The organism is Streptomyces enissocaesilis, from assembly GCF_039533765.1.
Taxonomy (GTDB): domain Bacteria; phylum Actinomycetota; class Actinomycetes; order Streptomycetales; family Streptomycetaceae; genus Streptomyces; species Streptomyces enissocaesilis.
Window position 1 is genome coordinate 1 of record NZ_BAAAUD010000023.1, and the last position, 56783, is coordinate 56783.

The following is a 56783-nucleotide window of genomic DNA, read 5'->3' on the forward strand; positions in this document are numbered from 1 at the left end:
TCCTTCGCCGTGCCCTACATCGTCGGAGAGATCAAGCGGTTCTTCCGCGACACCACCTGGGCCGTCCACGTGCCCCGGCGCTTGCAGGAACTGCGCGTGGAGATCGCCAAGGCCAAGGAGCAGCTCGCCACCGGCCTGGACCGCGAGCCGACCGTCAAGGAACTCGCCGCCCACCTGGAACTGAACGAGGAAGAGGTCGTCGAGGGCCTGGTGGCCGCCAACGGCTACACCGCCGGCTCCCTCGACATGCCCACGGACACCGAGGCCGGCCAGTCCCAGGTCCGTGCGCTGGCCGACGTGCTGGGGGAGCCGGACGCCGCCATGGAGACGGTCGAAGACCTCCACACCCTGGCCCCGCTCCTGGCGCGCCTCGACGAGCGGGAACGCCGCATCCTCACCATGCNGGCTCCGCACCGGCATGCTGGCCTGACCCGTCGCACGACTCGTTGGCCACGCCTGTCATGTGCATCTGCGAACCATGGGCATGAGTGCCGAAGGAATGGGCAACCCGTAAGGCTCCAGATTCCGACGGGACGAAGGAGTGAGACGTGGCTGCTGACCGAGATCAGTCGGACGCCGGACTGCTGACCACCATGAGCATCGAACAAAGCTGGCACTTCGACGGCACTTTGAGTGATGTGAGCGAAGCCCGCGGCTGGGCTTCCGACTTCCTCCACGGCCTCAGCCGCATGCATCCGCCCGCGACTCCGGACGCGCACGACGACGTACTGCTCGTCGTCACCGAACTGGCCTCCAACGCGTTCGCTTTTGCTCCCGGCCCCTTCACCCTCACTTTGCGGACCACCATGACCGGGACGGTGCACGTCGCCCTGACCGACACCAACCCGGCAGCGCCCCGGCCGCGGCCCGTTGACCTCACCGGCCGCGGTGGGCTGGGCTGGCATCTCATCAGCGCACTGGCCGAGCAGACCATCATCGTTCCAGAGACCGACGGCAAGACGGTGCACGCTTTCCTGCCGTGGTGAGGAGGGGCGGCTTGCCGCTTTGCCGGAGTTCCGGCTGTCCGGTGCCCAGGCCGACACCGTGAAGACTTCTGACATCGTGATCGAGTGCCGACGCACAGTCCCGAGCTGATCGTTGTGTACGGGTGGCAGCTACCGCCCACCGGTGCGGTCAACCGATGATGAGCAGACTGAGGCGTCCGGCCGTTCTTCGTCGCCGAGTTCATGGAGGGTGCGGCAGCGATCACCGCTGCCCGGTACCGGTCGATGCCCGCGGCGAAGGTGTGGAGGCTGGGCAGGAGGCCCTGCCGGGCGGCGTCGAGCCAGTCCAGGAGGCTTGTCCGGCTTCTGGCTGGGCTGGCGGCCGTACGGCATCCGAAGCTGTCACGCCCTGGGTATCTCGTAGGAGAGCGTCTCGCCCGGCAGGCCTCCCGCCAGGTGCGTGCGGTCGTCGTCCTGGAGGCCGGGGAGAGGGCTTGTCGGGCGTGTGGCGGACGACTTCGGTCGGAGGCCCGCCCCGATGCGGCGTTCCGCTCGGCGGTGTGCCCCGCCGGGCAGTGACGCACGGACCGACGGTTGCGCCCATGGCTGACGGCCGTGCGGAGCGGTGCTGGGGAGGCGGACCGATGGGAAACGGCTGGTTTCGGCCATGCTGGAAGGGCCCGCCACTGCGGTTGGTTCCGGCGGGACGCCCGGTTCCACGTCCAGCCGGGTTGTAGAGACGGGGATTCGTGCCTCGGAAGGTGAGGTTGGTCTTCAGCTTTTCGTCATGGCCGTTCTGTGCTCATTGAGTGCGGACCACGAAAGGTGCCAGTGGTGTCTGGCAGAGTTCGGTCTATGTTGCAGGTATGCCTGAACGGAGTGCGGAGTCGGAGCGAGAGCCGTTGGGTTCCCGTGACGCCCGGGGAGCTGGCAGTCGAGGCCGCACGTGCGGTGAGGGCCGGCGCGGAGGACATTCACCTTCACCCCAGGGGAGCTGACGGTCTCGATTCACTGGAGCCCCGAGTGGTGGGTGAGGCGGTGAGCGCGGTGCGTGCCGTCGTGCCGGAAGGGGTGCGGGTCGGAGTCACCACCGGAGCGTGGGCGGTACCGGACCCGGAACAACGGGCCGAGCTGGTCCGGTCTTGGACGGTGCTGCCTGACCATGCCTCGGTGAACTGGCACGAGGAAGGCGCTGAAGCAGTGGCTGTTGTGCTGCTGGAGCGTGGGGTCGGTATCGAGGCCGGTGTCTGGTCGGGGACCGACGGGGCCCGTCGGTTCCGTGCCTGGCCACTGGCCCATCGGGTGCTGCGCGTGCTCGCCGAGGTCGCCGATACCGATCCGGGCACGGCCGCGGCCACCGCCACGGCCCTGGTGGAGGAGCTCGGGGAAGACCTCACGGTGGCTCTGCTGCTGCACGGCGAAGACGGTGGGGCCTGGCCCGTGCTGCGAGCGGCAGCCGGCCTGGGACTGGACACCAGGATCGGTTTGGAGGACGTGCTGATCCTGCCGGACGGCTCGGCCCCGGAGGGCAACGCGAAACTTGTGCAGGCCGCGCGGAGGATCCTCGACGAGCACCGCATCCGGCGGTTCTGACCTCACGCAGGGATTACGGAACACCGGCGGGGCAGGCGGATCTTCGACCGGTGTTCCGTGACCGGGACAGCTTTACATGATGAGCCCGCCGGTCGAACGCCCACGGACCGGGGAGTTCCGCCGCTCCCTGGCTCCGTCCTGCTTCTCGGTCCTGAATGCCGTGCAGCAACTCCGCAACCGGCGGCTGCTCGGGGAAGTCGTCGACGCCGTCCCCTCCGGAAGAGAGTGCGGCATGGCCCGTGCCCTGACTGTCCAGCAACCTTCGTCGGGCCGCATTGCTTGCAAGAGCGGTATGCGCATCCAAAACGCATCCGGCGATGCGGTCTTGGCCGACCGTTCTGCCTGAGGTGAAGGCTTCCGTGTCTGCCCTGTCGGCGATGACGAGCACCGAACGGGGGAGGGGAGTGAGGCAGCTGTTGCGTGGGGGATCCGGCAGGAACAGGGGGGATCCGCGTGACCATGGGGCGTCCGTCCGCCAGCTGGTAGGAGCACCGGATGAAGTGGACGAGGACCCCGCGCCGTGCGATGCGCTCGCGGCACACCGCCTCCGTCTCGACCCCGCGCCGGTTCAGCCGATTGTCACGGAGCTGCGTCGGCAGGGAGAGCAGGTTGCGCGAGAGGCGAACGAGGCCACCTTTCGGGTCGGACGGCCGACGGCTACGGTTTGGGTGCGGCGATACACCCACGAGGAGCTAAGACATGGTCGGTCGTCCGAGCGCGCGTTGACGTTGTAGGCCGTGATCGGCCTGTCATCGCGTGCTGCCCTTGATGGTGCGGCACAGCGAGCCTTCCCCTGCCTGAATCGCAGGCGCACCTGGTGTGCGCCGGGTGATGGGCCTCTTCGTCGGCAATCCAAGGGGTCTTCGTGCCGCCCGCTTCCTCCGCTGCATCCGATTCCAGTCGATATGTTCCGCCAGGTCTGTGGCAGAACCGGCCTGGGACGGGCGCTTCCGGCCCTGACAGGACGCGCCGCCGATGGTCGCCCGTTCTCAAACCCACTCAGGTCCACTCGGACGAGGCCCATCGGAGTGTCTGGAGAACCGGGGCTCCGCGCCGGACAGAAGGGGACTTTCAATCGAACCGACCGGTTACTACTGGTTGACCGGCCTGCCCGCCACCACACCGGTCCACGACCTGGTCCGGTGGGTGAAGACGCACCGGCACATCGAACACGACTGCCGCGAGCTGAAATACGGCCTGGGCCTGGATCGCTTCGAAGGGCGCACTGGGCCGGGGCCGGTGCCCCCACGTCCCCCCTCGCCACCGTCGCTCAGGCCCTCCCCACCCTCAGGCGGCCCGCCCCCACAGCCCCAGGTGCCGGCCTGACCCTTTGCCGGGTCCTCGACGCCTTCCAGGACCTGCTGGAGTGCTGGACCGGCAACTGCACCACCTGCGGCCGTCCCCCTCGCCGGGACCAGACCCAGAACCCGACGAAGCACTACTGGGCCATGCCCTTCCCCTCTTCCCGGGCTCGCGCCGCCCGGCACCGCACCGCACTTCGCTGCATTGTCGTCGGCCGTCAATGCTCCGTACAGGAGCAGCGTTGGACACCGCGGAGGGTTCTACGCGCGTCGGAATCAGTGTCGGCATATCGGAAGACACCAGTCGCAACCGACGCAGTTGGAGCAAGGGCCACAACCGTTGAGCAGGGGGCGCAATACGCCCTGAGTCAGGAGAGAATTCCGGCCGTACTATCCAAAAGAAGATCAAGAGGAAACATTCGTGCGATCAAGACTCTTCGGTGCGACCGCCTCCGTGGCCGTATTCGGACTATTGGGCTCCCTCGCCACCGCCTGCGGCCTGTCCGGGAGCGACGGCAAGACGACACTGCGCCTGGTGGCTGCCGAGTACGGCAACAGCCCGGCGACCAGCTCCAAGGCGTACTGGGACAAGCTGACCGCCGCCTTCACCGCCGCCCACCCCGGCAAGAAGGTCGAGGTGACGCTCTACCCGTGGGCCGACGTCGACCGCGAGGTCACCCGCATGGTCAAGGAGGACAACGCCCCGGACGTGGCCCTGATGGGCGCGTACTCCGACTTCGCCGCGCAGGGCCGCCTCTACGCCGCCAGTGAGCTGCTGTCGATCAGGGCGGAGGCGAACTTCCTGTCGCCGCTCGTGGAGGCGGGTTCGGTCGGCAACACTCTCTACGGCTTGCCCTTCGTGGCCAGCAGCCGACTGCTTTTCTACAACGAGGGGCTGTTCGACGAGGCCGGAGCGAAGCCGCCGAAGACCTGGTCGGACCTGAAGGAGGCGGCCGAGGAACTGAAGAAGGTGGGCGTGCTCTACCCGTACGCCCTGCCGCTCGGTCCCGAGGAGGCGCACGCCGAAGCCCTGATCTGGGAACTGAGCAACGGCGGGGGGTACGCCGACAGCAGCGGCGGCTACAGCATCGCGTCCGAGCAGAACACGGAGACGTTCCGCTGGATCAAGGACAACCTGGTCGCGCCCGGCCTGACCGGCCCGGTCCCGCCGGCCGAGCTCAACCGGCAGGACGCCTTCGCCGCCTTCCTGCGCGGTGAGGTCGGCATGGTCAACGGCTACCCCTCGCTCCTCCACGAGGCGAGGGCGAAGGGCATGAGGGTCGGCACCCTGAGCATGCCGGTGTCGGACACGCTGGGCGACGGGAGGATCCCGCCGTCGGCGGGCGTCGCCGACTGGATGATGGCCTTCAAGCACGACGACAATCGCGAACTGGTGGGCTCTTTCCTGGAGTTCGTCTACGAGGACAAGAACCTCAGCGAGTTCGCCGGGCGCTACCACCTGTTGCCCTCGACGGTGTCCGCGGCCGAGGCGTCCAAGGACGCGGCGGCGGATCCCAGCGGTGAGCAGTTCCTGACCGCACTGCGCGGTGCCGAGCTCTACCCGGTCAACGAACCGTCCTGGCTGCAGGTCAGCAACACCATCAAGCGGAACATCGGCAAGGCCGTCGCGCCGTCCGCCGACCCGAAGGTCGTGCTGGAGGACATCGCCCAGCAGGCCCGGGACATAACGGAGCAGCGGTAGGGGGTCTTCGGGATCTGCGGGGGTCGGCCTGTCGACCTCCTGCCCCGTCGCCGGTTCTCCCCTTTTCCTGGTTCTTCCGTCCTCCTTTTCCTTCCGCTTTCCGCCGGCGTCCCACCCGGACGCGGCAACGGGGCCGTACGGCGTCGACCGGACGCCCGGCCCCTCGCCCGCGAAGGGCCCACAAGGTGCGCGGGGCGACGGCCGTTCCCATCCCGCGCCCTTGCTTGAGGCGGTGGAAGCAGCGTTCGACGTTGCGGCGTCGGCAGGTGGCCTGGTCGCACCCGCAGGGTCGTTCACAGCGTCGTTTCCGGCTTGCGAACTGGTCGACACGCTCGGGGAGAGCGGCCCCGATGCCGGGCCGGCGGGGGTAGGCACGGAAGGCGCGGGTGGAGCAGCCCTTGTCCACGGCGACGTGGTCGGGCCGGGTGCGAGGTCTTCCCGGCCTCGGCTGGACCACGCGGATGCGTTCGATGACGGCTCGGGCCTGGGTGCGGTCGTCGCGGGTTCCGGCGCTGACCAGGAAGACCGGCGGGCGACCTCGTCCGTCGCAGGCGAGGTGGACCTTGCCGGCCTTGTGTCCCGAACATGAAGGGAAGTCGGTTGCAGGACAGCTGCCGGAAGTGATGCTGTGCGAAAGATGAAGGTTTGGCCGTGGCCCTGGCCGCTGGACCGGAACCGCCGGATCACCCCTTCGGCATGCGCCTGCGACGCTCCCCACGTCCTTGCCTGCGCTGACCCGGCAGACCGGACCGCCCCGTGACCGCGCCCAGCTGCGGCGATGCCGCCCGCCGACTGGATCGCCCGTCGGCCGGTCGAAGAGGGGGTGATCACGCGAAGGTCCGGCGGCCTTGCTTCCCGCCAGTGAGTCCTGACGGCGACCAGAAATCCCAGGACACCTCCCGACCTCCTCGGCCGACCGAACGCACTGGTCCCAGCCGCTCGGAGGCATCGGCCGACGTGTGTCATGGCCGTGTTCCCGCGATCTGGGCATACGTCAGGCGGCGGGTGGGGCACGCACCCGCCATCCCGCCCGCTCGTTGCGCCGGGCGGGGCGAAGGCGAGACCGGTGTCAGGCGCGTGTGTTGACGCTCACCGGTCTTGATCCGGTGGGCGGTGTCCAGCCCTGAAGCGTGGCCGGGACACCGACGCGGGTGTTGCAGTTGATGACCTGGAAGTGCAGGTGCGCGCCGGTCGCCGCTCCGGTGGCTCCCGACCAGCCGATGACCCGGCCCTGCGGGACCCAGTCGCCCGTGTTGTAGATCGCCCGGTTGAGGTGCGCGTAGTGGGTGCACTGGCCGTTCGAGTGGCGGATGATGACCTCGATGCCGTTCTGCCAGTACGGCGACCAGTCCGAGACGAGAACCGTGCCGCCCTGCGCGGCGGAGACCTCGTAGTTCGCCGGCAGTCCGAAGTCCCAGGCGTACTCGTTGTACGGGCCGGTGTGCGAGTACGTGCCCTCGGGCCCTTGGGTGACGAGGTAGGACTCACCCGACGGGTAGGGAAGTTCGTAGTAGTAGTCAACGGCCGCGGCCGGAGGGGCGGCTATGAGGCCGATCCCTGCGACGGCGAGTGCTGAGCTCGCCAGGGCGCCGAATCTGAGGAGAAGTCGTCTCGCGTCGCGCACTGCGCCTCCCGTCGGGGGTCTGATCCAGACCGGACAACACTGACACCAACTACCCCATTCAACAAGGCTGTTGAAAAAAGTTGCAGCACGTCATGCCGCAGGCGGGGACGGGCGGAGGGAGGTGGTCGAACGGCCTGCGCCCCTGACCTTCCGGTGCGCTGGAATGTCTACGGTCGTCCCATGGGCGTTACGGGGAACCCGTGCTGACCGTGCGGGACTGCCCCCACGTCCCGGTCGTGCGCGACACGTCCCGGTCGGACACGACCGGATCACCGCCGTGCTGGACGGGTGTGAGGTCGAGGTGAAGCCCCACCTGCGGCACACGCGGCGGACCGCCCGCCCCCTCGGCGCCCGGCCGGCGCTTTACCAGTTCCCGTCCGGCCCGCGTACACCGTGCCCCGGGCCCGACCCGTCACGGCACCCGAAGGGCCCGGCGACGCCATCGCGGAATGGCATGACCGGGTGGCCGAACTGACCGTGGCCGCCCAGCGGACGGCCGCGCGTCGCTACGGCCGCAAGCCTGCGAGAACCTATATGGCGGGCGCGTCGGCGGGCGGCTATCCGGTGCGACGGCAGCTGGAGAACCCACCCGCGGCTGCACACGGGCGGCGTCGAACTGCACGGTCTGCTGTTCACTCCCGACCAGCCCGATATCCTGGCCACGGCGCCCGCCGCACTGCGCGCCTACCCGCGCTACCGCGCCGGAGAGCCGGGCGCCCGGGACGCCATGTACGCCGCCGGGTATCCGGCTGGGTCCGAGCCGCTGTGGGACTTCCACTACCGCAACCAAGGGGACTCGCTCCAGCACATCGTGCGCGAGGAGGTCGACCCACGGTACGAGAGCGACAAGGAGGCCGGAACTCCGTTCTGCCCGCAAGGCACCCAGAAAGGGTGCGCCACCGATTACGTCTACGCCGACCGTCCGGCCGACGTACACAAGGTGGTCAAGAACCTGTCACTGACGGGGAGGATCAAGCGACCGCTCATCAGCCTCCAGGGCACGCTGGATGTGCTCCTGCCGATCTCCAGGAGTGGTGACGTCTGCGCAAAAATGGTGGCTGACACCCGCCACGGTGATATGCACCGCTACTATCGGGTCACCGGCGGAACGCACTCCGACGGCCTGTACGCGGCCCGTCCCGAGCCGGTCCGGCCGATGTCCCCGTGCCTCAGAACGGCATTCGACGCCCTCACGGCCTGGACCGGGCAAGGCACCACCCCGCCCCCGAGCCGCACCCTGCCCGCGCCCCCCGGCCGGAAGCGACACCGTCGGTACCTGCTCGCCGCGGTCCACCGTCAGCCGACCGCTCGCCCCTGAGCCGCTGGTCTCCTTCCGACGCCGGCTGTACGTGCGACCCGACGACCAAGGAAAGCGGCTCCTGCTCCCCGCTCGATTTCCGCATCTCTTCATCGCGGTCCCCAAGTGTCCCGACACCGCTATGAAGGGATGCGAGCGGGAACCGAAGGGCGGCGCTGCCCCCTACACATCTGGGGCACCACACACACCTGGGGCACCACGCGGTCCGTGGTGCCCCAGGGTCGCTTACGGCAGGGGTGGTGTGTGCGTGAGACCGGGATCAGACGCGCACGGTGAGCCATGCGCCGAGGCCGCTGCATCCGTTCGCGTCGTAGGTGGTGCTCCGGTAGCCCGCCGGGATGGGGGAGTAGGGGCACGTCCAGATGCCGTTGCGGACGAGCTGGTGGTACCAGGAGCCAACGCCGTCGCAACCGTTCTTGATGTAGTTGGTGATGACGTATCCGGCCACGACCGGGGAGCCCCCGCAGGTCCAGATGCCGTCACGGGCGAGCTTGTGCTGCCAGGAGCCGATGCCGTCGCAACCGCTCCTGATGTAGCCGGTGATGACATACCCGGCCACGACCGGGGAGTACGTGCACGTCCATATGCCGTCACGGGCCGGCTCGTGCAGCCAGGATCCTGAACCGTTGCAGCCGCTGCGATTGAACGCGGTGATGACGTAACCGGGAGGGACGGCGGTGCCCGGGCAGGTCCACCCGCCCGCCGTGGCCCCCGCGGATCCGGCCTCGGCGGCGCCCGCGGTGCTGGTGGCCGTGCCGGTGAAGACGGCCGCGAGCATCGCGACCGCTCCGACCATCGCGGCGAACCTGCTGCGGAGGAACGACACCGTCGTACGGCTCTGAAGGCGACGCGATTGACTGTTCAATTCACACCCGTCCTGTGGACATGCCGGTGTATTGCCTCTCGACGACCGAGAGCACCTGACAGCGGATCAGGAAGCACCCTAGTCGGCTCAGATGACGAAAAATGCCACTGTCGCAAACCGGCAACCGCCTTGTCCGAAATCAGATATGAGGGAGCGTCAGGAAAACATGGCCCGACCGCCGCGAGGCCGCCCCGGAGTGGATCGCGCTCCCGGTCGACCGGTGACGCACCGGTGACCGCGTACGCCTCGAGGCCCTGCGTCGCGACCGCCATGGGATCCCCGCTTCCGGCCGCAGCGTGCCGGTCCACCACGCACGGCACCGGTCGCAGCCTCCTGCCACCAGCCAGAACCAGAGCGCGCGGCATCCCAGTGGCCTCAGGCGGCATGTGCCGGACCGCGGCCTCACCGGCCTTCGCGGGCAGGAAATCATTCAGGACGGACCCGGTGTGGCCGTGGACGGAAGCACGGTCCAGCTGCTCGGCCGCGAGCGCATCCAAGGCCGTACTCCCCGGTCGTCGGGTCAGGAGGTGTGAACTCCTTCCTCCAACGAGCTGGTGCGTGAGTGCGCCGGGGATGTGGGGGCCTGAGCTGTGGGCTGGTGGCAGCCGCTGGGGGTGCGGTCGGTGACGGTCGGAGACGAGGCCGGCGATGGCCCGACAGGCGGCGGGCTCACCGACGGGCTGCGTGGACTTCGGGTGGGCGGATCTTGTTCGCCTTTCTGGGCGGGGTGATCCCCTGGCCGGGGTGGTCCCGTCCGGGAACTCCTGACGGAATGACCCGGCGTAGGCCCGAAAGGCCGCTCCGGAGTACGGTGGGCACCGGGTGACGCAGCCCTTGCCGGTCGATGCCCGCCTGCCGCCCCGGTACGGCCCTGGACGCGCAGGGGAAACAGATCCGGGCCCGGTCGGCCAGGACCCTCCGGTGGGCGGTGGCTTACGGGCGTCGGCGGGACGGCGTTGGACGCGGCACTGATCACGACTCCTGGACCGGCTCGGGAACCGTTCCCCCGGATCCTGCGTGACCTCTTGATGTGCAGTCGGCTGGTGAAGGGGACCGAATGAGGACGCGAACGATGGTGAGCGTGGCGGTATCGGCCTGCGTGACGCTGGTGGCGTGCGCGTGCGGACCGGAGAAATCGAAGGAGGGTGCGGAGGCGAAGCCTTCGCAGCCGTCCGCGTCCACGCGGGCACAAGAGCCGTCGGCCACGCCGTCCGCGTCCGCTCGGACCGAGAAGCCGTCGGCCACCCCGACCGGCAACCAGCCCGCGCCCAGGACGAAGGAGCGCGCGATCCAGAGGTACGAGCAGTACCTTCACGCCCTCGGCCGTGAGGACATCGACACGGTCTGCGAAGTGGCCGGTCCCGGCGCGAAGAAGGCGCAGGACATGGGATTCGGTCCGTGCACGTCGACATACGTCGTTGTGTTCCAGATGATCTCACCCGCGCAGAAGAAGGCCCTGCGGACCGCGACGGTCGATCCGCGGCGCGTCACCGTGCGCACCCCCGACAAGATCGAGATGCCACTCGAAGCGGTCAGGGCCTCCGCCGCCTTCTCCGAGAGCGACCTCGGCAGCTACACCCTGGAGTACCTCGAGAACGATTACTACATCACCGACGGAAGGTGACGCGTCGTACGCGGAGCCGCCTGGCGGTGTGAGGGGTCTTCATGGTGCCGGTGGACGGAGCCGCTTGCTCGGCAGTGACGAACCGCGGTCAAGGTGCTCCTGGCCTGGGTGTCTACCGGTCCAGGTGCAGATCGGCCCGGCGCTTCCACTGAGATTGATCCTTGACGACCAGCTGACCCGTGGGGCGTCCAGACCGGGCTCAGCCCCGCGGACAGGGTGCCTTCAGTCCGGGGAAACCCGATCGACCGATCTCAGGGCGGGCTCGGGCCGTGCGAAACCGTGGTCAGGCAGGGGACGGCTCAACTGTGCCGGGGACGGCCGGGATTTTCGCGCCCGCTCCGCAGTACCTCCCAGAGCAGCCCCAAGGCCAGTGACTGGATGAAGGCGCTGACGGCAAGGATGACGAACAGGAGTCCCTCTGGCCCCGCGCCCCCGCCGATCGCCTCAGCAACCCCCAGGAACAGCAAGGCCGTGGGGGAGGTCGTCATGAGGACCCAGAGCCCTGCGAATTCCTGAGGACCCTCGATGAAGGCGGCAGCCACCTCGAACACCGTGACCGTTCCGACAACTCCCAGGTAGGCAGCAGAAATAGGGTTGGCGAAGGCTCTACGAAACAACTTGCGCGCGATCATGAAGTTCTCCCGACAGGCGATGTGGTGGCCTCATGTTCCTGGAGAGGATGCGGCCGTGGCGTGAGTACGTGTACTCACTTCACTGCATACGAACCTCAGGCGTCTCGGCGTACGGCCACCCCGCTGGTCCGTACCGCCCGTGGTGTCACCCCAGGGGGAGTCGTCCCCCTGGGACTGGCCGAGCGGGACGCCGCCGCAGTGGGGGTGCTGCCACGCGCGGACGTTCCCGTCCCGGCCGTAGGCCGCCCACTTCCCCTCGCAGCCGGGCCCCTGAGCCGTCGCCTGAGCCATTGCCTGAGCCGACGTGGCGGGATCGGGTGACTGCCCCGCCGGTGTCGGCCGGCCGGTCCGGCAGCGGCGGACCGCTGCCGTCCGGGGTCAGGGCCAACAGGGCGGCGGTGGGTGCGTCACCGGCACGTACGAAGGCCACGCCGACCCCCGCAAGGGGAGGGGCGGTTGCTCAGAAGGTACTGGGCGGCAGCGGGAGCGGCAGTCCGGGCAGGCCGTCGATGCTCTGTGCGATGTGGTCCTTCTTGGTGAAGTACGCACTGAGCGATGCGTCGTCCTCACGCGAGAAGCGCCTGCCGTGCAGGTCGCGATCTTCGTCGTACGACATGAAGGGCACCCCGTAACCGCAGGAGTCACGGACGAGTTCGGCCGTCACCACGATGATCGCGCGCAGCCCGTGCAGGGCCGGGTCGATGTCCGGGAAATGTGCGAGCAGTTCCCCGAAACGCGGGTCGTCACGGAAGACGGGTTCGCCCCGGCCGTGCACCCGGACGATGTTGGGCGGCCCCTGGAAGGCGCACCACATCACCGTGATCCGGCCGTTCTCCCGCAGGTGCGCGATCGTCTCGGCGGTGCTGCCGGCGAAGTCCAGATAGGCGATCCGCTCCTCGTCGAGCACCGCGAAGGAGCCCTTGAGGCCCTTGGGGGAGAGGTTGACCGTGCCGTCACCGGCCAGCGGGGCGGTCGCGGTGAAGAACATCGGCTGCTCCTCTATGAAGGTGCGCAGCCTGCCGTCGATGCGTTCGTAGGTCTTTCCCATGCCTAAGGATTATGTAGGGAAAATCTTCGCCTGTCTAACGAGTCCGGCCGGCCCGTTCGCGGACCTTGGCATCCTCGTCCTCCAACAGGGCCCTCAGGATCCGGAGTTGACGGGTCCCGCCCTGTGCGGCGAGCAGCCGGATGGAGGCGAGCCGATGGTGCCGGGGGCGGTCCGGGGTGAGCCGGTCGACAAGGTGATCGACGGGGATCCGCCGGGCGGAAGGGATGAGGGAGGTGACGGTCTCACGCGTCACGGCCGGTGACGGGTCGTCGAGGAGCGGGATCAGGCGCCCGGTGTCGAAGACGTCCAGGGTGCGCAGGCCGGCCACGGCGCGGGACCGGATCGCGGGGTCCGGGTGCTCGGTCAGCGGCCACAGCAGCCCGGCGTCCTGGCGGTCCCCGCACTCGGCCAGCCCGATGGGCGCACCGATCGGCAGCGCGGCCGGGCCCTGCTCCGCGCACCAGGCCCGGTAGACGGGCAGCGGATCGATGTCGTACTGCCGCACGACATAGCGGGCGCAGGCCCGCACCACGGGGGAGCGGTCGGCCAGGAACGGCTCCGCCTCCACGGGCCGCTCCGCCTTGCGCAGCGCGGTGACTCCCGCGGCGCGCACCTGCGGGTTGCGCGCGGCCAGCAGTGGACCGAGCACTTCGTCGTACGCATCCGGCCGTACGCCGGCGAGCGCGGCCTCGGCGCAGCAACTCTGCACCACCACGTCCGGGTCCCGGGCCGCGCTGCGGGCGAACTCGGCGGGGTCCAGGACCTGCCCGGCCGCGGCGATGCGGTGCGCGAAGCGCCGGGTGTCGCGGTCGGCGCTGCCCAGCTGGGCCTTGAGGTGGTCGTACGGCGGTGTGCGCAGGGCCGTTTCGAGGAGCCCGGCGGCGAAGGTGCCGCGCTCGCGGCGGTCGATACGGAGCAGCAGCGGGGCCAGGGCGGCCAGCTCCTCGGGGGTGCGGGCGGGAAGCTCGGCCCGCAGCAGCTCGCGGGCCCGGTCGCGTACGGGGGAGGCCCAGTCCGCGCAGCGGATCACGACCAGGGGGAGCAGGGCGGAGCCGGTCGGAATCCGGGCGAGGGCGGCCTCCCGGACGTGACCGTCGGCGTCGCACAGGGCGAGGGCCAGGGCGGGCTCAGTGTCGTACGTGGCCGGGGGCAGGGCACGGACGACCGCGAGCCCGGCATCCGGGGAGGGCCGGGAGGATGCGGCCTCGGGCTCGGCGCGGAGCGGGGGCAGGACGCGGCTCAGCCACCGACGGCGCGGAGGCGCGGGCCGAGGGTGCACGGGATACAGCCGGGGGCGGGAGAGCTCCCGCACCTCGATGTCCAGCGAGATCCAGGCCGTCGGGTCGTCCGTGTCGAGCGCGGAGCCGACGGGGGTGCCTTGTGCGAGCTGGTGTGCTGCCGGCTCTCCGGCTGTCTCTCGGCCGGTGTATTCGCTGGTCATGGCGGTCGGTCATCCCTGCTGTTCGGGGGTGCCGCCGAGCGTACGGTGCCACGGCGGGGGGAGTCGCCCGATATTTCCCTCATCCGGCCCGAGCTCCCGCTGCTTTCAGACCTGCTGCCGGGACCCGGCCGGCGCCAGCTCCCGGACGCAGACCTCCTTCGGCCGGGCATGGGCGTATCGGACCGCCTCGGCCACCGTCGCCGTCGCCGTCGAGGCGTTGGTCTTCTTCCACTCCTCGCAGCGGGCCCTGCCCACCTTGCCGAAGGTGTGCGACAGCAGCTCGGCCTCCACCGCGCCCGGCGCGATCACGGTGACCCGCACCCCGTACGGGGCGACTTCCTCGCGCAGGCTCTCCGACATCGCGTACGCCGCGAACCTGGTGCCGGCACAGGCCGTGGGGGGGCGAAGGTCTTGCGGCCCCGCGACCGAGCTGATGCTGACGATGGTGCCGCGGCGGTCGCACTCCACCATGCCCGGAAGGGCCGCGTCCCGCCGACGGCTTATCGCGGAGTGGTGCGGCGTGATCCGCCCGGTGGATCGCGCGGATCGGGGTACACGGCTCGGCATGGCACCGAAGACTGATCACCTCATGTCCGTGCGGGCCGCGCGGCAGCTGCGCCGGGCCCGCACTTTCTACGTGGCAGGCGCCCTGTTGTGGGCGGCCGCGGCGGCCTGGACGGGATGGACGCACCCCGGGAGTCGGCAGATGTGGGTCTCCGTACTTCTCCTCGCGGTTTTCACCGGATTGCTGTGCACGGCTTCCCTGTGGTTGCGGCGACTCCAGGCCGCCACGCGCAACAGGCTGGCGCATCACGCCGCACCGCGACGCCTGGTCGCTTCCCGCCAGGCATGAACCCGACCGTCCCGAGCTCGGCGGTGCTCGGGCCCGGCCACCGAGGTCTGCGTTGTGGCGGAGGAGGTCCAGAATCAGGGCATGGACGTCCCCAAGCTGCTGGAAGCCGCTTCCTTGCTGGTGCCCGAGGAGATCGCGACTGAGAACGACATCACGGTCAACGATGTCTGGGAGTACCTCACCCACGACGAGTGGGAAGTGGCTCTCGACCTGCTGGAGGAACTCGGTGACGTCCAGCCCCTTTCCCTCAGCTTCTGGGAAACCCTGGCCACCGCCGCCGAGCAGATGCGGCTCGAGGCCAGCGCGGCTTGGTGTCATTGGCGCTGCGACGAGACCCGAAACGGCATCATCCGAGCCGACCTCACCCTCCGCCCGGCCGCCGAAGCCCGACGGCAGACGCCCCTTGCCGGTGCGGGCGTCCTGCGCCCGATGTGGAACATCGGAAACCGGACCCCGGCCGGTGGGAGGGCGCTCAACATCGCGCGGCTCCGGGTGGAGTTCACACCCTTCCTGGAGCCGGGTGGGCGAGCCTCGGTACGGCTCGCTCCTCTCGATGCTTCGCAGTGGCGACACCTTCAGCCCGGCCAGGTCATCACCCTGCACGAGGACCGATCCGTAGCCGGGACCGCGGTCATTTCGGAGCTTCGGCCCTCCGCGCCCACCCCCACCGGGTAAAGCCGGCCGGCCTCGCCTGGTGATGCCGGGGCGGTTCCCCCGCTCACGGACACAGGACTGGAAACTCGGCCTTGGCCCAAAGGGAACGGGCAACGGCGGACTGGTTGCCGGTGGGAGCGTCGTCGGTGCTCCACATTCTCACCTGGGCGGTGGAGCCGTTGACGGATGGCCAGCCCGGGTTGCCGGTGGCAGCGAAATCGGCCCATGCGCGCACCATGCGGCGTGCCAGTCCATGGTCTGCGGAGGTGGGTGTGCCACCGATGAGGAACGCCAGGCAGTCGTTGTCGAGATTGCCGAAGGCGAACGGGACGTCGGCACAGTGCCAGGCCCGCACGCCCCCGTTCGGGCCGGTGCGCCGACGATCGAAACGCGAGAGGAACGCCCGGCCGCCGGCTTGGGCGTGAAGCTCGACGAGTCGGTTGCTGTACTCGCCGAACAGTAGGTCACCGAAGATGGCGAGGTAGACGTCGAGGACCGGGGCGTGGGGCATCGCAGCGCGGTAACCGGCCACCAGGCCGTCAGGGAGGCGGAAGTCCTCGGCGAAGAGAGCCAGCTGTTCATCGGTGGTGATCTTCGCGCTGCTGCCGACGGCGTCGAGCAACCAGTACTCCTCCGTGGTGTGGCAGACCAGCAGGTCCACTCCCCGGGTCGCACCGGTGGCCATCCCCGTGAGGGGGTCGGTGGGCAGGACGTCGCCGTCGAGGACGGGGGCGTAGAGCGAGGGGTCGTAGTGGCGGGAGCCGGAGGCGGGGTCCTGCCGGTAGTCGTCGACTACCTGGTCGGAGGCGATGACCAGGGTCTGCGGAGTGGCAGATGTCAGGCCCTCGGGTGTGGCAGGGCAGCGCGCCGCCGCAGCGATCTCGCGGGTGGTTGCCGCAGCGATTTCGAGTGTGCAGCAAGGGCTGGCGGCGCTGTGGGCGATGGCACGGTGGAACAGGCCACGGGCGCGGTCCATCACCATCAGGCAGGCAACCGAGGCGGCCCCGGAGGACTGGCCGGCGATCGTGACGTTGCCAGGATCGCCACCGAAGACGGCGATATTCTCACGCACCCAGCGCAGGGCCGCGACCTGGTCGAGCAGGCCCCGGTTGTCCGGGTAGGCGGTTGCCTCGGCGGCGGGGATGTGGCCGAAACCTTCGAAGCCGAGCCGGTAGTTGAGGGTGACCACGACCAGACCGGCGCGGGCCAGTCCGGTGCCGTTGAAGTCGGGTTGGGCTGAGGATCCGAAGGTGTAGGCACCGCCGTGGATCCAGACCAGGACGGGCAGGCGGCCGCCCTCCGGGGCCGGGGTCCATATGTTGACGGTGAGGATGTCCTCGTCGTCGGGCGACCACACGGGGGCGCCGGGCAGTTGTGCCGACTGCGGGGCGACCGGGCCGAAGTCCGTGCAGTCCCGCACTCCGGTCCACGCCGGTGCCGGGAGAGGTTCCCGGAACCGGTTGGCGCCGAACGGCGGGGCGGCATAGGGGATGCCAAGGACGGCAACGACGTCGTCGGAGGCCCGGAAGCCTTGGGCCAAACCGGTCTTCGTCCTGAAGATGTCCATGGAGGCCGCCTCTCGCTGCATGCCGGATCGCCGGGAAGGGCGGAGTTTCAGCTTTGCATCGCTCAGCGCGCCAGGACCAACACCAAGATCATCACGATTGACGCACCGGCGATGTGAATCACCCGCCCTGTCCGCCGTCCACCTGTCCGCCTGCCCATGGTTCGCCTGCCCATCAGGGCGACGACGGTGCCGGCGCGCACGCCCCTGGGGGAGACAATCGCAGCCCTGACGTGACACCCGGGCCCCCGCCTCGCCGGCGGAAAACTCTCACCAGCCCTCGTGCGTGGCAACGTCCCGGACGTTTCCTGTCACACCCAGTCGCTCTCCGGAGCGGCTGCCCGGAGCACCGCGCCTGCGTCTTCCGTCAACGGCTCGCCGTGGGGTACGCACACTGTCTCCACCTCCAGCGCTGCCAACCGTCGGAAGGAAGCGACGGCCTCCTCCCTGTCCACGTTGAACGGGCCGAGGATCGCCCGGCCCTCCGTGGTGGCGACGATGTCACCCGGGAACAACACGCCGCTGGAAACGAGATGGAGCGCGATGCCTCCCGGAGTGTGGCCCGGAACATGCAGGACGCGGACGGGCTCGGCCCAGCCGTCGAGGAGGTCGCCGTCGCGCAGCTCGGTGTCCACCGGAACATGCTGCGCAGGAGGTATGCCGGAGTCGCCGAATCCAGCCATGACCTGCTCATGGAGGGCACGTTCTGAGGCAGTGAACACCGGCTCGGGCTCGGGGGCGGTGCCGCGGATGAACGGGGTGTCCAGCGCACCGGCCAGGACGCGTGCGCCCGTGGCCGCGACGAGATCCGCAGCCGAGCCCATATGGTCGCCGTGGGAGTGGGTCAGAACGATCTGCCGCACGTCTTGAGGACGGCCCCCGAGCTGGTCGAGGGCCTCCAGGATCACCGGGGCGGACCCCGGCACGCCGGTGTCGATCAGGGCGTATCCGTCCGGCAGGCGCACGACGTGAACATGGCCGACGGGGAAGGGCAACTGCCAGACGGCAGGGGTGATCCGGGTGAGTTCCACGGCGTGACGCTATCGGGCGGCCGGGGGGCGCCGGTCGCTTTGTGCTGCGGGCGAATTATGCGCAGCGTGAACGGCGGGCCACGGAAAGTCGATGACTCCTGGGGAAAGTTCCGTCGACGGCAGACGCGGCCCACCATGCTGGTGCAGCACCTTGACGGCGTAGGCGGAGCAAATCGGGGTGTACGGACAGCACACGGGCCGTGCTCGACCGACCTTCGTCCGGTAGCGGCGGACGACCTCGTCGGTTCCGGTACGAGAAACGCAGCGCACCGCCCTCCTCCCGGTAGCGCCCGCGTCCGTGCTTTCCGAAAGGGGGGGGCGGGAGCATGGTGGTGCTCACCCGTCCTGGATTGAGGACAATTGAGGACATGGGTGGCCACCAGCGGCCGTCGGTGGTCACTGCCTGCGTACCGCTGCGCCGGGCGCGTCTCGCTTTCTCCCGGTTCGATACGGCGTGCTGACCGGCCGGACGAACCAATCGGCCGACGTCCCACGACCGCCTCCAAGGTCAGGTCCTGGAGACAGGCCGCTGACCGCCGGGCAGTACGTCGATTACCCGGCCGACGGCGTGAGCCGAGCCATCAGAACGGCATGCGGCCGCGGGCTCGTCGGCCGGCGGAGCCGCTGCGGCCCACGGCTTTGGAGCTGCTGCGGAAGGGCTTGCTGAAAATCCGGCCCAGGATCCCGGGGGCCTTGCCGCCGGCGCGTGTTCCGGCTCCCAGAGTCCGCTGCGTACCGCGTTCGGGGTGGCGGGACAGGCGGGGCACGAAGAAAGCAAGGACAGCGAGAACTACACAGATGGCGATAATGCCGGCAATCATCATGAAGAGCTCCTTGGGGTGAGGTGTGTGGTGCCACCTGCCCCGGTCGGCGGGGCGCATGCGCGGCGGCCCGCGGCGACCGGCGGCCCCACCATCGATGCGCCTCGTCCGGCAGGGGCGCAGTCGGCTCGCTGCGCCGGCCCGCCGGACCGGATCGGTCGTCCCCTTCACCGCCTCGTGCCAACCAGGTGAGACCATGACCAGTGCTCAGTGAAATCAACCTCCCGACTACCCTGCAGACCGACCGACAGGTCGTGGACCGCTGTGCCTCGCCGCTGCGCGGTACGGAGGTCCATATGTTTACCGCCCGTTTTTTCGGGCACCCTGGATCAGCCCCACTGCCAAGTGAGCCCCACTACTGCGATTGCGACACTGCTCCGTGCCTGCCTTCGACGTCTTCAGTTCTGCTTTCCGACCGAAGGCGCCGCAGCGCCCGTCCGTGCCGCCCCCTGCGGGCCCGTCGGCGCCCGGGAGGGCGCCTGAGCCGCTCACTCCCCGTGAGATTTCGCTGGTCCGCATGAGCCTGGCGGTGGTCGAGTCGCAGGCGGCTGAGATGACGGTGTACTTCTATGCCATTTTGTTTGCTCGCTACCCGCAGGTCAGGCAGCTTTTCCCCGACAACATGGACATCCAGCGCGACCGGTTGCTGCGGGGGCTGCTGCGCATAGTCGACCTGGCCGACGATCCGGAGAACCTCGTGCGGTTCTGCTCCCAGCTGGGACGGGGCCACCGCAAGTTCGGGGCGCTCGAAGCTCATTACCCGGCGGTGGGCGAATGCCTTCTGGCTTCTCTGGCCCGCTTCGCCGGCACCGCCTGGACGGCGGAGGCAGCCGCCGCCTGGACGCGTGCTTACACCACCGCGTCGCGGGTCATGATCCTGGCTGCCGACGACGACGCCCGGCTGCGTCCCGCCACATGGTCCGCGCAGATCGTTCGGCACGTACACCGTGGGCACGGCATCGCCGAGATCACCGTCCGGCCAGAGGTCCCGTACCTCTACGCCGCGGGTCAGTACGTGAGCATGGAGACGCCCTGGTATCCCAGAGCCTGGCGCCATTACTCCCCCGCCCACGCCCCGCGTCCGGACCACACCCTCACCTTCCACGTACGCGCCGTGGCCCGCGGGCAGGTCAGCAACGCCCTGGTCCACCACGCGGCGGTGGGTGACATCGTGCAGCTGGGACCACCGCAAGGGGACATGACCCTGCAGGCAGCGGGCGACCGGGACCTGGTGTGCGTGGCAGGCGGAACCGGTCTCGCGCCGATCCGTGCCCTGCTGGAGGAAGCGGCCCGCCGGGACATGCGGCGTCATGTCGATCTGTTCGTCGGGGCTCGTACCGGGGAAGAGCTCTACGGCTTGGACGACATGCTGCGGATGGCGCAACGCCACCACTGGCTCTCCGTACGCGCAGCCGTCTCCCACCAGCACATCGCCGGCCGGGAAGGCACTCTGCCGCAGGTCCTGCGCGAGTTCGGCCCCTGGGGGCAGCGTGAGGCGTTCCTGTGCGGCCCGCCCGCCATGGTCACAGAAGCAGCCCAGATCCTGCTGCACGACGGGATGCCCGCGGCCCGGATCCACCACGACCCGGTGGATGTGCCTGTCCTCACCGCACCCCTCGCACCAGCCCCGCACCGCCAGGGAGGCAGACCCCTGTGACCAGCCACGCCGCCGGCCTCGTGAGCGTCCAGCACCCGAGTCACTGAATATGCTGGTCCAGGCAAGGGGCAGCCAGCCGCCCTCTCCGAGGTGACCGGGACGGCCGAACCGCCCCGGCCCGCCAGGCCCACGGGCTGATCACCGCCGTTTGCGGCCGGGGAAAGGGCTCTTGCCGGCACCCCGTGTGGACGGATCCGACGAGGCGCAGGATGTCCTTACGGGGCCTTATCTCCGAGACGACCGCGGTGAGGTGTGCGGCCCTCGCCCGCCGGCTGTCGTCTGGGGCGGGTTGTGCGCCCTTCGAGCAGTGACAAGCTGTTTCTGCCGCAGCTCGTCCCGCGCTGCGCCGGTGTCGTGTCTATGCGGCGTGGAGGGCGAGGGTGGGGGATGTGCGGGCGGCGCGGACGGCGGGGTAGAGGCCGGCGAGGGTGCCGATGGCGAGGGTGGCGGCGAAGCCGCCTCCGACGGCCCACAGGGGTATGACCCAAGGGATGTCGCCGGCCAGGGCGTAGGTGGCGGTGGCTGCGGCGCCGAGGATGATGCCGGCGGCGCCGCCAAGGGTGGACAGCAGGAGGGATTCGGTGACGAACTGGCCGCGGATCTGGCCGCGGGTGGCGCCGATGGAGCGGCGCAGGCCGATCTCGTGGCGGCGCTCCAGCACGGAGATGATCATGGTGTTGGCGACGCCGACGCCGCCGACGAGGAGGGCGACGCCGCCGAGACCGAGGAGGAGGTTGCTGAAGGCTCCTTCGGTGGCGGCCTTGGCCTGGAGGGCCGCGGAGGGGTCGGAGACGTTGACGTTGCGTGGTGTCTGGGGGTCGACTGCGCGTGGGATGAGCTGGTGGACTTCCCCGACCTTGTGGTCGGCGGAGCGTTCGTAGACGGTGGTGGGCCGGGCGTCGAAGCCGAGCTGGCTGGTGGCGATGTCCCAGCCGACGAGGGCGGAGCGGGCGATCTCGGGGGCGAGCGGGAGCGGGGCGAGGATGCCGGTCACGGTGAAGTACCGCTGGTTGATGTAGACCTGCTGGCCGGGTTCGGAGACACCCAGGCGCTGGGCGGCGACGTCGCCGAGGACGACGGCTGGGTACTTGCCGGTGGCCGCATTGAGCCAGGTCCCTGAGTGCATGGTGGCGCGCAGGGTGGCCAACAGGTCGTGGGTCGCGGCCTGGACGGTGATGCCGCCGGTGATGGTGTCGGCGATCTTCTCCGAGCGGCGCACGGTGTGCGGCAACTGGCCGGTGGCGCCGGTGTGCTCGACGCCGTCGATACGGGCGACCCGGCCGGCGGCGTCCTCGGCGAGGGGGACCTTCTTGCCGGTGAGCAGGTCGGTGCCGGGGGTGACGACGAGCATGTTGGTGCCGAGCTTGTCGAGTTCTTGGAGGAGCTTTTCCTTGCTGGAGGCGGAGATGCCCACCACGGAGATCATGGTGGCGATCCCGATGGCGATGCCCAGTGCCGACAGCACGATCCGCATCGGTCGGGCGCGCATCCCGGCGGAGCCGGTGTGCAGGATGTCCCGCAGGGTCAGGCGGGCCGGTTTCAGTGCCGGCCGACGGCGGCTCACCGTTCCTGCCCGGCTGTGTGCCTGTCGGCGGTGTCCTGGACGATGCGGCCGTCGCGGATGCGGACCTGGCGGGGCAGACGGCCGGCGATCTCGGTGTCGTGGGTGATGACGGCGATGGTGGCGCCTTCCTGGTTGAGCTGGTGGATGAGCCGCATGATGGTCTGGCCGGAGGCGGTGTCCAGGGCGCCGGTCGGTTCGTCGGCGAGCAGCAGGTCGGGCTCGCCGACGACGGCGCGGGCGATGGCGACGCGCTGCTTCTGTCCGCCGGACAGCTCGTGCGGCCGGTGCTTCGCGCGGTCTGCGAGGCCGACGCGTTCCAGTGCTTCGGCTGCTCGGTGTCGGCGTTGCGGGCGGGGGAGGCCGGAGTGGAGCAGGCCCTCGGCGACGTTGTCCAGTGCGCTCATGCCGGGCACGAGGTGGAATGCCTGGAAGACGAACCCGATGTGCTGGGCCCGCAGCGCGGAGAGCTGCCGGTCGGTGAGGGCGGCGGTGTCGTGGCCGGCTATGTGCACCGAGCCGGTGGTGGCGGGGTCGAGGGTGCCGACGATGTGCAGCAGGGTGGACTTGCCCGACCCGGAGGGGCCGACGATCGCCAGGAGTTCCCCGCGGTCGATGGTCAGGTCCACGCCCTGCAGGGCCTGGACACCTCCCGGGTACGTCTTCGTCACGTCGGCCAGCTCGACCACCGGGCCGCCGGGGGCGGTGCGTCCGCCGGCAGCCGCGGGGATGTGGGCGGTGTCGTTCATACCGACGGCACCCCGACGCGCATGCCGGCCTTCAGGCCGTTCCCGGTTATCTCGACGCGGCCCTGGGCGAACATGCCGAGCCTCACCTCGACCTCGCGCACCTGGTCGCCGTCGACGACCTGGACGCCGAAGGAACCGTCCTTGAGCGCGAGCAGGGCTCCGACCGGGACGGAGAGCACATCTCTGCGAGTCTGCCCGGTCAGCTTCACCGTCGCGGGGGCCTGGTCGATGCCGGAGACCTTCTCCGGATCGTCGAAGGTGACCGTCACGTCGATCCGGGGCGTCTTGTCGTCCGGGCTGTCCCCGCTCTTGGCGACGGTGCCGACGGAGGCGATGGTGCCGCCGGTGGTGGTGTCGGGCAGCTGGACTTCCACCTTGCTGTCCGGCTTGGCCAGGGCTGCCTGGGAGACCTTGACCTTGAGCTGCACGACCCGGTCGGCACTGGTGGCCGTCAGCACCTGCTGCCCCGGACCGGTACGGTCACCGACCGACGCCCCGGCACCCGCCACTCTCACCGGCCCCGGCGCGAAGGCGATCGTCTCCGGGCCGATCTCGCCGGTCTGCTGCAGTCCGTGGTCCTCCTGCCAGCGCTTGACGCCCTTGGTGGTGCCGTCGGTGAACTTGTCGTCGGCCGCCAGACCGGCGCCGTAGCCGAGCGCGATCAGGTTCTGCTTCACCTGCTTGACGTCCGTACCGGTGTCACCGTTCTTCAACTTCCGGTACATCGGCTCCGTGCCGAACCACAGGCGCACCGGCGTGCCGTCGACCGCGTACAGCTTCCCGTTCCGCTCGAGCTTCGCACCGTCTGCGCCGACCCAGGTCAGGGTGCCACCTGCACCGGAGTTGATCTTGCGCTGTTTCGAGTAGCCGAGGGTGCCGTCCACGCTGGTGGTACTCACCAGGTCGCCCTGGACGACCGGCTCGGTGGCGGCGGGCGGATTCGCCCGCTCCTGTCCGGTGTCGGCTGCGTCTTGTCCGGTCAGTGTGGTGACGGCGTAACCGCCGCAGGCCAGGACGGCGGCGACGGTGACCGGGACGACCAAGGTCTTGCGCTTCATGCCGCACACTCGTTCAGCGCCGTCATGAACTTGTCCGGGTCCGCGCCCCCGGGGACCTTGTACCCGCTGCTGGAACCGTTGGGCCCGGCCTTCGGATCAGGCATGTCGAAGCCCTTGCCGCGCAGGCACTCAGCGATCTCGACCTGCTGATCCGTCGACTGCCGACCGCCGGCATCCCCACCACCGCCGGACCCGCCCGTGCCCGAACCGCAGTCCTCCAGGGCCTTGGACCACTTCGCCGGGTCCGTGCCCTGCGGCGGAGCAAGCATCGTGGCGTAGGGGTTCTCGCCTGGCTGAAGGTCGGGCACATCCATGCCCTTGTCCCGCAGGCACGTGCGCAGAGCCTGCGCCTTGTCGAACGCGGCCGTATCCGACCCCGACCCGCCCGAGCCGGACGTGGACTCGTTCGGTCCGGGGTTGCCGGAGGACTGGGAGCAGCCGGTGGTGAACAGCGCCACCCCTGTCAGCGCCGACATCAAAGCCAGGGCGATCTCGTGCTTCTTCAAGGTCACGTCTCCTCGCGCCGGGGCCACCGGCGCAACGACGCGCCGTGGCCCGCCTGTTTGCGGACGAGGGCATCGTGACCGCGAGGGCTGTTTCGTTTCCCTTACAGACCTCTGCCTACCCCGCTGCCGGGGTGCCGCCCTGTTGCTCCCGGGTGCTGTAACAGCGGTGAAAGGCGCAGGTCAGGTACACAGGAGACATGCGTGTTCTGGTGGTGGAAGACAAGGCGTTCCTGGCCGCGATGATCGCCGACGGGCTGCGCCGTGACGCGATCACGGTCGATGTGGCTCTCGACGGGCTGACCGCTCTGCGCAAGCTGCAGTTCGGCGACTACGACGTGGTCGTCCTCGACCGGGATCTGCCCGGCCTGCACGGAGACGAGGTCTGCCGCCGGGTCGTGGCCCAGCAGCTGCTCACGCGGGTGCTGATGCTCACCGCATCCACCACCGTTCCCGACCGCGTCGAGGGCCTCGGCCTGGGGGCGGACGACTACCTGACCAAGCCGTTCGCGTACGACGAGCTCCTCGCCCGCGTTCTCGCTCTCGGACGGCGTGCTCAGCCCGCGCTGCCCCCCGTGATCAAACGTGCCGGCATCAGCCTGGACACCGCCCGCCGCCAGGCATACCGGGACCGCACACCGCTGTCCTTGTCACGTAAGGAGTTCGCTGTGCTGGAGACGTTGATGCGCGCGGGCGGAGCGGTCGTCAGCGGGGAGGACCTCATCGAGAAGGTCTGGGACGAAAACGCGGGGTATGACACCAACCCGGTGCGCGTCACCGTCAGCCGGCTGCGCGCCAAGCTCGGTGACCCGTCCGTGATCGAAACCGTGCCCGGCGCCGGTTACCGCATCCCCGCAGGTCCGGACGGCGAGCGACCCACCGCACCCGGGCAGGCGGGAGCATGATCCACCGCCTTTCGCTGACGACCGAGCGGGCCCGGCTGACTGCCCTGTACGGGGGCCTGCTGCTGTTGGCCGGATGCCTCCTGATCACGCTGATCTACCTGCTGGTCCAGGATGGCCTCGACAGCCGTATCCAAGGCGCCTTCACCCATGCCACCTTCGGCCGTCACGTCTCCCCGACCAACCCGCCGCCCGGCGACATCGTCCCGCCCGAGCAGGCCGGCCGCTACGCCCAGACGGTCATGGCCGAGGCGGTCACCGCCACCACACTGAGCCGGCTGCTGACCGTCTGCGCCCTCGCCTTCGCTCTCTACACGGTTCTCTCCCTCTTCCTGGCCTGGTGGATGGCCGGCCGCGTCCTGCGCCCGGTCGGCGTCATCGCCGCCACCGCCCGCAGACTCTCCGGCCAGAACCTCCACCAGCGCATCGACCTCAAAGCCCCGCCCGGTGAACTCAAAGACCTCGCCGACACCTTCGATGCGATGCTTGAGCGCCTGGAGCGGCTCGTCACCGCGCAGCAACGGTTCGCCGCCAACGCCGCTCACGAACTGCGCACCCCGCTCGCCATCCAGCGTGCCGCAGCCGAAATCGGCCTTGCCGACCCCGATCCCGAACGCGTCCGCTGGATCCGCAGCGAACTCCTCGAAACCGCCGACAACAGCGAGAGACTGATCGACTCCCTGCTCCTGCTCGCCGCCACCGACCAGGGCCTCCAACGACAGGAACCAGTCACACTCGACGAGCTCACCGCCAGCGTGACCACCGGCTTCTCGGACCAGGCCCGGGAGAAGGAGATCAGTCTCGACCTCGCCCTGGAGCCGGCCGTCATCACCGGTGATCCCGTCCTGCTGCGCCATCTGGTCCGCAACCTGCTCGCCAACGCCCTCGTCCACAACCACCCCGGTGGCCACGTCCATATTTCCCTCGCCGGCCGGACGCTTCGCGTCTCCAACACCGGCGCGGTGATCCCTTCCCACATCGCCCCCCGGCTCTTCGAACCGTTCCGCCGTCTCACCGAACGAACCCACACCCCCGGCGAAGGAGCCGGCCTCGGCCTGGCCATCGTCGCCTCCATCGCCCACGCCCACCACGCCCACGCCACAGCACACGCCAACGAAGACGGCGGACTCACTGTCACCATCACGTTCCCGTGACACGCCAGTCCCACCCACCGCCCCGGTCTGCGACCTCCCGCGACACCAGGACTGCCCCAGACCGACGACCTGCTGAAGGCGTCTCCGCATCTCGCGCCCTGGCGGCCGACCGTGGGGATCGCCCCGCAGCTCACCGACGCCGAGCTGGTCACATCGGCGATGACGCAGGCCGTTCTCGGCTTCGCCTCGGAGGCCAGGTGGCTCCGCTGCGCCCGCTCCCACCTGTGGCATCTCTTTCCCGCTCTCCACGCCGTTGCCGCACTGCCCCAGGAGACGCTCCGCACACGGCTGCGTGTCCTGCGCGACGCCGGCGCGTAACCGTGCTCCCTCGCCCGGGGTGGACGCCGGTGCCCGTCAGCACGGCCGGCGCCACGCTCCGAGGTCCAGTTTCTTGCGCATCGAACTGAAGCCGAGCTCTGCGGAGCGCTCGCAGAAGTCGCCGAGCGGGACGGCGTATTCGACATGCAGGACCGCCTTGCCGGCCTTGACGAAGGGAGTGAGTGCCGCGCAGTCGTCGTACTGCGCGCACTCCTCGTTCACCGCGAAGTCGAAGTCCGCGACCAGTTCGGGGATTTGCGGCAAGTCGTTCTTCAGGCCCACCGACATGCCGCGAGCGTGAGCGAGGTCGGCGAGCATGCGGTTGTACGCGAGCTGGTGGGCGGCGGTCAGGGGAAAACCGGTGTCGTTGAGGTAGCCGTCCATCAGGTCCGGCTCGACCGCGTCGAAGCCCTTGTCACGGCACATGTCGAAGCGCTTGGTCATCAGCGGGCGCAGTACGTCCAGGCGGCGGATGTCGAGCCAGCGTTCACCGGCCCAGCCGTTGCCCCTGCCCCGGACGGCGGCCGGGAAGTCGCGGCGGTCGGGGCGGAACGACTCCCACGCGCCCGCGTTGATGTAGCAGATGACCTTGCGGCCGTCCCTGTGCAGACGGCGTACCGCCTCCGCGTCGTTCTCGAATCCGTCGATGTCGTAGACGGGCACGTCGACCCGGTGGTCGAGCCGCCCGTCGAGCTGCCACTGCCAGGCCGTTCCGACAGGCGGCCGCCACGGCCTGCCGTGCGGTGGCGGAGGGGCCGGGTCGGGTGCGGGGGCAGGGGCCGAGCAGGCTGCCGGCAGGGCGAGAAGGAACAGCAGGCCGAGCGTGCGCGAGCGGTTCACGGAGCCTCCCGGTGCAGTACGGGCGGCAGGAGCGACCAGGGGTTGGGGCCGTGGCCGGGTACCGCGCAGTGCACGGCCGCGCGACGCAGGGCCGCGGTGCGGGCGGCGAGCGGGCACAGTCCGGACGGTACGCCGTGGATGAGGTGGCAGAAGCGTTCGGGCGGGTGCGCGGCGGTCCAGGGCGGTGCGGTGGGCGCCTCCGCGTAGGCGGTCCAGTCGCCTTCGAAGGTGACCAGCAGGTCGGCGACCGCCGCGTAGCCGGGGGCCGGATGGACCCCCGGGTTGAGGACGACCGTACGGCCGCCCCTGGAGCGCGCCGCCCGGGCGATGCACCGGTAGTGGCGCACCGCGCCCGGTCCGGAGGCGGCCTGGTCCAGGAAGAATCCGTCGGTGGCGTACCAGTCCCGGTAGCGGTCGAAGTCGGCGGTGACGGCCCGCAGGGGCCGGTGGCCGTAGTCGGTGTCGGCGTACCCGAGCAGCGCGACCCCCGCCGCCCGCAGGGCGCGGGCGGCGGCGGCGAACGACGGATCGGGCGCGGTGCCCGGTCCGTCCGCGATGTTGAGCACCACGCCGTACAGCAGGGGCGCGGACTCGACGAGCGTCCGCCAGGCGCCGGGATCGACGGCGGGGTGGACGTACATGGGCACGAGCAGCTTCGCCGGGGCCACCGGCTGCGGTCGCGACTGCGGCTGCGGTTTCACCTTCACCGGACTGCCGGGGCGGGGGCCGCCGGCAGGCACTGCCACAGGCCGGACAGCGAGTCCGCCAGACTCCGCTGCGGCTGCCAGCCGAGCGCGGCGCGTGCCGCCGCGATGTCCGCGCACTGCCAGGAGACCGCGGACGAACGGGCGGACCCGCCGCCGGTCTCCTCGATGGTGCCGCGGAATCCGGCGGCCCGGACCAGCCCGTGGGCGATCTCGCGGACAACGGTGGCCCGGCCGCTGCCGATGTTGAGTACGGGGGGCAGCGGTCCGGGGACCGTCGCCGCGAGGACGGCGGCGCGGGCGACGTCCCGTACGTCGACGAAGTCGCGGTACGCCGACAGGTCGCCGACCCGTACGGTGCCCGTCTCGCCCGCCCGGCGCAGCTCACCGGCGAGCCGGCCGGGCAGCCCGGCGGACGGCGCGCCGGGACCGACCGGGTTGAAGACGCGCAGCACCACGGCGTCGAGGCCCGATGCGGTCACGGCGGCGGTGCCGGCGAGTTTCGTGGCCCCGTACGGACCCTGGGGCCGGGTGGCGGCGTCCTCGGTGACGGCCCTGCCCGGTGCGGTGGGTCCGTACTCGGCGGCCGAGCCGAGGTGGACGAGGCGGGCGCCGGGCACCGCCGCGCGCAGGGCTTCGCAGAGCACGGCCGGTCCGCGGGCGTTGACGTCGGTGAGCTGCACGGCGCTGCCGGTCACCAGGCCCGCGCAGTTGACGACGACATCGGGCGCGGCGGCGCGCAGCGCGGCCGCGAGGACCTCCGGGTCGGTGGTCAGGTCGAGCGGCACGCCGGCGGCCGGTGACCGGCCGCCGGCGAGCAGCCGCACGCCCGGCAGGGCGCGCAGCCGCTCGGCGGTGTGCCCGCCCAGGAATCCGGTGGAACCCAGGACGATGATGCGCATGTCCCGTTCACGCCCCCTTGAGGAGCAGGCCGCGGTGGGTGGTGAACTCCGCGTTGGCCCGGTCGTAGTCGTCGGGGCGGCCGATGTCGAGCCAGTAGCCCTCGAACTCGTAGGCGTGCGGGGGTTTCCCGGCCGCGAGCAGGTCGAGGACGAGTTCGTCGAAACCGAGCGGCAGACCCGGTGTGTATCCGGCGAGGGTTTCGCGGGAGAGCCCGTACACGCCCATGGAGACCCGGTAGTCCATGCTCGGCTTCTCGGCGAAGCCGACGACCCGGCCGCCCTCGGTGGTCAGGACGCCGAAGTCGATGGCGACCTTGCGGGCGTACGTGGCGACGGTCAGCGGGGCGTCGGAGGCGCGGTGCGCCCGGACGACCTCGCCGTAGTCGAGGTCGGTCAGGATGTCGCCGTTCATCACCAGGAAGTCGTCGGGCAGCCGGTCCATCATGGTGAGCAGCGGGCCCATCGTGCCGAGCGGGCTGTCCTCGGTCGAATAGCCCACGCGCAGGCCCCACTGCGAGCCGTTGCCGACGTACGCGCGGATGATGTGGCCGAGGTGGCCGATGGCTATGGTGCAGCTGGTGAAGCCGCAGGTGGCCAGCTGGCGGAGCACGATCTCCAGGATCGCGTGCTGGTCGCCGATGGGCACGAGCGGCTTGGGCAGCGCCGTCGTGTACGGCCGCAGCCGTACACCCTTGCCACCGGCGAGGATCACTGCATGCATGGAAGTCCCCTGTACGTCGCGTGCGGACGAGGTCAGATGTTGTAGATGCCGGTCTTGTAGCGGGACAGGTTGCCGGGGTCACGGAAGAAGTCGATGGTGTGGCCCAGCCCCTGCTCCAGGTCGTACCCGGGCTGCCAGCCGGTGGCGGCGCGCAGCCGAGAGGCGTCGGCGACCAGCCGCATCACCTCGGAATGGGCGGGCCTGATGCGCTCCTCGTCCTCACGCACGTCGAGGTCGGTGTCCATCAGCTTGCCGATGAGGCGGGTGAGTTCACCGACCGAGATCTCACCGCCGGTACCGGCGTTGAAGGTCCGCCCCACGACGGCCTCGGCGGGAGCGGTGCCGACGGCGAGGAAGGCGCGGGCGGTGTCCTTGACGTACAGGAAGTCACGGGTGGGCCGGAGGTCCCCGAGGGTGATGGTCCGTTCCCCCGCCGCGACCTGGCCGATGACGGTCGGGATGACCGCCCGCATCGACTGGCGCGGACCGAAGGTGTTGAAGGGGCGCAGGGTGACGACGGGCGTCCCGAAACTGGCGTGGTAGCTGTCGGCGAGCCGGTCGCCGCCGGCCTTGGAGGCGGCGTACGGCGACTGCGTCCTGATGGGGTGGTCCTCGGTGATCGGCACGGTCTGCGCGGTGCCGTACGTCTCGCTGGTCGAGGTGTGCACCAGGCGCGGGGTGCCCTGCCTGCGCACGGCTTCGAGGACGTTGAGGGTGCCCGTGACATTGGTGTCCACATAGCTGTGCGGGGCCTGGTAGGAGTACGGGATCGCGATGAGGGCGGCCAGGTGGTAGACGGCCTCGGCGCCTTCGACGAGCTGGTCGACCGAGCCGGGGTCGCGGACGTCGCCGAGGACGATGTCGACCTGGCCGAGGGTCTCGGCGGAGAGGGTCTCCAGCCATCCGTAGGAGGAGAAGGAGTTGTACTGGGCCATCGCGCGGACCCGGTGGCCGGCCGCGACGAGCGCCTCGGTGAGATGGGATCCGATGAAACCCTCGGCGCCGGTGACGGCGACGAGTGAGGGTGCTGGTGCGGGCGCTGGTAGCGGTGCGGTCACGGGGACGCTCCTCTGTCGGGGATGGGAGGTACGGGGCGGGAAACGTGTGGCGCGGGGGTTCAGCGGTGCGCCGTGGGTCTGCCGAGGATCCGGCAGGCCAGGAACAGGAGGACGAGAGCCGCTGCGGTCCGGCAGACCAGTGGGGCGGGCCCTGGGGAGGACCCGGCGACCGCGGCCGCGGCTTCGGCGGCGGCAGCCGTGAGGCAGACCGCCGCGGGCGGCCAGGCGACACCGAACGCCTGGAGCAGCAGGGCCGTCCAGAGGACCGCCCCGAGCCCGAGCAGGGGGGCCGGGCCGGCCCCGGCGAGCAGGGCGCCGGCCGCCAGCAGGGCGAGGTACGCGCTCAGGCACAGCGCCAGGGCGCGGGTGGCGCGCAGGGCGAAGCCCCGCGGTTCGGTGCTGGCGCGCAGAGCGGCGACGGCGAGCCCGCGGTAGCGGTAGAGCAGCCACTCGGCGAAGCCCATGCTGAGCGTCAGGACGACGACGGCGTACGGGTCCACGGCCCCCGTGAGCATCGCGAGCACCCCGGCCGCCAGGCCGAACAGCCCGTACGGCAGGGAGCGCGGCAGCGGGGGCGCGGCGTCGGCCGACGCCGTGTCCGAGCGCAGTGCGGCGCGGATCCCGTGGGCGGCCGCGAGCGTCGCCAGGCAGACGGTGGCGAGCAGCACAGCCGTCGCCGCGGCGGTGGGCGGCTGCCACCACAGCGTGGCGGCGGCGCCCCCGGTGAGGGGCAACAGCGCCGACAGCAGGGCGCGTTCGCGGCCGAGGACGAGGAGTACGGTCGCCGCGCCCAGGTAGCAGGACTGCCCGGCGGCGAACACCGCGGCCGGTCCGGGGCCCGCCAGGACCAGGCCGGCCACGGTGGCGGCCAGCGCTCCGAGGGGGGCGCCGAGCCGCAGGGTGCGGCCCGCGGCGGCGGGGCCCCCGGTGCCGAGCCGCAGATGGGCCCGGTGGCTGAGCGCCTGGTTCCACGCCCAGGCCACCAGCCCGGCGGTGACGAGCCCGGTGACGGCGCGCGCCCCGCCCCACAGTCCGGAGCCCAGCACGTAGGCCAGCCCGGGGAGCGCGAAGACGAGTCCGCGCAGGGCGCACCGCAGGTGGTCGGGGCGCCAGGGGTCGGCGGCGGGCGGCGGTTCCGGGTAGTGCCGGGGCACCCGGGCGTACAGGTCCTCGGCCAGCGCGAACAGACCCGGGCGTCCGTAGCGCGCTCCTGTCTGATCCGCGGTCAGGCCGTCGGACTCCAGGAGCGCGGCGACCTCGTAGGGATGGACGGCGGCGGACACCGGCTCCATCAGCCGGTCGGCGAGTTCGTCGATCGGGTCGGCGGCCCAGCTCGGCCGGTTCCTGGTCCTCTGCCGTTGCCGGGGCAGGACGGGCAGGCTGTCGCCCTCTCCCGGAAGCAGGCGCAGCGGGCCGCTCATGCGAGGACTCCCGCGCGCAGGTCTTCCCGCCGTACGGCGGACCCGGCCGCACCGCTCGCCGGCCCTCCGGCCGCGAGTTCGGTGTAGATCGAGCGGAAGGTGTCGATGGTCTGGCGGAGCGTGAACTGCTCGATGACGCGCAGCCGCGCGCCCTCTCCCATGGCGGCCCTGCGCACCGGGTCGCGGAGCAGTTCCAGGGCCGCGCGGGCCATGGCCCCCGGTTCCCTGGGCGGCACGACCAGGCCGGTGTCGCCGACGGCCTCCCGGACTCCGCCGACATCGGTGGAGACGGTGGCCCGCCCGCAGGACATGGCTTCGATCAGGGTGAAGGGGAAGCCTTCGCTGATGCTGGAGAGCATCACGGCGTTGCCCGCCGCGTAGGCGTCGCGGATGTCGTCGACCCGGCCCTCGAAGACGACGGCGTCGGCGTGCCCGAGCTCTGCCGCGAGCGCCTCGCAGCGCTCCCGGTAGGCTTCCCCGCCGCGCGGGGTGCCGCCGAAGAGCCTCAGTCGCGCGTCCGGTATCTCGGCCCTGACCAGGGCGAAGGCCCGGATGAGGGTCTCCAGGTCCTTGATCGGGTCGATCCGCCCCGCCCAGCTGAGGGTGGGGACGTCCGGCTCGGGCCCGGCGGCCGGGAAGGCCGCCGGGTCGACGCCGTTGTAGACGGTGCGGATCAGTTCCGGGGCGGCGCCGCCCTGTTCCTCCCAGAGCCGGTTGTAGCGGTTGCCCGGGGTGATCAGGTCCGCCGTGCGGTACGTCTCCTCGGCGAGCAGCCGGAAGAAGCCGAGCAGCAGCGCCTTGACCGGCCACCGGTACGGGCCCGTGCGGTAGCCGAGGTAGCGCTCGCGCAGGTAGACGCCGTGCTCGGTGAGCAGCAGCGGCACACCGTGCAGGCGCCGCGCGACGAGTCCGGGCAGGACCGCCAAGCCGCCGCTCACGGCGTGGGACACGCCGTGCTCCGGCGGCGCGGCGGCGAGCGGGCGCAGGGCGTGCTCCAGCAGGTCGGTGGCGGTCAGGGCGTCGTGCAGGGTGGGCCGGGCCGCGTGCACCGGCAGGCCGGGGCGGCTCCACACGGCGGTCAGGACGCCGACGGCCTGGTCGCTGCGGAGGGCGGGGGCCAGCTCACCGTCTCTGGCCGACCGGGCCAGTTCGTGCAGCGCGGGCCCGAACCGGTCCTCGGCGCGGGGATCGAGGAGTGCGGTCAGGAACCGTTCGTACGCCGCCATGAGCTGTCGCCGGCGACGCCCCCGCGGCGCCCTGCCGACCGGGTCGGGGCCCCACACGGGGACGGTGAGGGGCGGTGCGACGTGGCCGGGCAGTTCCCAGGCGAGCGGTTCCCGGCCGGTGCCGGTCACCGCGATGACCCGGAAGTCGAAGTCGGGCATGGCCTGGACGAGTTGGTCGCACCACACGCTGACGCCGCCGTGGCTGTGCGGGTAGGTGCCTTCGGTGAGCAGGGTGACCCGGGCCGCGCCGGACGGCGGCACGCGGAGTAAATCAGGCATGACGAGTTGGTCCCCCGTGGAGATGCAGGCGCTGTCTGGGCCGGAAACGTGCGGTCGGTGGGGGCGCGGGTCAGCCTGTGACGCCGTACGGAACCCTCTGGCGCACCCCGGCCGGCACGGGCGGGCGAGGCGCGCTGCGCTGCACCGGGTCCGCCCCGTCCGCCGTGGCCGCCTGCGCGGTGGCGGCGGGCAGGGTCAGCGTCACCCGGTCCTGGAGCAGCGCGGGCGAGGCCCAGCCGGCGAGCGATCCGGCGTACGGGCTGCCGAATGCCTGGGAGCCGAGCAGCAGGTCCTGCCGGGTGCCGGCGGGCATGGTGGCGGTGGCCCGGACGCCGCTCGGTGCCCGCACGGTGACGGTGTCGCCGATGCGGTACGCCGTCACCCGGCCGGCCTTGACGGCGGTGTTCCAGGCGGCCCGGTCGCGAAGCTCCGCGCCGATCTGCTGCTGGCGGAGGTTGACCAGTGGAGTGTCGGCGGCGTACAGCCCGGCGTAGTCGTCGATGATGCGGTCGAGCACCGGGTAGGCGATGCGGTCCTCGGCGAGGTTGGACTGGTGGATGAAGTGCGGCCGGGGGTCGTTGGCGAGCACGTGGCCGAGGCCGATGCGGACCTCCAGCGGCACGATGTAGTCGGTGTAACCGGTGACGGCGTCGAGCGGCTCGTCCAGGCACGTGGTGCCGGTGGCGCTCTCGCAGATGCCGCTGCCGCCGTCGGAGGCCCGGGTGTAGATCCAGTTGTACTCGTCGATCTGCTCGGTGGTGCGGCCCGCGTTGTAGAACACGTTCATGGGGTGGCGGGGCACGGTGAGGGCCGGACCGACCTTCCGCTGGGCGCGGTCGCGGGAGTTGTCGGATCCGAGCCAGGTGACGGCGTTGTCGGCGAGGGCGGGGCCGAGGTGGGGGTTGTCGTCGGGCTGCTGCGGCAGGATCTTCAGTCCGGAGTGCTCACCGGTCACCAGCTCGCTGTTCTCCAGGGGCAGTCCGGCGCGTTGTCCCCAGGCGCGGTTGTCACCGATCTGGGAGGAGATCTCCGCGCGGGTGACGTACGTGGTGCTCCCGTCGGGGTTCTTGGCGCAGACCCAGGGGACGACCGTGACGTCCTGGACGCAGCCGAGGAAGGGGTGGTTGTAGGTGTGGTTGATCCACCGGTAGGCGTGTCTGTCGGCGGTCAGCCGCTGCGCCAGCGGGTCGGTGCCGCCGTGCTCCTCCTTGTAGAGCTCGCTGCCGCCGCCGTTGTACGCCATGTCCAGGGTGAAGTCCTTGGCCGCGGACCACTCGGCCGCGTACTGCGCGTCGGCGGCCGTCATGCGGATCGGGTCGGGTTCACCGCCCTGCCCGGGGGCGCAGTCCACATCGCCCGGGGTGCAGTCGAGTTCGGTGTCCCAGCGGTCGTCCGCGGCGAAGACGTCGTCGACGTGGACCGCGAAGTAGTTGCGGGACGCGCCCAGCCGCACGCCCTGGGTCATCCAGTCCACGATGCCACGGGCGAGCAGCCGGAACTGCCGCTGGTACTGGTTGTAGACGAAGCCGACGACCAGCTCGCGCCGGCCGTCGTGGCGGTATTCGCCGACGATCGAACCCCGCTCCGGTGTGCCGGGCAGTGGCGCCTCCACGTAACTGGTGAAGTCCGCTCCCGGCAGGGGTTTCGCGACGTACCCGTAACTCTCGTCGACCGAGGGCGAGTTGTCCTCGAAGGGGATGCCGCCGTCGAGGTAGCCGAAGGGGCCTGCGGCGCCGGCCGCGGTCACCTCGGCGCGCACGCCGTCCAGCGGACCGCTGTAACCGCCGTTGGCCGGGCGGTCGAGCCCGACCTCGGGCCGGGCGTAGGTGTAGGCGTCGACCTGCGGAACGGCGAAGGCCTTCTCGTACGAGACGAGCGCCGCCATCTCGGCGGAACCGGCCCCGAACGGGTTGTCATTGGGCAGCACCACGGCCTGGTACTTGGCCCGCGGACGGCCGTCGAGCGTGTCGGCGAGGAAGCCGCCGTCGATCCTCGGGCGGTCCGGGCGGGTGAGGTCGAGCACCGTGTACGGGGTGCCCGCGCCGTCGAGTTCGGCGGCGATCGCGGCGGTGGCGGGGCCTCCGTCGCTCACCACCAGGACGCGCAGATCCACGCGCGGTGGTGCGGGGGCCGCCGCGGCCACGTTCGCCGGGGCGAAGAGCGTCAGCACGAGCGCGGCGGACAACGTTGATCTCGCGGCCCATCGGGCCGTACGGCTTGTGAAGTGCATGGGTCCCTCCCCGGAAGGGCATGCCGGTGGTGTGACCGGCATGCCCTGCCCCCCGGCGAGACGGGCGTCCGGCCAGCCGCCGCCTGTGTCCCGCGCTCTGTCGGATCACATAGTGGGGCCAGGCATGGAGATTCCGTGAGGGCAGCGTGAAACCTGGCGCGAAACAAACCTGTCCCGCATACCTAAAGGCCCGACCGGCGGCCCCGCCGGGAACGCGTGGAGAGCACCCGGTGGCAGAGATTCTGCCTCTCCGTCACAGCTCAAGGGCGCTGAAAGGGCCCGCCCCCCTGACCGGCACACCCCTGTGGTCCAGTCCGCAGAAACTTCTCGGGAGCCCACCACCCGTTTCAGCCAGCCCGGACGCCCGGAAAGGTTTAGCGCGGCCGTACAGGAAAGCGCGTCGGCCGGGTACGCCACGGCTACCCGCCCCCCGGCCGGAACTGATCGCTTACCGCGGTGAACGACAGAGGAGCTGTCTGCGGTGATGCGGCGCCTGTCCGGGGGTGATGCACCGGGCTGCGGACCGGTGCTCGGGCCCCTCGTGAAGGGCGTGGTTCAGGGCCCCGAGGAACGCTGCCCCCGCTGTCAGCTGCGTATCGCCGCCCGTGCCCGTGAACCCGTGGACCAGGGCATTCCGGTCGAGGCGGCCTGCCGGATCGTGATCATCGAGGACCAGCTCGAGGGTTCGGCAGGAGCTTCTCGTCCTGAGTGACGCCGGTCGTGCGCCAGTGCGGGCTGCTCATGTTCCGTCCTTGTGGGCAGGTGACCAGGCTGGTCGCGAGGCGCACCCAGGCTGGCATGAGGTACGGACAACGGCCGCAGGGCTTTCACCGGGACGCTGTGCCCCAGGGCCGGCCGGCCGAGAAGATGAGTAGGGCGACTCATGCCCGGTCGGCGCCTGCCCTCGACAATGAAGATCGACATCGTCGAGACCAGGAGCCCGCTCATGCTCAGCCGCATCGCCGATACCCTGGTGCCCGTCGTCGGTCGCCTCTCGGTGACCACCGACCCCGGCACCGAACTCGCGCCGGGCAGCATCATCGCCGCCAACCACACTTCCCTCGCCGACCCCGCCGTCGTGGTCGCCGCCCTCCATCGTCTGGGCGTCGAGCCGGTCATCATGGCGGCAGCAGGACTGTGGCGCGTTCCGCTGCTGGGACGCGCGCTCGCCCGCGAAGGACACATCCCGGTCTTCCGCGGAGACCGGCGCGCCGCGGCCGCGCTGGACGCTGCGGCACAGGCCCTGGAGCAGGGACGGCTGGTGCTCATCTACGCCGAGGGCGGCCTGCCCCGCCGCGAAGACGCCGCGGAAGCAGCTCCCGGAGCCTTCCGCAGTGGCCTGGCCCGGCTCGCCGAGCGCACCGGCGCCCCCGTCGTACCCGTGGGCCAGGCCGGCGCCCGCCGGGTCACCTCGGGCAGCACCGCCAAGCAGCTCGCCGGCCTGGTCACAGCGCCTCTGCGCCGACCGGACCTTCACGTGCACGTGAGCGCGCCGCTTGAACTGACCGGCGGCCCCGCCGTCCAGACAGCGCTGGCCCGCGCCGCGGTGACCACCGCGTGGCGGACAGCCGCCTCCCACCTGGGCGAGCCCGCCGCGCTCGCCGTATAGGCCCCTACCGCCCGCCCGCCGTCTCCGGTACCAGCGCTGGGCCGCCCCGCGTCGAGGTTCTTGCGCGGCGTGTCCCGGTGAGCGCCGCGCCGTTGTTCCTCCGGGCCGGTGGTGACCACGCTTTTGGGACGCCTGTGCCCAAAAGCAGAACGCCCACTTCGTCATCGGTCTGAGGCGTCACGGAGCAGCGGCCACAGCCACCGCTCGGACACGAGGTGGTCACCGCGCAGCCACGCGGACCAGACGCGGCCCGGGGGGACGTGGCGGTCGGCTTCCAGCTCGTAGAACTCCGTGTCGATCGACGCCTTCGGGAGCGCCTCCGCCTCCGCCGGGGCTTCGTCCGACGCCTCGGTGACGTACAGCTCCGCGGCCGTCTCCGGCAGCCTCGTAGTGAAGGCCACGGCCTCCTCGGCCTTCTGGCGGAAGGTCATGACGGTGCGCAGACCGCACCTCGCCGCGTGCTCCGGGAGCGCGGTCTCCATGGGGCGTGGCACTCCGGCGGCGGGGCCCGTTGCTCATGCCATCTCGTCGCGGATCGCGTTGCGGTGCTCCTCGTAGACGAGCCGCGCATCGTCACTCGGCAGTGCCTCGGTGGCGAGACCGCAGGCACACGTCACGACGGTGAGGCCGCACGGAGTGCGCAGTGTGTGCCCCTCGGGGCTGGTCCAGGCGCCGCCGGCCGGGTTCTCGTAGCGGAGGTTGTGACGGTAGTAGGACGTGCGGGTATGGCTCGGGGTACAGCCCGCGCCGGTCTGGTCAACGCTGAAGCGGTGCATGCTCATGGCTCCAGTGTGGCCGTCGGCGAGCGATCGGCCGGATGTTTCCGTTGCGCTTGGTGGTGGAGTCCGGCTGGCTTCTCGTCGGGAGTGATCCGCCGCGGGGGCCCGGGCAAGCAGCTGGCCCGGGGATTCCCCGACCGGGGACAGGGCCGATCGGTGCTGGTTGAGGCATCGCTCCTTATGGCGGTTGTGTTGGCTGGGCAGTGCGTCATGGCGAGTCTTGTTGAGCGTCCGGTGCCGGACGAGGTGGGAGAGCTGTGCTGCCGGGCGGTGCCTCCCACGGAGGTGGCCCGTCCGCAGAGCGGGGACCGTGAGGTCCTGGCCACGATCGTGTGCGTGGCTGCGTCTGACCGGCCGGCTGCCCACACCTGTGCCACCGCTGCCCGTGCGCACCCGAACACTTTCCCCGCCTTCGTCGGCACGGCAGCAGCCCTCGTCTGCCGCCGCCCCACCACGTGGGGCAAAGGCGCTGTCACGTGGTGGGGTGGGCCGGTGTCCGGCGGCCGGGCCGGTGCTCAGCCCGCAAGCCGCGCAAGGGTCGGAGGGGCTCCGGACCCTCCGGTACCGGGGTGCCGCTCCCGTGCTGGGACGGTGCTGGGAGGAACCCCTCTGGAGATGTCCGGTTCCGGACGGGTCGTGGAACCGGGGAGCAGACCACGGAGCGCGCTACCGACGCGCAAGAGCGCCAGCGGTTGAAGGACAAGGCCCGCCGGGTCAGGCCGGCCCCATGGATGCGGCGGGCGGACGCACAGGCGGCGCCCGCCCGCCGCGTGCGGTCACTGGCTTGCGGGCACGGTGTCCTCGAAGGTGGTGCCTGCCGCCCGGTAGGCAGCGATCCTCGTGGCGACCTGGGCCGGAGTCAGCACCTGGTCCTTGACGTGCAGGACGTAGTCGACTTTCTGGTCGTAGGCGCGCGGCGTGGTGCTGGTCTGGCCCGCGAGGTCGATGAGCCACTGGTTGAAGTTGATGGACATCGGCCGTTCGGGCAGGTAGCGCGCGTCATGGCGGCCGAACTCCTGGCCGTCGACGTAGTAGGTGATGTTGCTGTCGTTGATGGTGACGACGAGGTCGTGCCAGCCGGCGTAGCTGGTGCGGGACTCCGAGTGCTGGTTGACGGCCTCCCAGGGGTCGGGCCGGTAGGTCTCCCACGAGGTGGTGTAGAGGATGTTGGCGGGCTCGCCCCAGCCGCCGTTGGGCAGGTACTCGAAGTCGTACTCGGCGTAGTCGTCCGCCATCGGGGCCTTGAGGTCGTTGATGGTGAAGAACGTCTGCACGACGCGGTCACCGTCAGGACCCGACTTCGGCGCGTCGGAGAACCGCACCCGGGCCGCGTAGGTGCCGTTCTTGAACTTGGTCGCCTTGGTGAGGACTTCGGTGTGCTTCGTGGACTCAGGTGTGCCCGCTGTCGAGGTCTCCAGGTTCATGACCGAGTTGGTCCCCTCCTTGGCGAAGGTGACGTTCTGCGCCGCCCAGGCCGCGCCCGGCACCCCCGGACCACCCGCGTTGGACCGCACGCTCCAGCCGTGGGCGCCGATCGCGGGGTCGGTGTGCGAGGTGTAGTTGAAGTCGTCGAAGAGGGTGGCGCCCCCGGTCGGCGGATCGGTCGGGTCGGGGCCCGGCCCCGGGTCGTTGCCCTCGGGCGCCGTTCCCCACACCGGCGTACCGCCGACGCTGGCGGTGACCTTGGACCAGTTCCCGTACGCCGTCTGGGCGGGCCCGAAGGAGTAGTCGTCGTTCTGGTTCAGCGGCTGCCAGTTGGAGCGGTGGAAGCGCAGCTGCATGTCGCCGGTGTTCGCGCCGGGCGCGAGGGTGCCGGCACCGGCGGTGAAACCGATCTCCAGGTAGCGGTCGGCGGTGGCGGTGGGCCGGGCGAGGGTGCCGAAACTGCCGGTGATGTTGGCGCAGCCCCTGACGGCCCAGGAACAGGCGAAGGTGTACGAGGCGCCGGCGTCGGCCTTGAAGTAGTACCGGATCTTGACTTGGCTGAGGGAGACCGGGGCGCTGCCGGTGTTGACGGCCTTGAACCAGGGTTCGACCTGGTCGCTGCCGGTGGCGCTCTGCCGGTACTGGACCGCCAGTGATTCGCCGGCGGCGGCAGCGGGGGCCGCAGTCAGGGTGGCGCAGCCGAGGCCGGTCACGAGGGCGGCGGCCAGGGCCGCGCGGATCCGTGGGGTGCGCGCTCTCTTGCTCGTGCTGATGCTGGTCACCTGGTGGTCCTCTCAGGATGAAGGATCGCGGAGGGGCGGCTCGGCACTCCGAGAGCGTCGAGGCGGGTTCTGTGGTGGTGCAGCCGGGCTTGGAATCCCGGCCAGTCGCGGCCCCCGGACCAGGCGGTGTCGGCCAGTGCGCAGAGCCGGGGGAAGGCGAGGTACTCGGCGTGCTCGGCGGTGGCGACGTACTCGGTCCACAGCTGCGCCTGGGTGCCGAGCACCTGTGCGGCGGCTGCTCTCTCCCAGTGGGCCGGTGCGGGTTCGGTCGCGTACACGGTCCGCAGCCCGACCACCCCGCCGGGCTGGCCGGGCGGCTCTTCCGGACGTGCGGACTGCGGGTGGTCGAGGTACGTGGAGTGGTGCGGAGCCATGATCACGGGCTGGCCGCGGCGGGCCGCGGCCAGCCCGTGATCCTCGTCGCGCCAGGCCAGGGCCGTGAAGGAGGCCGGCAGGTCGTCTCCGGTCTCGGTCCAGCCCAGGGGCCGTCTCCCGCGCCCGGTCAGGAAGTTCCCGATGCGCTCCATGAACCAGCCGTGGAGCGCATCGGGTCCGGCCAGCCCTTCCGCGGCCACGCGCCGCAGAGCGACGGGGGAGCGGTGCCATTCGGTGGTCGGACACTCGTCGCCGCCCACGTGGATGTAGGGCGAGGGGAAGGTGTCCATGACTTCGTCCAGTACGGTGCGGCAGAAGTCGAGGGCCTCGTCGTGGACGCCCAGGACCGTGTCGCACACTCCCCAGCGATTCCACACCTCCAGTTGCCGCTCGGGACGGTTGCCCAGATGCGGGTAGGCGGCGAGGGCGGCGCGCACATGACCGGGCATCTCGATCTCCGGCACGACGGTGACTCCGCGGTCGGCCGCGTACGCCACCAGAGCGCTCAGCTCCTCGCGGGTGTACGCGCCGCCGTGCGGCACCCCTCCCACCTCGGTCAGCTCGGGGTACGCGGCGATGGGCATCCGCCAGCCCTGGTCGTCGGTCAGGTGCAGGTGCAGCACGTTGAGTTTGTGCAGGGCCAGCAGGTCGGTGAAGCGCCGCAGGAACGAAACGGGCTGGAAGTGGCGGGCCACGTCGAGCATCGCACCGCGCCAGGCGAACCGGGGCACATCCGTGATCTGCGCACACGGTACGGACCATCCTGTGCCGCGCACCGGTTCGGCCGACAGGGCGGCGGGCGGCAGGAGTTGCCGGACGGTCTGGACGCCGTGCAGCAGCCCTTCCGGCCGGGCGGCGCGCAGCAGGACCGCGTCACCGCCGACGGTGAGTCCGTATCCCTGTTCGCCGAGGCCGGTGAGTTCGGGGTCGAGGACGAGGACGACCCGGCCGTCCGCGGCGAGGGGCAGCGGCAGACCGGTCGCCGGGGCCAGCAGGGTGCGCAGCAGCGCGGCCGCGGGTTCGGCGCCGGGGGTGGCGCGGATCGCCGTGGCGTCGTCGAAGGTGAACCAGCCCTGGGAGAAGCTGATGTGTGCAGGAGCCGGGACAAGGCCGAGGGCGGGGCGCGGCAGGGGCACGGTGTCTCCTATCCCTTGACCGCGCCACCGGTCATACCGGCGGCGACCCGGCGCTGGAGCACCAGGAAGAGGATGAGGACGGGCAGTGCGAAGAGCGTGGAGGCGGCCATGGTGGCGCCCCAGTCGGTACCGAAGACGTTCGAGAACGAGGAGAGCCAGACCGGGAGGGTGCGGTCGTCCTGGTTCTTGATGATCAGCATGTTGGCGAAGGCGAACTCGTTCCAGGCGGTGATGAAGCCGAAGAGCGAGGTGGCGAGCAGTCCGGGCGCGAGGAGGGGGAAGGTGATTCTCCGGAACGCGGCGGCGCGGGTGCAGCCGTCCACCTGGGCGGCCTCCTCCAGCTCTCTGGGGATCGCCGTCAGGAAGCTCCTCAGGGTCACGATGGTGAACGGCAGGGTGACCATGAAGTAGACGAGGGTGAGGGTGGCGAGCCTGTCGAGCATGTCGGTGTCGCGGGCGATGACGTACATCGGGATCAGCAGCGCCTCCCAGGGCGCGACCTGTGCGACGAAGACCATCAGGACGAAGGAGCGGCGGCCTTTCCAGCGCAGCCGGGCCACCGCGAAGGCCGAACCGAGGGCCACCGCCAGGGCCAGCAGCACACAACCGGCCGTAACGATGAGGCTGTTGCGCCAGAAGGACCAGAAGCCGTCGGCGTTCACCGCTGCGGAGAAGTGCTCCAGCGTCAGGGAGGCGGGCAGGAACACGGGCGTCTCGGCCTGGATGTCCGCGGTGGGCTTGAAGGCGGTGAGGACCATCCAGTACACGGGAAAGACGCAGAGTGCGAAGACGATGAGCGCGCCCGCGTTCAGGGGCAGTCGGCGCAGTACGGCGGAGGCGGAGGCGGGGAGAGGTCTCACAGCTCGGCCTCCTGTCGGAACATCTGACGGAAGTAGAGGATCAGCGCGGTGACCAGGAGGAGTACGGTGAGGGTCGCCGCGGCCGCCCCGAGGTCGTAGCGGTGCAGCGACTGCGCCACTCGGTAGGAGTAGACCGGCAGGGTGGTGGTCGCTCCGCCGGGTCCGCCCTTGGTGACGGCCCAGATCTGGGCGAAGCAGCGGAAGACCCAGATGACTTCGAGGCTCAGGACCAGCCCGAAGATCGGCCCCAGGACGGGCAGGGTGATGGAGCGGAAGATCCGCCAGCCGCCGGCGCCGTCGATGCGGGCCGATTCGAAGAGCTCGGTGGGGACCGTGGTCAGCGCGGAGTGCAGGGTGATGGCGGCGAACGGCACGGACTGCCATACGACGAGCAGGACCAGGACGGTGAAGGCCGCCGGTCCGTGTGCCAGCCAGGAATAGTTCTCGAAGGAGTCGAACCCGAGCCGGACCAGCAGCCAGTTGACCACTCCCAGCCGGGAGGAGAAGAGCCACTGGAAGACGGTGGTGGTGGCGATGACGGGGCTGGCCCAGGCGAGGGCCAGCCCGCTCAGGACCAGGGTCCGCATCCGCTTGCCCAGTCGCTGGAGCATCAGCGCGACCCCTGTGCCGATCACCATGATGAGCACGACGTTGACCGCGGTCCACCACAGCGTGCGGCGGACCACCTGCCAGAACTCGCCGTCGCGCAGGATCTCCCGGTAGTTCTCCAGGCCGGCGAAGCCCGCGTCTCCCCGGATCAGTTCCGCCATCCCGTAGTGCTGGAGGGAGATCAGCAGATTGCGGCCGAGGGGGTAGGCGAGCAGGAGGGCGACGCCGATGACGGTGGGCGCGACGAGCAGGTAGGGCCACAGGGAACCGGGAACGGCGCGTCGGCGTGCGGCCGGTGTGGAAGCCGGCGCCGGCGCCGGGGTGGGCGCCGCCCCGGTCGCGGTTGTGGTGGCGGTTGCGACCGGGCCGGTGCTGCGGACGCCGGGGCGCGTCATGCTTCCTTCCCCGGCCGGGCCCCGCTCATGAGTTGAGCGTCTTGCTGATCGCGTCCGAGGCGTCCTTCGCGGCCTTCTCCGGGTCGCTTCCGGTGAGCACGGCGGTCATGTACTCCTTGATCGGGTTGGTGGCCTCGACGGCGGCCCACTGCGGGGAGTTGGGCGTGGCACGTCCTCGCGCGGCCGCGGTGGCCATGGCGGCGGTGCCCTCGTTGTCCTCCAGGGCATCGGCCAGCGACGTCCTGTTGGGCACGTAGCCCATGGTCCTGGCCAGGTCCCTCTGCCACTTCTCTCCGGCGAGCGACTTGACCACCTGATACGCCGCGTCCTGATGGGCGGAGGCAGCGGGAACGATCAGATCCGAACCGCCGGTGAAGGTGGCCCCCGGCCGGCCCGCCGTGTCGCCGGGGATCGGGAAGAAGCCGAGCTTGCCCGCCAGGGCCGGGTTGGCCTGTTCCACGATCCTGGCGCCGCCGGGAACGGCGATGATCTGGGCGACGTTTCCCTGGGCGAAGACGTCCGCCTGCGGCGGTTTGGCCTCGTCGGAATCCTTGGGACCCTTGCCCAGCGCCTGCAGCCGATGGTAGAAGTCCATGCCCCGGAGAGCTTCCGGGCTGTCGAGCGAGCCCTTCCACCGGTCACCGCTCTTCTCGGCGAGCTCTCCCCCCTCCTCCCAGATGAACCCGGCGAGGGTGTACCAGTTCTGCCCGGGAAGATAGATGCCCTGCGTCTCGCCCCGGTTGAGTTTTCCGGTGATTCGCAGCCACTCGTCACGCGTCCTGGGCGGGGAGGTGATTCCGGCCTTCGCGAAGAGATCCTTGTTGTAGATCACGACGCGGTTGGCCGCATACCAGGGGACGCCGTACTGCTTGCCGTCGATCCTCCCCGGCTCGGCGAGGCCGGGAAGCCAGTCACCGCCCCGCAGTTCCTCGACCTTGTCACTCAGGTCGAGGACGCCGCCGCTCTGCGCGTACTGCGCCACCTGGGTGTTCCCCACCTCGATCACGTCGGGGGAGTCCTTGCTCGCGAGCGCGGCGGTGATCTTCTCGCCTATGCCGTCCCACTCCTGTATCTGGATGTCCAGGAGGGTGTCCTCGTGCTGCCGCTCGAAGTCCTTCTCGAATCGCCGGAGGTAGGCGTCGGAGACGCTGTCCTTCATGATCCATACGGTCAGCGTGTCAGGACCGGCCGCCTGCTCGGATCCGGACGGCGAGGTGCTGCAGGCGCTGAGCGCACAAGCGACCGCGAGCGCCGCGGCAGTGGGGATGAAGCGGATCTTCACTGGATTCACCTCGGGAGAGAGTTGACCAGTTGTTCGACTGGACAGCGATGTGGCTCGAAGGTGGCATGGGCCAATGTGGGCGTCAACCCCCCTGGAAAATAAAGGTTCTTCGGTAGGCGGGGGAGCGGGTAGCGCCTAAACTTCCCTTTACCACCAGACCAGTTGTGGGCGGCGAGGCAGAGAGGTCGGAGTCATGGAGAGCAGCTCCTCAGGTGCCGTACTCAAGCGGGAGCGGGTCCGGGAGTTCCTCCTCGGCTTGATCGAGGTGCGCCGACCCGGCGACCCCATTCCCTCGGAACGTACGCTCAGCGCCGAACTGGGCGTCTCCCGGCCCACCCTGCGCGCCGCCGTCGACGAACTCGTCGCCACCGGGCAGCTCGTACGCGAACACGGCCGCGGCATGTTCGTCGCCCCCGCCAAGATCATTCAGGAACTCGTCTCCGACGACGCCGCCTTCGTCGTACCCCGGGCGGGCGGCACCTGGTCCAGCAGGCTGCTGCGACTCGACACCATCCGTGCGGGTGCCCGTATCGGCCGCAAACTGCGCGTTTCCCCGGCTGCCGAAGTGGTCTACATCGCCCGGCTGCGGCTGGTGGACGGGACACCGATCGCGATCGAACACCTCCACATCCCCGCCGACCTGGTCCCCTCCCTCAGCCCGCAGGAACTGGAGGCGGGAGACCTGTACGACCACCTGCGCGAACACCATCAAGTCCACGTCGGCCAGGCGGTGCAGTCCATCGAACCGACCGTCGTCAACGAGGCCGAAGCCGGCGTGCTCGACGTTCCGGTCCTCTCACCCGCCCTGCTGATCGAGCGCCTCACCACCGACGCCGCGGGCCGTCCCGTGGAGTACGTCCACTCCGTCTACCGGGGTGACCGCTACCGCATCGTCTCCCGGCTCGCCCTCGGCGCCACCGCCCCGCATCCACGTCCCGAGAGCCACCACCCGGGCATTCCCCCGGGCGACTTCGCACACGGGGACATCATCACGTCGTCGACGACAGGAGACGCCCGCTGACCGGGCCGACCCGCCGGCGGCGACCACCGCGGGCCGGCGGATCTCCCTGCCGCCGGTCCCGGCGGAGGGCCTGCCGAACAAACGGTTCTGTCTCGCTCTCGGTGGTGACGGTGGGGGCCGCGCCGGCCGGCGCGTGCGAGGCGGCCGCCGCATAGGGCGGCGTACCGCATGCTGCGGCTGGGGGCGTGGCTGCGGCCGGGGTCGCGTTGGGCCCTGGCCAGGTGCAGGTGGCCGTCTGGCGCAGCTCGGGTGGCGGGAACCGGCGCCCTGCTCCCGCTGCGGAGTCCGCCTCCTGCCGCACTGGCACGGCCCGCTGATGTCCGGCGTGCGGAGGGAACTCCGCCCGGTCTGCGATCCGAAGACGCTGCCGAAGCTGTTCGAGGACCGGGAAGCCGAACCCGGGATTTCCGGACACCGATCGGTCCCGTGGCGTGGGGCGTTGCCGTTCGGTGACATTCGTGACGTGGCTGTAGCAACGGCGCAGGGCAACGAAAGGACCCCGTAGCGGGTCGTACAAGCTGTCATGACCAGAAGCGTTCCGGCGGGCCGCCCGACTGGGTCCCGTCCTCCGCATCCGGTCGTCTCGACAGCAACGTATGGGGGAATCATGAACGTTCGCACCCGCGGTACCCGACTCGTGCTGGCCGCGCTGGCCGCCGGGACCGCAGTCACACTGGCCGCCGCCCCCGCGACGGCGGCCGGCTCTCCCCGGTTCCTGGAGCCGGCCGAGATGCCGCCCCACCCGACCTCGCCCTGGTACGCCGGCCCGGTCACCGCAGGACAGCCCGAGCACCCCCCGGTCTGCGGGGGAGAGGCACTGCCGTCCGTCTCCAGCCACCGCGAGTACTGGACCGAGTACGACACCAACGGCTCGCAGGTCACCGTGGTCGAGCGCGACGAGCAGCGGGCCAAGGAGTTCGCCGGCCTGCTGCGCCGGAAGATCGCCGACTGTGCCGAGCGGCTCATGGCGGAGAACCCCGACCTCACCGCGACCCGGAAGGACTACGGCAAGATCCGTGTCGAGGAGGGCGCCACCGTCCACGGCCTGCACACCGTGTCCGCCTGGGGCTCCTCCGACGTCAGCCTGTTCTCGGTGGGCCGGGACGGCAGGACCGTGACGTATGTCCGGTGGGCCCAGATGGGCACCTTCGCACACGCGCAGGTCGCGGACTTCAAGGCGACCACTGTTACGGCTGTCAACAAGCTCTACTGAGCCCTGCCCGGAGCCGCCCGTTTCGCGGAGGCGGAGCGGGCGGTCCCACCCGTCCACAGCCGTCGGTCAAGCACGGTGGCGTCCCCCCGGTGTGCCGAGCCGTGGCAGGGAGCGCCAGGCCCGATCGCCGACGTGCCGCGTGATGGCCGGTGCGGGGCGTCGCGTACCCCGGCGGGCCGGCCGCCGGGGTCGTGGCCGTAGTCGGCACCCGCCTCGGCGAGGCGCACGGAACGCCCGCCGTCCTCACTGAGCCGGGAGGCGAGGGCGCAGCCGGCCACGCCTCCGCCCAGGACCACGATGTCGTACGAGTCGGTGGTCACCCGGCGTCCGTCGCGGCGGTCCGGGACCCGGTGATCGCGGCGGCCTCGGCGAGCAGCGCGGCGCGGCCGATGGCGTCGCTCCCGGTGGCCGGTACGGTGCAGGCGTAGGCCCCGGCGACGGCGCCGTAGAGGGCGCACCGCTCGGGGCTCTCGCCGGCGAGGCGGCCGAAGAGGAAGCCGCAGGCGTAGGCGTCGCCCGCGCCGTTGGAGTCCACGACCGGCTCGCGCGGGGTGACGGCGGGGACGTGGACGAGGTCACCGGCGGCGGTGAGCAGGTAGGAGCCTTCGGATCCGGCGGTGGCGACGACGACCTCGGCCCTGCCCCGCTCCAGGATCCGGCGCATGGTCCGCTCGGTGTCCGTCAGCGCGGTGGTGGAGACGAAGACGACGTCGGCGCCGTAGGCGAAGGCCTCGTGGTACGGGTTCTCGCCGTCCCAGTTGTGCAGGTCCGTGGAGATGGTGAGGCCCGCCTCGCGCAGGAGGGGCAGGGTGAAGGCGCACGGGTAGGTGATGGAGACGTGCGCGTGGCGGCTGGCCGCCGCCAGCTTGCGGACCAGGTCCTCGGGGAGCCGGTCGGAGTCACGTGAGCGGCTGTCGTCGTAGAGCGAGAGCCTGCGGCCGTCCGGGTCGACGAGGTTGACGGCGCGCTTCGTGCCGCCGGGCAGAGGCACTTCGGTGAAGCCGATGTCCCGAGCGCGGTGGAAGGCGCGGATCAGGTCGCCGGACGGGTCGTCGCCGATCATGTCGATGTGGTGTGTCCTCAGACCCAGGGAGCCGAGGCCGAGCGCCACGAAGTCACCGGTCTGCCCCGCGCGGGTCTCGATGCCCGGTCGGATCATGTAGCTGTCGGCGTACGGGAGCGGGAGTTCGGGGACGTACACGATCGTGTCGACGCCCGACCCCCCTAGGACGAGGACGTCGTATTCGCTGCTCATCGCTGTTCCTCCCAGGCGCGGGCGCTGACAACTACCGCGGATCACCAGTGAGTCAAGCAGTCGGCGATCTCGGTCGGCAAGATTTTGCAGGGTCTTCAGCAAGATCTCCCGAAGTGCCCCCGCGGTGCGCGGCGGGCGTGCGGACGTGGGCAACACGGCTGAGGAGGCCGTGCCGGAAGGCTCGACCCGGTGTGGCGGAAACCCTGACTTGCTGCCATCTGCTGAGAGTCGCAGCAATATTTTGCGGGTCGTGGGGGCCGTGACCTGCGCGAACCACGTCCACCCACCTCTGGAGTCGCCGTATGAGCTCGACTGCACCTGCTCGAAAACGGGCGACAGCCGCCCTGACGGGCGCCGGTCTGATCCTCGGTCTGGCCACCGCCCCTGCCGCGCCCGCGCAGCCGGCAGCGGCGGCGCCGAGCGCCAACGGGAGCAAGAAGGTCACCGCCGTCCTGTTCGAGTGGAACTTCGACTCGATCGCCCGGGAGCGCACGCGCACCCTCGGGCCCAAGGGGTACGGCTACGTACAGGTCTCTCCGCCGCAGGAGCGCATCCAGGGCGGCGCACGGTGGACCGCGTACCAGCCGGTCAGCTGCAAGATCCAGGGCCCCTCGGCGACCGCAACTCCTTCCGGAACATGGTCGACAGCTGTCATGACGCGGGTGTGAAGGCCGTCGTCGACGCCCTTCTCCACCACATGGCGTCCGGCCCGGGCACCGGGACCGCCGGCACGCGGTACAGCAAGTGCGACTACCCGGGTGCCTCCTCGGACGGGGGCTTCCACGGCTGCCGGCGCCCCGTCGGCAGCGACTACACCGACCGCTGCAACGTGCAGGGGCGCACCACCCCGTCCGTGGAACGAAGTGCCTGCCGAGCCCGTCGACGACCGACCGCATCACCGGGTGCCGGCCCGGACCCTGAGAGCGGACGCGGGGCTTCACCCCGGTGCTCGGCTGTGCCGACCGGCGCGAGGCGTTCGAGGGTCTGCGCCGCGGGCCGCACGGGGAGGCGGACAGCAGCGCTCCTGCGGACCGCGGCACGGGCTTGCTCGTCAGCGCCCGACGACTCGTCGCCGGCGGATCAAGAGCCTGGCCATGCACGGGCCATCGCCGGTCCCCACGACTCCAAGGCCCCCTTTCGGCCGGCCGCAAGGCAATGCCCCGTGTACCACCAGCGGACGAAGAACCCTGCTCATGAGCTGTTCAGCGGAGAGACCGGGTTTCCTCCGGGCGCGCACGAAGGGCGTCCGACCCGGGCATGTGCCCGCCGGACGCCCTTCATGAGATGCGCTCAGCGGATCGGCGTCACCCCGCAGGGCCGGCCGTTCAGCCTGAAGACCCGGGGGTCGTTCACCTGGCCGGCCGACTTCCCGTTGAAGCCGAACCGGGCGGTTCCACCGGGAGGCAGGCTCGCGTTCCAGCTCAGCGGCGTGGCCACGACCTGAGGGCCGGTCTGGGAAACGGTGACCCCCCATGTGTCGGTCACCCGCTGCGTGTCGGCGAACGACCACGTGAGCTGCCAGGGGCTGAGCGCCCGGGTGGCGGTGTTCTTCAGCACGACCTGGGTGGTGAAGCCACCGTCCCACCGCTGTGAGGTGTACGCGACCTCGCAGGCCGCCGCCCGGTTCTCGCCGCCGCCCAGGTCGTCGGCGTAACCGGCGATCCAGGCCAGGGGGGCGTTCCAGTTGATGGTGACCTCGTTCGTCGCCCACGATTCGATGTGGTCGATGTAGCACATCGCCGGGGCGCACCCCTTCAGCCTGCTCTGCGCCACCGGGTCCTGGATCGCGTCGTTCGGTCCGCCGGCGAGGGAGCCGGGCGCGGGGTTCGGCAGGGACGGATCGAGCTGGTGGGCCCAGAACCGGTGGTGCTGGTTGCGCGCGTCCCGCTCGCCGTAGCCGGTGACGTACGAGGTGTTGAGCGGGTTGCGGCCCAGGAGGTAGTCCAGCCCGCGCAGCACGGCGTCCCGGTAGGCGGCCTTGCCGGTCAGGTCGTGCGCTGTGCCCAGGACCACCATGTTGTTGGCGACCTGGCCGTTCGAGCCCCACACGTAGTGGCCGTCGGAGGGGGCGTACGGAACGCCGTACGCGGCCTTGCCGGAGTCGGCCGCGTAACCGTCCGCCGCTCGCGTCACCGTGCCGCGCACCGCCTTGAGCTGGTCGGCGGAGAGCCGGTTGGGCACGGTCGCCAGATCCAGGGCGCCCAGGCCCGCCGTCGATCCCCACGAGATGCCGCCACGCGGGAAGACGGCGTCGGTGACGCCGTGCAGCGGTGAGCCGAGAACTTCCTGACGGTAGACGTCCTGCCCGGTGGTGATGAACAGTTCCGCCGCCGCCCAGTAGAACTCGTCCCGTACATCGGTGTCGGGGTACGCGCCGCCGCCCGTTCCGTCGTCGGGGTCGGCCAGGACGTCCGGGTGGGCCTTCGCCGCGTTCCAGGCGGTACGGGCGGCCTGGCCGCAGCGGGACGCGAAGGCGGCGTCGTACGGGGCGAAGAGGCGGGCGCACTGGGCGGCTGTGGCCGCCAGGTTGAGGGTGGCCGCGGTGGACGGCGGATGCAGTTCGCGGGGCTGGGGGTCACGGTCGGGCCGGGTCGGCAGCCCGGTCCACGCCTTGTCGTGGAGCTTGTGGTGCGCCATGCCGGCCAGCGGCTCGCCCGCCGGGACCTGCATGCGCATCAGGAAGTCCATCTCCCAGCGGGCCTCGTCGAGGATGTCGGGGATGGCGTTGCCGTGCTCCGGCAGCGGGAGTTCGCCGTCGCCCAGCGGTGCGGGGTCGGCGCTCTCCTCGGTCAGGGTCCGTTCGAAGGCCGACATCAACTGGGCCACGGAGATGCCGCCGTTGACGACGTACTTTCCGTGGTCACCGGCGTCGTACCAACCGCCGGCCGCGTCGAGGCGGTAGTCGCACACGCCGGGCTGGCACGGCACGTCGTTGTCACCCTGGTTGGGGCTCACATTGACGTGGCCGGCCGGGCGGGCGTACTCCTCCCCGACAAGGTCCGCGTCGATCTCGATGCCGCTGCGGTTGTGGTAGAAGTACGCGAGCGCGTCGGTGCGCAGCGACGCGTAGAGGTCGTCGCCGATGGCGAACGGCTCGCTCCTGTCCTCCGCGACCGTGACGGTGTAGCCCTGTCCGGGGGTGGTGAATGTGCCGAAGTCGAAGGTGTGGACGTTCTGCCGTGAGGTGGTGTCGATGCCCGCCGGGGTGGTCGTGCCACTGGCCCGCCGGGTCCCGTCGGCCGCGTCGAGCGTCCAGGGAAGCGGCTCGGTCGCCTCGGTGACGTACGTGCCGTTCTTCGGGCCGTGGGTGAGGTAGCCGACCTGGTTGACGCGGACAGGGGAACCGGTGTCCGGTTCGTACGGGGGCGGTGCGGTGCCGCCGCGCAGCGACACCTCGTCGACGCAGAAGGTGAACGCCTTCTCACTGCCGCCGAGTTGGAAGACCAGCTGGGCGGCGTCGTGGTCGGCCGCCGCCGTGAAGGTATGGCTGACGCGCTCGGCGCCCTCCCCGACCTGCTGCGTCGCGGAGAGCTCCGTGGTCCAGGGCTCGGCCCCCAGCTGCACGTTGGTACGGATGGTGAGTGGCACCGTCGAGGTCGCCGTGTAGCTGAGCGTGTACCCCTCGCCGGCGGCGAGAGCGAGCGCGTTCTGCCCGATGATGGCGTCCCACGGGTTCACTGTGCCTGCCGGGACATCCGCGCACAGGCGTCCGTCCACGACCGCGCCGGGACTGCTCTCGGTCCACCACCAGGGGGTGGTGCCTTCGGAGAAGTCGCCGTTGGCGATGAGTTCGGGCGCTTCGTCGGCCGGTTCGACGGCGGGGGCGGGTGAGGCGGCGGCGGGTGAGGTGACCACCGTGCCGGCCAGCAGGCCGGCGAGGACGGCCAGGGCGGCGGCTCCCGTCGTCAAGCGGATGCGGCGCCGAGTCGTACGGGAAGGGGGAGGCTGGTGATGCGACACGCCGGGTCCTCCAGCGGGGAGTAGGGAGGTGCGCGGGGCCTGGGGCAGGGGGGAGTTGCGCGTGCGGTGGGGATAGCTTTGGGAGCGCTCCCAATGTCCGAGGTCGCGGATGCCGCGTCAAGACGTCGGACGAGGACCGTCGTTTTCACCCGCAGCCACGCGACGGACCGTGTGCGCGGCGTCATGGGTGTTTCGGTCCAGGCCATTCCCGACTCATCAGTAACGGGCTACGTTGCGTGCCCAGTTGTCACTTCTGGCCGCAGCCGTCGCGCTGATTTGCCCTGGGCGGAACCCCATGTCTGGCTCAATCTCCCTGCACAGCGTTTCCAAGACGTACGACCGGGCCGTTCGCGCCGTCGACCGCGTCTCCCTCGACATCGCTCCCGGTGAGTTCCTCGTGCTGCTCGGCCCTTCCGGGTGCGGCAAATCAACCGTCCTCCGCATGATCGCCGGGCTTGAGGACATCACCGCAGGAGATCTGTACCTCGACGGCGAGTACGCCAATCACCTGCCGCCGGGGCAGCGCGGCATGGCCATGGTCTTCCAGAACTTCGCCCTTTATCCGAACATGACCAGCCGCGACAACATCGGCTTCCCCCTGCGTTTCGAGGCCCCCGGGGAGGACTCCGGCCCACGCGTCGAGGCCACCGCCCGGATGCTCGGCATCGAGGACCTCCTCGACCGCTACCCCGGGCAGCTCTCCGGCGGTGAACGGCAGCGCGTCGCCATGGGGCGGGCCGTCTCCCGGCGGCCCTCCGTCTTCCTGATGGACGAACCGCTGTCCAATCTCGACGCCGAACTGCGCAGCCGTCTGCGCTCCGAGATCGCGCGGCTCACCCGCGAACTGGGCGTAACTACCGTGTACGTCACGCACGATCAGTCCGAGGCGATGTCACTCGGCGACCGGGTCGCGGTCATGCGCGGCGGAGTGCTCCAGCAACTCGGCCCGCCCCGGGACGCCTACGGACTGCCGGAGAACATCTTCGTCGCCGCGTTCGTCGGAACCCCGCGGATCAACCTGCTCCAGGCCGTCGTGCACGCGCCGCTGGAGGGCGCGATGTCGATCGCTCTCGGCGCGCAGCGGCTGCGCCTTCCCGAGCCCCTCGCCCCCGACCACCAGTTGCTCCGCATCCAGCAGGGCAGACCGGTCGTCGTCGGGCTGCGCCCGGAGGCCGTACGGATCGCCACGCCAAGTGAGGCCCGCCCCGGTGAGGTCGCGATCAGCGGTCTGGTCGAGCACCTGGAGTACCAGGGGCACGAGGCACTCGTGCACCTCAACACCGGCTCACAGCCCGCCGTCGTACCGGATCTGGAGCCGTCGCGGTCGCAACCTGCCGTACGCCGCCGCCGGGGCACTCCGGCGCCGGGCATGCTGTCCCGGCTGAGGGAGCGGGCGGCGCGGCAAGTCGCGGGACCGGTCGTGGTCATCGACGAGCCGGACCCCGCGCCCCCGCCCGGGGGCATCGCGTACGACTCGGAACGCCCCCCGCCCGGGACGGGCGACCTGGTCGTCCGTACCGGTCCGGACACGCGGCTGCGGAGCGGCACGCAGGTTCCGCTCCTCGTCGACCTCGCGCATCTGTACGTCTTCGACCACTACGGCCGCAGGATCTGTCCGGCACCGGCCGATCTGCCCGGCCTCGACGTCCCACCTCTCTGAGGCCGTCGTGATGCCGCTGCCCCACCTGCGTGGGGCAGCGGTGGAGCGTCCTCGGTCGGGCGCAGTCCTCCCCGTTCCGTGTGAAGCCCGTGGGCACACCGGAGCTGGGCGAGGAACTGCCGATCCACAGGGTTCTCGCAGCGTCCACGCCGGCCGCACCCGAGGTCGCCTGCCACCCCTGCGTCATCGCTGACTGCCCCGGCTTCCCGGAGACGGGGCGCACGCCACCCGGCCACCCCTTGAGCAGGTGCGGCCGGACGCGCGTCGCCCCCTCGGCCAGGTTCGCCACCTGGCACGCTTCCCTTCGACAGCCCCTGTTTCAGCCGCCGATCAGGGCGCCGTGCCGACCGGTCAGCCGATGATGGCGACCGGGGCGTCCCAGGCGTTGCGGTCGACGGTGATGGTGTGACCGCCGCGGGTCTCCCTGCTGTTGGCCTTGTACTGGTGGCCGCGGCTGTGGTCGGTGTACAGGTTCGGATTCCACGGCCAGTCCCTGGTGGTGGTCTCCTGGCCGTTCCACAGGGCGTACCAGAGGTTGCCCGGCAGGTCCGTGCGGTCCTTGGCGGTGGCGATCGCCTTGGCGCTGGAGCTGCTGAAGCCGTAGAGGCCGGCGCGGTAGGTCTTGGCGCGCAGGGTCTTGGTGAAAGACCGCACGTAGGTAAGGGTGGCGTCGTTGCACGCCTTGTCGGCGATGTCGTACGACTCCATGTTGAGGTAGACGGGGCTGCCGGCCTTCATGCCGAGCGCCGAGGCCTTGGCGATCGCGTCGTTGGCGTTGCTCACCCCGACCGAGGCCGCGGTGGCCGCGGTGAACCTCTCCTTGTTCCTGCTCTTCTGGCAGGGCGGCTGGGCGCCGACGTACAGGGGGATGACCCGCCAGCCGAGCGTGTTGACCGACTTCACCCAGGACCTGGTCAGGTTGGGCTGGGCGCAGCCACGGTTCTTGCCGCCGACGTAGACCGCGACGCCGCCGTAGTAGGCGTCCCTCTTCCATGCCTTCATCGCGGTGAGCGAGGGCGCCGTGCAGGCGTCGAACGCCCGCCCCGTGTAGGTCTTCTGCGCCGGCCATGCCGGGGCGGCCACCGAGGTCTGCGCCGCGACCCCGGCACCGGCCACGACGACGGCACCCGTCGCCGCCAAGGCGATGTAACGGTTCTTCCTGGACAACCGGTGTTTCGGCATTCCCCACCCCATACGACATGTCAGATAGAGCTCCGGTACTCCGGAGCGGGACCGCGACCAATCCCGGCTCAGTCTCGCAGGTCGCACCAGCGGTCGCTCCACCAGCCGGCACTCGGTGCTGTCGCCGTCAAACCTGCTCGTGTGCGCGGCAGATGCCATGCGACAGGACCGCGAAGGGGGAGCTGCTGCAAGCGTTGGGGTCCTTTCAGAGGGCGACGCCCGATCAGCTGTGGAAGTCGGCCGGCCCGACAAGTCCACGCGGGACAACCTCCTGGATCTGGGGGACCGTCACCTGGCGAGGATCGCATCGGTCCGGGACGACCAGAGGCAGGTGCGGGTGCTCACCGAGCGAGGACACCGCGAGGCGAAGAAGCCGCTGGAGCCGAAAGGCATACGGGTCCCGGCGCTGCGCGAAGAGGAGTACGACCCGGACACCGGGGAGCTGCTCGCAGGCGGCTACGGCGACCACGCCGCGGCGGTCACCCCGACGGCCGCCGAAGTCGCCCGCGAGCAGGCGGCGATGCGGCTGGCCTCGGACGACGACCGCGGCCAGGAGCCGGGCAAGCATCGCCGCGGCCTGTTCCGTACCGCAGCTGATCCGGCCGTCTTGAAGCGAGGCCGGAGCCCGTCGGGCCGGCGGGAAAGCCTGTGGGGGCACAGCGCGAGTACATTAAAGCCAAATTTCGACCATAAGGTCTGTTTAGAGCCATTGGATCATCATGTGAAATATGTGGTGGTGTGTTAGTGCGTAGGTTGAGGGTGTCGGCCGTGGAGCATCTGCGGCCGCGCACTTCGAGAGGTTTCCTCATGCGCTTCATGCGCACGACTGCTCTTCCCCGGACCCTGCTGGTTGCCGCGATCGCCGTGGCCGGTCTCACCGCTGCCCCCACCCTCGCTTCCGCGACGACCCTCGCTGAGACGGGCAGCGCCCGCACCCTCAGC

Annotated in this window: 49 protein-coding genes and 3 pseudogenes (1 of these 52 running past the window's edge); 20 read left to right on the forward strand and 32 right to left on the reverse strand. The window is 70.6% G+C overall.

What is annotated here, in order from left to right; genetic code table 11:
- The 4 genes and pseudogenes from ABD374_RS12010 to ABD374_RS12030 form a co-directional block, all read left to right on the forward strand.
- Positions 1-402, forward strand: a pseudogene (locus tag ABD374_RS12010) (sigma-70 domain-containing protein); the annotation flags it as partial.
- A gap of 146 nt (positions 403-548) precedes the next feature.
- Positions 549-986 (forward strand): ATP-binding protein, encoded by a 438-nt coding sequence (locus tag ABD374_RS12015; protein ID WP_344494330.1) that lies wholly within the window; start codon positions 549-551, stop codon positions 984-986.
- Positions 987-1799: 813 nt separating this feature from the next.
- Entirely contained in the window at positions 1800-2537 is a 738-nt protein-coding gene (locus tag ABD374_RS12020; RefSeq protein WP_344494332.1) for a 3-keto-5-aminohexanoate cleavage protein, read from the forward strand.
- Positions 2538-4259: 1722 nt separating this feature from the next.
- Positions 4260-5540, forward strand: a complete 1281-nt coding sequence (locus tag ABD374_RS12030; protein WP_344494334.1) for an ABC transporter substrate-binding protein — start codon at positions 4260-4262, stop codon at positions 5538-5540.
- A 1069-nt stretch (positions 5541-6609) separates the two neighbouring features.
- Here the strand turns inward: ABD374_RS12030 and ABD374_RS12035 are convergent.
- Entirely contained in the window at positions 6610-7164 is a 555-nt protein-coding gene (locus tag ABD374_RS12035; RefSeq protein ID WP_344494336.1) for a M23 family metallopeptidase, read from the reverse strand.
- 727 nt (positions 7165-7891) lie between these two features.
- Between ABD374_RS12035 and ABD374_RS12040 the strand changes: the two genes are divergently transcribed.
- Positions 7892-8482, forward strand: a complete 591-nt coding sequence (locus ABD374_RS12040) for a hypothetical protein (RefSeq protein WP_344494337.1) — start codon at positions 7892-7894, stop codon at positions 8480-8482.
- A gap of 259 nt (positions 8483-8741) precedes the next feature.
- On the opposite strand, the gene ABD374_RS12045 is transcribed toward ABD374_RS12040, so the two are convergent.
- Positions 8742-9347, reverse strand: coding sequence for a hypothetical protein (locus ABD374_RS12045; protein WP_344494338.1), 606 nt, complete (start codon positions 9345-9347; stop codon positions 8742-8744).
- Positions 9348-10404: 1057 nt separating this feature from the next.
- Between ABD374_RS12045 and ABD374_RS12050 the strand changes: the two genes are divergently transcribed.
- Positions 10405-10971 carry a hypothetical protein gene (locus tag ABD374_RS12050; protein WP_344494339.1) on the forward strand — a complete coding sequence of 189 codons (567 nt, stop codon included), beginning with the start codon at positions 10405-10407 and terminating at the stop codon, positions 10969-10971.
- Positions 10972-11270: 299 nt separating this feature from the next.
- On the opposite strand, the gene ABD374_RS12055 is transcribed toward ABD374_RS12050, so the two are convergent.
- The 4 genes from ABD374_RS12055 to ABD374_RS12070 all read right to left on the reverse strand — a co-directional run bounded on the left by ABD374_RS12055 (position 11271) and on the right by ABD374_RS12070 (position 14659).
- Entirely contained in the window at positions 11271-11603 is a 333-nt protein-coding gene (locus ABD374_RS12055; RefSeq protein WP_344494341.1) for an SCO4225 family membrane protein, read from the reverse strand.
- A gap of 460 nt (positions 11604-12063) precedes the next feature.
- Positions 12064-12651 (reverse strand): pyridoxamine 5'-phosphate oxidase family protein, encoded by a 588-nt coding sequence (locus tag ABD374_RS12060; protein WP_344494343.1) that lies wholly within the window; start codon positions 12649-12651, stop codon positions 12064-12066.
- Between the two features lie 34 nt (positions 12652-12685).
- Positions 12686-14092 carry a hypothetical protein gene (locus tag ABD374_RS12065; protein WP_344494345.1) on the reverse strand — a complete coding sequence of 469 codons (1407 nt, stop codon included), beginning with the start codon at positions 14090-14092 and terminating at the stop codon, positions 12686-12688.
- A gap of 105 nt (positions 14093-14197) precedes the next feature.
- Positions 14198-14659 (reverse strand): SDR family oxidoreductase, encoded by a 462-nt coding sequence (locus tag ABD374_RS12070; protein ID WP_344494347.1) that lies wholly within the window; start codon positions 14657-14659, stop codon positions 14198-14200.
- Here ABD374_RS12070 and ABD374_RS12075 point away from each other — a divergent pair.
- Together ABD374_RS12075 and ABD374_RS12080 are read left to right on the forward strand one after the other, a co-directional pair.
- The gene (locus tag ABD374_RS12075; RefSeq protein WP_344494349.1) at positions 14658-14945 is read left to right on the forward strand and encodes a hypothetical protein; all 288 of its coding nucleotides are present in this window, start codon (positions 14658-14660) and stop codon (positions 14943-14945) included. The genes ABD374_RS12070 and ABD374_RS12075 overlap by 2 nt on opposite strands.
- An 81-nt stretch (positions 14946-15026) precedes the next feature.
- On the forward strand, positions 15027-15620 hold the full coding sequence (locus tag ABD374_RS12080; RefSeq protein ID WP_344494351.1) for a hypothetical protein: 594 nt from the start codon (positions 15027-15029) through the stop codon (positions 15618-15620).
- Positions 15621-15663: 43 nt separating this feature from the next.
- Here the strand turns inward: ABD374_RS12080 and ABD374_RS12085 are convergent, their stop codons facing one another.
- The 3 genes from ABD374_RS12085 to ABD374_RS12095 form a co-directional block, all read right to left on the reverse strand.
- Positions 15664-17166 carry a carboxylesterase/lipase family protein gene (locus tag ABD374_RS12085; protein ID WP_344494353.1) on the reverse strand — a complete coding sequence of 501 codons (1503 nt, stop codon included), beginning with the start codon at positions 17164-17166 and terminating at the stop codon, positions 15664-15666.
- A 308-nt stretch (positions 17167-17474) separates the two neighbouring features.
- A complete protein-coding gene (locus ABD374_RS12090) occupies positions 17475-18194 on the reverse strand; it encodes an MBL fold metallo-hydrolase (protein WP_344494355.1) in 720 nt (239 codons plus the stop codon).
- 581 nt (positions 18195-18775) lie between these two features.
- Entirely contained in the window at positions 18776-19018 is a 243-nt protein-coding gene (locus ABD374_RS12095; protein WP_344494357.1) for a DUF6411 family protein, read from the reverse strand.
- A gap of 514 nt (positions 19019-19532) precedes the next feature.
- Between ABD374_RS12095 and ABD374_RS12100 the strand changes: the two genes are divergently transcribed.
- Positions 19533-20672, forward strand: a complete 1140-nt coding sequence (locus ABD374_RS12100) for a globin domain-containing protein (RefSeq protein WP_344494359.1) — start codon at positions 19533-19535, stop codon at positions 20670-20672.
- A 358-nt stretch (positions 20673-21030) separates the two neighbouring features.
- Here ABD374_RS12100 and ABD374_RS12105 read toward each other — a convergent pair whose 3' ends face one another.
- Genes ABD374_RS12105 through ABD374_RS12120 form a run of 4 tightly spaced genes read right to left on the reverse strand, consistent with a single transcriptional unit; the run spans position 21031 to position 24552 of the window.
- Complete coding sequence (locus ABD374_RS12105) at positions 21031-22236, reverse strand: ABC transporter permease (RefSeq protein ID WP_425577199.1); 1206 nt, start codon at positions 22234-22236, stop codon at positions 21031-21033.
- Positions 22233-22982, reverse strand: a complete 750-nt coding sequence (locus ABD374_RS12110) for an ABC transporter ATP-binding protein (RefSeq protein ID WP_344494361.1) — start codon at positions 22980-22982, stop codon at positions 22233-22235. The genes ABD374_RS12105 and ABD374_RS12110 overlap by 4 nt, the downstream gene beginning before the upstream one ends.
- The gene (locus ABD374_RS12115) at positions 22979-24040 is read right to left on the reverse strand and encodes a peptidoglycan-binding protein (RefSeq protein ID WP_344494363.1); all 1062 of its coding nucleotides are present in this window, start codon (positions 24038-24040) and stop codon (positions 22979-22981) included. Before ABD374_RS12115 ends, ABD374_RS12110 begins: the two co-directional genes overlap by 4 nt.
- Positions 24037-24552 (reverse strand): hypothetical protein, encoded by a 516-nt coding sequence (locus ABD374_RS12120; RefSeq protein ID WP_344494365.1) that lies wholly within the window; start codon positions 24550-24552, stop codon positions 24037-24039. Before ABD374_RS12120 ends, ABD374_RS12115 begins: the two co-directional genes overlap by 4 nt.
- Before the next feature lie 191 nt (positions 24553-24743).
- Here ABD374_RS12120 and ABD374_RS12125 point away from each other — a divergent pair, with 191 nt between their 5' ends.
- The 3 genes and pseudogenes from ABD374_RS12125 to ABD374_RS12135 all read left to right on the forward strand — a co-directional run.
- Positions 24744-25448, forward strand: coding sequence for a response regulator transcription factor (locus tag ABD374_RS12125; RefSeq protein ID WP_344494367.1), 705 nt, complete (start codon positions 24744-24746; stop codon positions 25446-25448).
- The gene (locus ABD374_RS12130; protein ID WP_344494369.1) at positions 25445-26599 is read left to right on the forward strand and encodes a sensor histidine kinase; all 1155 of its coding nucleotides are present in this window, start codon (positions 25445-25447) and stop codon (positions 26597-26599) included. Before ABD374_RS12125 ends, ABD374_RS12130 begins: the two co-directional genes overlap by 4 nt.
- A gap of 27 nt (positions 26600-26626) precedes the next feature.
- Positions 26627-26845: pseudogene (locus ABD374_RS12135) on the forward strand (IS982 family transposase); the annotation flags it as partial.
- Positions 26846-26953: 108 nt separating this feature from the next.
- On the opposite strand, the gene ABD374_RS12140 reads toward ABD374_RS12135, so the two are convergent.
- The 8 genes from ABD374_RS12140 to ABD374_RS12175 all read right to left on the reverse strand — a co-directional run bounded on the left by ABD374_RS12140 (position 26954) and on the right by ABD374_RS12175 (position 36298).
- A complete protein-coding gene (locus tag ABD374_RS12140; protein WP_344494371.1) occupies positions 26954-27757 on the reverse strand; it encodes an endo alpha-1,4 polygalactosaminidase in 804 nt (267 codons plus the stop codon).
- Positions 27754-28398 carry a spherulation-specific family 4 protein gene (locus tag ABD374_RS12145; protein ID WP_344494493.1) on the reverse strand — a complete coding sequence of 215 codons (645 nt, stop codon included), beginning with the start codon at positions 28396-28398 and terminating at the stop codon, positions 27754-27756. The genes ABD374_RS12140 and ABD374_RS12145 overlap by 4 nt, the downstream gene beginning before the upstream one ends.
- 62 nt (positions 28399-28460) lie before the next feature.
- A complete protein-coding gene (locus ABD374_RS12150) occupies positions 28461-29363 on the reverse strand; it encodes an NAD-dependent epimerase/dehydratase family protein (RefSeq protein WP_344494373.1) in 903 nt (300 codons plus the stop codon).
- A gap of 7 nt (positions 29364-29370) precedes the next feature.
- Positions 29371-30084, reverse strand: a complete 714-nt coding sequence (locus ABD374_RS12155) for a nucleotidyltransferase family protein (RefSeq protein WP_344494375.1) — start codon at positions 30082-30084, stop codon at positions 29371-29373.
- Positions 30085-30116: 32 nt separating this feature from the next.
- Complete coding sequence (locus ABD374_RS12160) at positions 30117-31142, reverse strand: SDR family NAD(P)-dependent oxidoreductase (protein ID WP_344494377.1); 1026 nt, start codon at positions 31140-31142, stop codon at positions 30117-30119.
- A gap of 59 nt (positions 31143-31201) precedes the next feature.
- A complete protein-coding gene (locus tag ABD374_RS12165; protein ID WP_344494378.1) occupies positions 31202-32563 on the reverse strand; it encodes a hypothetical protein in 1362 nt (453 codons plus the stop codon).
- On the reverse strand, positions 32560-34068 hold the full coding sequence (gene pelF / locus ABD374_RS12170; protein WP_344494380.1) for a GT4 family glycosyltransferase PelF: 1509 nt from the start codon (positions 34066-34068) through the stop codon (positions 32560-32562). The genes ABD374_RS12165 and pelF overlap by 4 nt, the downstream gene beginning before the upstream one ends.
- A gap of 70 nt (positions 34069-34138) precedes the next feature.
- Positions 34139-36298, reverse strand: coding sequence for a hypothetical protein (locus ABD374_RS12175; RefSeq protein ID WP_344494381.1), 2160 nt, complete (start codon positions 36296-36298; stop codon positions 34139-34141).
- A 484-nt stretch (positions 36299-36782) separates the two neighbouring features.
- Between ABD374_RS12175 and ABD374_RS34575 the strand changes: the two genes are divergently transcribed.
- Entirely contained in the window at positions 36783-37010 is a 228-nt protein-coding gene (locus tag ABD374_RS34575; protein ID WP_425577206.1) for a hypothetical protein, read from the forward strand.
- Between the two features lie 234 nt (positions 37011-37244).
- A complete protein-coding gene (locus ABD374_RS12180) occupies positions 37245-37907 on the forward strand; it encodes a lysophospholipid acyltransferase family protein (RefSeq protein ID WP_344494495.1) in 663 nt (220 codons plus the stop codon).
- A 200-nt stretch (positions 37908-38107) separates the two neighbouring features.
- On the opposite strand, the pseudogene ABD374_RS12185 reads toward ABD374_RS12180, so the two are convergent.
- The 7 genes and pseudogenes from ABD374_RS12185 to ABD374_RS12215 form a co-directional block, all read right to left on the reverse strand.
- Positions 38108-38389 (reverse strand): annotated as a pseudogene (locus ABD374_RS12185) (DEAD/DEAH box helicase); the annotation flags it as partial.
- 33 nt (positions 38390-38422) lie between these two features.
- Positions 38423-38689: a hypothetical protein gene (locus ABD374_RS12190; protein WP_344494383.1), complete on the reverse strand. Its 267-nt coding sequence runs from the start codon at positions 38687-38689 to the stop codon at positions 38423-38425.
- A gap of 773 nt (positions 38690-39462) precedes the next feature.
- Entirely contained in the window at positions 39463-40893 is a 1431-nt protein-coding gene (locus ABD374_RS12195; RefSeq protein WP_344494384.1) for a cellulose binding domain-containing protein, read from the reverse strand.
- The gene (locus ABD374_RS12200) at positions 40890-42404 is read right to left on the reverse strand and encodes a beta-N-acetylhexosaminidase (RefSeq protein WP_344494386.1); all 1515 of its coding nucleotides are present in this window, start codon (positions 42402-42404) and stop codon (positions 40890-40892) included. Before ABD374_RS12200 ends, ABD374_RS12195 begins: the two co-directional genes overlap by 4 nt.
- An 8-nt stretch (positions 42405-42412) precedes the next feature.
- Positions 42413-43162: a carbohydrate ABC transporter permease gene (locus ABD374_RS12205; protein ID WP_344494497.1), complete on the reverse strand. Its 750-nt coding sequence runs from the start codon at positions 43160-43162 to the stop codon at positions 42413-42415.
- Between the two features lie 98 nt (positions 43163-43260).
- Positions 43261-44268, reverse strand: a complete 1008-nt coding sequence (locus ABD374_RS12210) for a carbohydrate ABC transporter permease (protein ID WP_344494388.1) — start codon at positions 44266-44268, stop codon at positions 43261-43263.
- Positions 44269-44293: 25 nt separating this feature from the next.
- Complete coding sequence (locus ABD374_RS12215) at positions 44294-45550, reverse strand: extracellular solute-binding protein (RefSeq protein WP_344494390.1); 1257 nt, start codon at positions 45548-45550, stop codon at positions 44294-44296.
- Between the two features lie 193 nt (positions 45551-45743).
- On the opposite strand from ABD374_RS12215, the gene ABD374_RS12220 reads away from it, so the two are divergent.
- Both ABD374_RS12220 and ABD374_RS12225 read left to right on the forward strand, forming a co-directional pair.
- The gene (locus ABD374_RS12220; protein WP_344494392.1) at positions 45744-46571 is read left to right on the forward strand and encodes a GntR family transcriptional regulator; all 828 of its coding nucleotides are present in this window, start codon (positions 45744-45746) and stop codon (positions 46569-46571) included.
- A gap of 607 nt (positions 46572-47178) precedes the next feature.
- Complete coding sequence (locus ABD374_RS12225; protein ID WP_344494394.1) at positions 47179-47784, forward strand: hypothetical protein; 606 nt, start codon at positions 47179-47181, stop codon at positions 47782-47784.
- Here the strand turns inward: ABD374_RS12225 and ABD374_RS12230 are convergent.
- Together ABD374_RS12230 and ABD374_RS12235 are read right to left on the reverse strand one after the other, a co-directional pair.
- On the reverse strand, positions 47778-48104 hold the full coding sequence (locus ABD374_RS12230; protein WP_344494396.1) for a hypothetical protein: 327 nt from the start codon (positions 48102-48104) through the stop codon (positions 47778-47780). The genes ABD374_RS12225 and ABD374_RS12230 overlap by 7 nt on opposite strands.
- Positions 48101-49039: an adenosine kinase gene (locus tag ABD374_RS12235; RefSeq protein ID WP_344494398.1), complete on the reverse strand. Its 939-nt coding sequence runs from the start codon at positions 49037-49039 to the stop codon at positions 48101-48103. Before ABD374_RS12235 ends, ABD374_RS12230 begins: the two co-directional genes overlap by 4 nt.
- Positions 49040-49341: 302 nt before the next feature.
- On the opposite strand from ABD374_RS12235, the gene ABD374_RS12240 reads away from it, so the two are divergent.
- The gene (locus tag ABD374_RS12240) at positions 49342-49707 is read left to right on the forward strand and encodes a hypothetical protein (RefSeq protein ID WP_425577201.1); all 366 of its coding nucleotides are present in this window, start codon (positions 49342-49344) and stop codon (positions 49705-49707) included.
- 622 nt (positions 49708-50329) lie between these two features.
- Here the strand turns inward: ABD374_RS12240 and ABD374_RS12245 are convergent.
- Entirely contained in the window at positions 50330-52927 is a 2598-nt protein-coding gene (locus ABD374_RS12245) for a glycoside hydrolase family 9 protein (RefSeq protein ID WP_425577210.1), read from the reverse strand.
- 367 nt (positions 52928-53294) lie between these two features.
- On the opposite strand from ABD374_RS12245, the gene ABD374_RS12250 reads away from it, so the two are divergent.
- A complete protein-coding gene (locus ABD374_RS12250; RefSeq protein WP_344494400.1) occupies positions 53295-54659 on the forward strand; it encodes an ABC transporter ATP-binding protein in 1365 nt (454 codons plus the stop codon).
- A gap of 351 nt (positions 54660-55010) precedes the next feature.
- On the opposite strand, the gene ABD374_RS12255 is transcribed toward ABD374_RS12250, so the two are convergent.
- Positions 55011-55841, reverse strand: a complete 831-nt coding sequence (locus tag ABD374_RS12255; RefSeq protein ID WP_344494402.1) for a glycoside hydrolase domain-containing protein — start codon at positions 55839-55841, stop codon at positions 55011-55013.
- 337 nt (positions 55842-56178) lie between these two features.
- Between ABD374_RS12255 and ABD374_RS12260 the strand changes: the two genes are divergently transcribed.
- Both ABD374_RS12260 and ABD374_RS12265 read left to right on the forward strand, forming a co-directional pair.
- Positions 56179-56586, forward strand: a complete 408-nt coding sequence (locus tag ABD374_RS12260) for a hypothetical protein (RefSeq protein ID WP_344494404.1) — start codon at positions 56179-56181, stop codon at positions 56584-56586.
- A gap of 71 nt (positions 56587-56657) precedes the next feature.
- Positions 56658-56783: the 5' portion of a hypothetical protein gene (locus ABD374_RS12265; RefSeq protein ID WP_344494406.1), read on the forward strand. It continues 492 nt past the right edge of the window; 126 of the gene's 618 nt are visible here — the first part of the coding sequence; the start codon lies at positions 56658-56660; the stop codon falls past the right edge of the window.

What these genes read in the sequence shown, in the direction of transcription:
- ABD374_RS12020 (WP_344494332.1), top strand. Translation starts at nt 1,800, where the DNA reads ATGTTGCAGGTATGCCTGAACGGAGTGCGGAGTCGGAGCGAGAGCCGT.
- ABD374_RS12040 (WP_344494337.1), top strand. Translation starts at nt 7,892, where the DNA reads ATGTACGCCGCCGGGTATCCGGCTGGGTCCGAGCCGCTGTGGGACTTC.
- ABD374_RS12050 (WP_344494339.1), top strand. Translation starts at nt 10,405, where the DNA reads ATGAGGACGCGAACGATGGTGAGCGTGGCGGTATCGGCCTGCGTGACG.
- ABD374_RS12055 (WP_344494341.1), bottom strand. Translation starts at nt 11,603, where the DNA reads ATGATCGCGCGCAAGTTGTTTCGTAGAGCCTTCGCCAACCCTATTTCT.
- ABD374_RS12060 (WP_344494343.1), bottom strand. Translation starts at nt 12,651, where the DNA reads ATGGGAAAGACCTACGAACGCATCGACGGCAGGCTGCGCACCTTCATA.
- ABD374_RS12065 (WP_344494345.1), bottom strand. Translation starts at nt 14,092, where the DNA reads ATGACCAGCGAATACACCGGCCGAGAGACAGCCGGAGAGCCGGCAGCA.
- ABD374_RS12075 (WP_344494349.1), top strand. Translation starts at nt 14,658, where the DNA reads ATGGCACCGAAGACTGATCACCTCATGTCCGTGCGGGCCGCGCGGCAG.
- ABD374_RS12070 (WP_344494347.1), bottom strand. Translation starts at nt 14,659, where the DNA reads ATGCCGAGCCGTGTACCCCGATCCGCGCGATCCACCGGGCGGATCACG.
- ABD374_RS12080 (WP_344494351.1), top strand. Translation starts at nt 15,027, where the DNA reads ATGGACGTCCCCAAGCTGCTGGAAGCCGCTTCCTTGCTGGTGCCCGAG.
- ABD374_RS12085 (WP_344494353.1), bottom strand. Translation starts at nt 17,166, where the DNA reads ATGGACATCTTCAGGACGAAGACCGGTTTGGCCCAAGGCTTCCGGGCC.
- ABD374_RS12095 (WP_344494357.1), bottom strand. Translation starts at nt 19,018, where the DNA reads ATGATGATTGCCGGCATTATCGCCATCTGTGTAGTTCTCGCTGTCCTT.
- ABD374_RS12100 (WP_344494359.1), top strand. Translation starts at nt 19,533, where the DNA reads ATGAGCCTGGCGGTGGTCGAGTCGCAGGCGGCTGAGATGACGGTGTAC.
- ABD374_RS12110 (WP_344494361.1), bottom strand. Translation starts at nt 22,982, where the DNA reads ATGAACGACACCGCCCACATCCCCGCGGCTGCCGGCGGACGCACCGCC.
- ABD374_RS12115 (WP_344494363.1), bottom strand. Translation starts at nt 24,040, where the DNA reads ATGAAGCGCAAGACCTTGGTCGTCCCGGTCACCGTCGCCGCCGTCCTG.
- ABD374_RS12125 (WP_344494367.1), top strand. Translation starts at nt 24,744, where the DNA reads ATGCGTGTTCTGGTGGTGGAAGACAAGGCGTTCCTGGCCGCGATGATC.
- ABD374_RS12130 (WP_344494369.1), top strand. Translation starts at nt 25,445, where the DNA reads ATGATCCACCGCCTTTCGCTGACGACCGAGCGGGCCCGGCTGACTGCC.
- ABD374_RS12145 (WP_344494493.1), bottom strand. Translation starts at nt 28,398, where the DNA reads ATGTACGTCCACCCCGCCGTCGATCCCGGCGCCTGGCGGACGCTCGTC.
- ABD374_RS12150 (WP_344494373.1), bottom strand. Translation starts at nt 29,363, where the DNA reads ATGCGCATCATCGTCCTGGGTTCCACCGGATTCCTGGGCGGGCACACC.
- ABD374_RS12155 (WP_344494375.1), bottom strand. Translation starts at nt 30,084, where the DNA reads ATGCATGCAGTGATCCTCGCCGGTGGCAAGGGTGTACGGCTGCGGCCG.
- ABD374_RS12165 (WP_344494378.1), bottom strand. Translation starts at nt 32,563, where the DNA reads ATGAGCGGCCCGCTGCGCCTGCTTCCGGGAGAGGGCGACAGCCTGCCC.
- pelF (WP_344494380.1), bottom strand. Translation starts at nt 34,068, where the DNA reads ATGCCTGATTTACTCCGCGTGCCGCCGTCCGGCGCGGCCCGGGTCACC.
- ABD374_RS12175 (WP_344494381.1), bottom strand. Translation starts at nt 36,298, where the DNA reads ATGCACTTCACAAGCCGTACGGCCCGATGGGCCGCGAGATCAACGTTG.
- ABD374_RS34575 (WP_425577206.1), top strand. Translation starts at nt 36,783, where the DNA reads ATGCGGCGCCTGTCCGGGGGTGATGCACCGGGCTGCGGACCGGTGCTC.
- ABD374_RS12180 (WP_344494495.1), top strand. Translation starts at nt 37,245, where the DNA reads ATGCTCAGCCGCATCGCCGATACCCTGGTGCCCGTCGTCGGTCGCCTC.
- ABD374_RS12190 (WP_344494383.1), bottom strand. Translation starts at nt 38,689, where the DNA reads ATGAGCATGCACCGCTTCAGCGTTGACCAGACCGGCGCGGGCTGTACC.
- ABD374_RS12205 (WP_344494497.1), bottom strand. Translation starts at nt 43,162, where the DNA reads ATGGTCCTCACCGCCTTCAAGCCCACCGCGGACATCCAGGCCGAGACG.
- ABD374_RS12210 (WP_344494388.1), bottom strand. Translation starts at nt 44,268, where the DNA reads ATGACGCGCCCCGGCGTCCGCAGCACCGGCCCGGTCGCAACCGCCACC.
- ABD374_RS12220 (WP_344494392.1), top strand. Translation starts at nt 45,744, where the DNA reads ATGGAGAGCAGCTCCTCAGGTGCCGTACTCAAGCGGGAGCGGGTCCGG.
- ABD374_RS12225 (WP_344494394.1), top strand. Translation starts at nt 47,179, where the DNA reads ATGAACGTTCGCACCCGCGGTACCCGACTCGTGCTGGCCGCGCTGGCC.
- ABD374_RS12235 (WP_344494398.1), bottom strand. Translation starts at nt 49,039, where the DNA reads ATGAGCAGCGAATACGACGTCCTCGTCCTAGGGGGGTCGGGCGTCGAC.
- ABD374_RS12240 (WP_425577201.1), top strand. Translation starts at nt 49,342, where the DNA reads ATGAGCTCGACTGCACCTGCTCGAAAACGGGCGACAGCCGCCCTGACG.
- ABD374_RS12250 (WP_344494400.1), top strand. Translation starts at nt 53,295, where the DNA reads ATGTCTGGCTCAATCTCCCTGCACAGCGTTTCCAAGACGTACGACCGG.
- ABD374_RS12255 (WP_344494402.1), bottom strand. Translation starts at nt 55,841, where the DNA reads ATGCCGAAACACCGGTTGTCCAGGAAGAACCGTTACATCGCCTTGGCG.